Genomic DNA, 50,172 nt, shown 5'->3' on the forward strand with positions numbered 1-50,172 from the left:
GCCGACTCATCCAGGAGTTGAGCACCCATGCCGGCCCACTGCGAACCCTGGCCGGGGAAGACGAACACCGTACGGCCATCGACGTCCGCGACGCCTTCAACGAGGCCGTGCCAGGAGCGGCCGGCGGCCAGCTCCCGGATGCCGGAGACGAGGTCGTCGCGCCGGTTGCCGAGCACGACGGCCCGCCGTTCGAGGAGGGCACGGGAGGAGAGAAGGCTGTGCCCGACGTCCTGCGGGCGCAGCTCCGGGGCGCGCTCGACGCGGGACAGCAGGGCGGCGGCCTGGTCGCGCAGGGCCGGCTCGGTGTGTCCGGAGACGATCCACGGCAGGGTGCCGGGCTCGGCGGCCGGTCCCCGCGGCAGGTCCTGGGCGGCGTCCTCCGCGGCCGCTTCGGGGGCCTGTTCCAGGAGGGCGTGCGCGTTGGTGCCGCTGATGCCGAACGACGACACGGCCGCACGGCGCGGGCGGCCGGTCTCCGGCCAGTCCCGCGCCTCGGTGAGCAGCCGTACGCCGCCGGCGGCCCAGTCGACGTGCGAGGACGGCTCCTCGGCGTGCAGGGTCCGCGGCAGCAGCCCGTGCCGCAGCGCCATCACCATCTTGATGACGCCGGCGACACCGGCGGCGGCCTGGGTGTGGCCGATGTTGGACTTGAGCGAGCCCAGCCACAGCGGGCGCTCCGGGTCACGGTCCCGGCCGTACGTCGCGAGGAGCGCCTGCGCCTCGATCGGGTCGCCGAGCCGGGTGCCGGTGCCGTGCGCCTCGACGGCGTCGATGTCGGCGGCGGTCAGGCCGGTACGGGCCAGCGCCTGGCGGATGACGCGTTCCTGCGAGGGCCCGTGGGGGGCGGTCAGCCCGTTGGAGGCGCCGTCCTGGTTGACGGCCGAGCCGCGCAGCACGGCGAGGACGGGGTGGCCGTTGCGTACCGCGTCGGAGAGCCGTTCGGCGACGACGACGCCGACGCCCTCGGCCCAGCCGGTGCCGTCGGCCGCGTCGGAGAACGCCTTGCAGCGGCCGTCCGGCGCCAGGCCGCCCTGGGCGCTGAACTCCACGAAGACGGACGGCTCGGCGAGGATCGTGACGCCGCCGACGACGGCGAGCGAGGACTCGCCGCTGCGCAGCGACTGGGCCGCCATGTGCAGGGCCACGAGGGACGAGGAGCAGGCGGTGTCGACCGTGACGGCCGGGCCTTCGAGACCGAGGGTGTAGGAGAGGCGTCCGGACAGGACGCTGGCGGCGGTGCCGGTCAGGGCGTGGCCGTGCAGCTCGGTCGCGGTGTCGGCCGAGGGGGCGCCCCAGTGGTAGGAGCCGACGAAGACGCCGGTCCGGCTGCCCCGCAGCGAGGTGGGCGCGATGCCCGCGCGCTCCAGCGCCTCCCAGGACACCTCCAGCAGCAGCCGCTGCTGCGGGTCCATGGCGGTCGCCTCGCGCGGCGAAATACCGAAGAACGCGGCGTCGAATTCGGCGGCCTCGTAGAGGAATCCGCCTTCGTGTGTGCTGCTGCTTCCCTCGCCGTTACCGGTGAGGGCTTCGAGATCCCAGCCGCGGTCGGCGGGGAATCCGGATATGGCGTCGCCGCCGGATTCCACGAGTTCCCACAGACTTTCCGGCGAGCTGACGCCGCCGGGCAGCCGGCAGCCCATTCCGACGAGCGCAATGGGCTCGTTGTCCTTGGATTCCAGTTCGTCTATGCGGCGGCGGGCGCGGCGGAGATCGGAGGCGACCCGGCGAAGGTAGTCGACAATTTTTTCCTGCTGGTCCTGCTGGGGTTCCGGCATCGGTCCGTCCTCGTCAACGGTTCGCGAACGAAAGCAACGAATTCTTCATGTGGTTTCGAACTCTTCATCGATGATGTCGAGCAGCCTGTCGACCGACACCGTGTCGATGTCCTCGTCCGAGGAGCGCACCTCTGCGGGTGAGTTCTGGCGGAGTGCCGCGATCATGGCCTCCAGGCGGTCGGCGACGGCCCGTCGCTCGGGTCCGCCCGCCGGCAGGTTCTGCACGATGGCCTCGAACCTGTCGAGTTCATCGCCGTACGGTCCCGCGGCTCCGGGACCGGCGGCGGCGAGGAGCTCCCCGATGCGGCGGGCCGCGAGCTCGGGGGTGGGGAAGTTGTAGACGAGCGTGCTGGGCAGCGGCAGCCCGGCGAGCGCGGTGAGCCGGTCGCGGAGCTCGACGCCGGCGAGGGAGTCGAGCCCGAGCTCCTTGAAGGTGCCGTGTGCGGCGACCGCTTCCGGCCCGGCATGGCCCAGTACGGCGGCGGTCTGCGTACGCACCGCATCGAGGAGGTGGCGCTCGCGGACGGCAGGCGGCAGCGCGGCCAGCCGCGCCGCGGTGTCCTCAGGGGCCGTGCCGTCCGGTGCCTCCTCCGGGACCGCCGTGCCGGGGCGGGCCGCGGCGGGCCGGGCCTGCCGCGCGTCGGCCGTCCCGTCGGTGCGCGGGGCCCGGGGAGACCGGGGTGCGGTGCGCTCCTCCTCGGTCAGCGGCCGCGTGGTGACCGCGTCGACGGTCAGTACGGGCGCGCCGTGGACGTCGGCGGCGGTCAGTTCCGGCGTACCGTCCTCACCCTGGCGGAGCCGCACGCGCAGGGCGGTGGCCCCGACGGCGTGCAGGCGCACGCCCCGGCAGGCGACGGCCAGCGCGCCCGCGTCGAGCCGGGCGGCGTGGTGGGCCGCGTCGAAGAGCGCAGGGTGCAGTCCGTAGGCCGCCGCGTCGCCGGCGACCGCGTGCGCCAGTTCGACCTCGGCGAAGGTCTCGGTACCGCGCCGCCAGGCCGCCCGCAGGCCGCGGAAGGCGGGGCCGTGGTCGAAACCCTGGTCGGCGAGGCGGTCGTAGTGGTCGTCGAGGTCGAGGGGCGCGGCGTCGGCGGGCGGCCAGACGGGCCCCGCGAAGGCGGTGTCGGGGACGGGTGCGCCCTCGGGCAGCGTCCCGAGTACGCCGGTGGCGGCCTGCGTCCACGAGCCGGAGGGCGCGCCGTCGGGACGCGCGTGAAGGGTCACGGTGCGGCGCTCCGCGGCGTCGGCGGGGCCGACGCGGACCTGTACGTGGAGGCTGCCGGCGTCCGGGAGGGCGGGCGGCGCGCTCACGGTGAGTTCGTGCAGGACGTCGCAGCCCGCCTCGTCGCCCGCGCGGACGGCGAGTTCAGCGAGCGCGGACGCCGGCAGCAGGACGCGCCCGGCGACGGCGTGGTCCGCGAGCCAGGGGTGGGTGCGGAGGGAGAGGGTGCCGGAGCACACCGTGCCGCCGCCGTCGGCGAGTTCGACGGCGGTGTCCAGCAGCGGATGGCCGAGCGCACCCGCGCCGGCGGTGCCGGGGCGCGCCGGGCTCGGCCAGTGGCGCTCGCGCTGGAAGGCGTAGGTCGGCAGGTCGACGCGGCGGGCGGGGGTGCCGGCGTAGAAGGCGCGCCAGTTGACGGGCGCGCCCAGGGCGTGCAGCCGGCCCAGCGCGGCGGCGAACGCGGTCTCCTCCGGGCGGTCCTTCCGCAGGGCCGGTACGACGTGCAGCGCGCTGCCGGCGCCGGGCAGGTCGCGGGTCATGGCGGACAGCACGCTGCCGGGGCCCAGTTCGAGGAGGACGTCGGCGCCGGCCGCGCGCAGGGCCGCGACGCCGTCGGCGAAGCGGACGGTCCCACGGACGTGCCGTACCCAGTACTCGGAGGTGGTGGCCTCGGCGCCGATGAGCTCGCCGGTGAGGTTGGAGACCATCGGCAGGTCCGGGGCGTGGAAGGTGAGCTGTCCGACGGCCTCCCGGAAGGCGTCGAGCATCGGCTCCATGAGCGGTGAGTGGAAGGCGTGGGAGACGGCCAGCCGGTGGGTGCGGCGGCCGAGGCCGGCGAAGGCCGCGGCGATCTCCAGTACGGCGGGCTCCTCGCCGGCGACTACGACGGCAGCGGGGCCGTTGACGGCGGCGAGCGAGACGTGCTCGCCGAGGAGCGGTGTCACCTCCTCCTCGGACGCCTCCACGGCCATCATGGCGCCGCCCTTGGGCAGCGCCTGCATCAGCGTGGCCCGGGCGGCCACCAGGCGGCAGGCGTCCTCCAGGGAGAGCATCCCGGCGACGTGGGCGGCGGTGATCTCGCCGATGGAGTGGCCGCCGACGAAGTCGGGGCGCAGGCCGAGGGACTCCACCAGCCGGTGGAGGGCGACCTCGACGGCGAACAGGGCAGGCTGCGTCCAGCCGGTCTCGTCGAGCAGGGCGGCGTCGGCGCCCCACATCACCTCGCGCACCGGGCGGTCCAGGTGCGGGTCCAGCACCTTCAGGACGGTGTCGAGGGCGTCGGCGAAGACCGGGAAGCGGCGGGCGAGTCCGCGTCCCATGCCGAGTTGCTGGCTGCCCTGGCCGGAGAAGAGGACGGCGGTGGTGCGGTCGCCGGACTCGGCGCGGGCTTCCTCGGCGATGCCCTGCCCGGTGGGCAGCAGGACCGCCCGGTGGCGCAGCGCGGCCCGGCCGGTGACCAGCGAGAAGCCGACGTCCAGCGGGTCGAGCCCGGGGTGGTCGCGGACGAAGGACCGCAGTCGGGCGAGCTGCGCGTCGAGGGCCTGCGGCGATGCGGCGGCGACCGGCCAGGGTACGGCGGTGGGGCGGACCGCGGCGCCTGCGGCCTCCGGTACGGCGGTGGGGGGCGTCGTACCGTCGGCGGCGTCCGGCGCGGCAGCGGGGCGGTCGGTCGCCGGGGCCGCTTCGAGGATCACGTGGGCGTTGGTGCCGCTGATACCGAAGGAGGAGACGCCGGCGCGGCGCGGCCGGCCGGTCTCCGGCCACGGCAGGGTTTCGGTCAGGAGCTCCACCGCGCCCTCGGACCACTCCACGTGCGGGGTGCGGGAGGTGACGTGGAGGGTTCTGGGCAGCAGGCCGTGGCGGATGGCCTGCACGGTCTTGATGAGTCCGCCGATGCCTGCCGCCGCTTGGGCGTGGCCGATGTTCGACTTCAGGGAACCGAGGCGGAGGGGGCGCCCGTGGTCGCGGTCATGGCCGTAGGTGGCGATCAGGGCCTGGGCCTCGATCGGGTCGCCGAGCCTGGTGCCGGTGCCGTGCGCCTCGACCAGGTCGACGTCGGCGGGCCGGAGTCCGGCGTCGGCCAGCGCCGCCCGGATGACGCGCTCCTGGGCCGGTCCGCTGGGCGCCGTCAGGCCGTTGGACGCGCCGTCCTGGTTGACGGCCGAGCCGCGCAGCACGGCGAGGACCGGGTTGCCGGCGGCGCGTGCGGTGGAGAGGTGCTCCAGGACGACGACGCCGACGCCCTCCGCCCAGGCGGTGCCGTCCGCGTCGGCCGAGAACGCCTTGCAGCGGCCGTCGGGGGCGAGTCCGCCCTGCCGGCCGTGGCCGATGAAGCTCGTCGGGGTGGACATGACGGTGACCCCGCCGACCAGGGCGGTGGCGCACTCCCCCGCCCGCAGCGAGCGCGCCGCCATGTGCAGGGCGACCAGGGATGAGGAGGACGTGGTGTCGACGGTGACGGCCGGGCCTTCCAGGCCGAGGAAGTAGGCGAGGCGCCCGGAGGCGACGCCGGGCGACAGACCGGTGAGGGCGTGCCCGGTCAGGTCGTCCGGGGAACTCCGGGTGACGGCGGCGTAGTCCTGGCCGCCGGTGCCGATGAAGACGCCGGTGCGGCTGCCGCGCAGGGAGTGCGGGTCGATCCCGGCGCGCTCGACGGCCTCCCAGGCGGTCTCCAGGACGAGGCGCTGCTGGGGGTCGGTGGAGACGGCCTCGCGGGGGGACATCCCGAAGAAGGCGGCGTCGAAGTCGGCCGCGCCGGTGAGGAAACCGCCCTCGCCGGTCGCGCTGCGGTCCGGTCCGTCGCCGGCCAGCGCGGCCAGGTCCCAGCCGCGGTCGTCCGGGAAGCCGGTCATGGCGTCACGCCCGCCGAGGACCAGCTCCCAGAGGTCCTCCGGGCTCTCGACCCTGCCCGGATAGCGGCAGGCCATTCCGACGACCACTATCGGGTCCTCGTCGGCTCCGATCGTCATGCCCAGCTCACCCCTGCGGAAAGTCGGTCGTCGAACACCTCTGCGTGCCGGGATCGTATGGGCGCAAGGGCTGTGGTTTTCCCTAAGGAATGACGGAAGTTGCCGGGGGACCATTGCCCGGCGAGACAGGAAACACCCGCCGGGGCGCGAAGACTAGGGAATCCCCGGACCGTGGCGTGAGATCAAGTTACGGAGACCCGCTTCCACACGCGGCGCTTCCCCGGGTCCGGCCGGTGCCGGTGCCCTCAGGGGCATGGGCCACGGGCGGCGGCGGTGAATGCGATCACTCGGCGACCGGCCGTGTGTGGGTGCGTGGCGCGCGGGCCCGGCGGTCCGCCACTTTCCGGAAGGTGTTGTCCATGGGCGCGAATCGGCGGCCGATCCTGTTCGTCAGTTATGCCGAAAGCGGCCTCCTCAATCCGCTGCTCGTCCTGGCCGGGGAATTGTCCCGGCGGGAGGTGCCGGACCTGTGGTTCGCCACGGACGAGAAGGCGCGTGGCGACATCGCGGCCGCGGCGGTCGGCAGCCCGGTGGAGTTCGCCTCGCTGGGTGACACCGTTTCGCAGATGTCCGCGGTCACCTGGGACGACGAGACGTACGCCGAGGTGACACAGCGGTCGCGGTTCAAGGCGCACCGTGCGGTCATCAAGCACTCGTTCGCACCTGAGTCACGGATCGAGAAGTACCGCAGCCTGGAGAAGGTGGTCGAAGAGATCCAGCCGGCGCTGATGGTGATCGAGAGCATGTGCCAGTTCGGGTACGAGCTGGCGATCACCAAGGGCATTCCGTTCGTGCTGGGCGTGCCGTTCGTGCCGAGCAACGTCCTGACGTCGCACGTGCCGTTCGCGAAGTCCTACACGCCGTCCGGGTTCCCGGTGCCGCACTCGGGCCTGCCGGGAAACATGACGTTGCGTCAGCGCATCGAGAACCAGCTGTTCCGGGTGCGTACGCTCGGGATGTTCATGACGTCGTCCGTCCGCAAGGTCGTCGAGGAGGACAACCGCATCCGCAAGGAGCTGGGCATCGCCCCGGAGGCCCGGCAGATGATGGCCCGGATCGACCACGCCGAGCAGGTGCTCTGCTACTCGGTGCCCGAGCTGGACTACCCCTTCCCGATGCACGAGAAGATGCGGCTGGTCGGCACGATGGTGCCGCCCCTCCCCCAGGCGCCGGACGACGACGAGGTGTCGGAGTGGCTGTCGGCGCAGAAGTCCGTGGTCTACATGGGCTTCGGCACGATCACCCGGCTGACCCGCGAGGAGGTCGCCTCGCTGGTGGAGGTCGCGCGGCGACTGGACGCTGAAGGACACCAGGTGCTGTGGAAGCTCCCGCGCGAGCAGCAGGAGTTGCTGCCGCCCGCCGAGGAGCTGCCGGCGAACCTGCGCATCGAGAGCTGGGTTCCGTCGCAGCTGGACGTGCTGGCCCACCCGAACGTGAAGGTGTTCTTCACCCACGCCGGCGGCAACGGCTACCACGAGGGCCTGTACTTCGGTAAGCCCCTGGTGGTGCGGCCGCTGTGGGTGGACTGCGACGACCAGGCCATCCGCGGCCAGGACTTCGGCGTGAGCCTGACGCTGGACCGGCCGGAGACGGTCGACACCGAGGACGTGCTGGACAAGATCACCCGTGTGCTCGACGAGCCCTCTTTCACCGAGCGCGCGGAGCACTTCGCCGGGCTGCTGCGGGACGCCGGAGGCCGCACCGCGGCGGCGGACCTGCTGCTCGGCCTTCCCGCCCTGGCAACCGACTGACCGAGGAACCCACTGATGTCGTATACCCATCCGGTGTCCATGCCGTGGCTCAAGGGCCGCGAACTCGAATACGTGACGGAGGCGGTCGGCGGCGGCTGGATCTCCTCGCAGGGACCGTACGTCAAGCAGTTCGAGGCGGCCTTCGCCGCGTACAACGACGTGCCGTACGGCGTGGCCTGTTCCTCGGGCACGACGGCGCTCACCCTGGCGCTCCGCGCGCTCGGCGTCGGCCCCGGTGACGAGGTGATCGTCCCGGAGTTCACGATGATCGCGTCCGCCTGGGCGGTCACCTACACCGGCGCCACGCCGGTCTTCGTGGACTGCGGCGACGACCTGAACATCGACGTCAGGCGCATCGAGGAGAAGATCACCCCGCGCACCAAGGTGATCATGCCGGTGCACATCTACGGCCGGCAGTGCGACATGGACGCCATCATGAACCTGGCGTACGAGTACAACCTGCGCGTCGTGGAGGACTCCGCCGAGGCGCACGGCGTGCGGCCGACCGGCGACATCGCCTGCTTCTCGCTCTTCGCCAACAAGATCATCACAGCCGGCGAGGGCGGCGTCTGCCTGACCCGGGACGCCCACCTGGCCGAGCAGATGGCACATCTGCGGGCGATGGCCTTCACCAAGGACCACAGCTTCCTGCACAAGAAGCTGGCCTACAACTACCGCATGACGAACATGCAGGCCGCGGTGGCGCTCGCGCAGACCGAGCAGCTCGACACCATCATCGCCGCCCGCCGCGACATCGAGAAGCGCTACGACGAGGCGCTGCGGGACGTCCCCGGCATCACACTGATGCCGCCGCGCGACGTGCTGTGGATGTACGACCTGCGGGCCGAGCGCCGCGACGAGCTGCTCACCCACCTCGCCGGAGAGGGCATCGAGACCCGGGTGTTCTTCAAGCCGATGAGCCGCCAGCCGGGCTACTACGACGAGGGGTGGCCGGACCTGAACGCCTCCCGGCTCAGCGCCGACGGCTTCTACCTGCCCACCCACACCGGTCTGACCGCGCAGGACCAGGAGTTCATCACCGACCGCGTCCGCGCCTTCTACGGAGCCTCATGACCACCAAAACCGGAGAGACGACAGCGGCGGCCAAGTGCCCGGTCTCCTTTCCGCTGCGCAAGCCGGGCCGGTCCTTCCCGCCGCCGGAGTACACCGCCTACCGCGAAGGCGAAGGGCTGGTCCGCTCCGAGCTGCCCAGCGGACCCGTGTGGCTGGTGACCCGCCACGAGGACGTACGGACCGTGCTGACCGATCCGCGGATCAGCGCCGACCCCTCCCGGCCCGGCTTCCCGAAGGCGGGCCGTACCGGTGGGGCGCCCTCACAGGACGAGGTGCCCGGCTGGTTCGTGGCGCTGGATCCGCCGGAGCACGGACGGTTCCGCAAGACGCTGATCCCGGAGTTCACCGTCCGCAAGGTGCGCGAGCTGCGCCCCGCCATCCAGCAGATCGTCGACAAGCGGATCGACGCCATGCTCGCCGCCGGCGACTCCGCCGATCTGATCGCGGACTTCGCGCTGCCCGTGCCGTCGCTGGTCATCTCCAGCCTGCTCGGCGTCCCGCCCGCCGACCGCGACTTCTTCGAGGCCAAGACCCGGGTCCTGGTCACGCTCAGCTCGACCGACGAGGAGCGCGACAAGGCCAGTCAGGCGCTGCTGCGCTACCTGGGCCGGCTCATCCAGATCAAGCGGCGGCGGCCCGGCGAGGACCTGATCAGCCGCCTCATCGCCGCGGACACCCTGTCCCGTCAGGAGCTCTCCGGCGTGGCGATGCTGCTGCTGATCGCCGGTCACGAGACGACGGCGAACAACATCGGCCTCGGCGTGGTGCAACTGCTCAGCAATCCGCAGTGGATCGGCGACGACCGTGTGGTGGAGGAGCTGCTGCGCTACTACTCGGTGGCCGACCTGGTGGCATTCCGGGTGGCCGTGGAGGACGTCGAGATCGGCGGCCAGCTGATCCGGGCCGGCGAGGGCATCGTGCCGCTGATCGCCGCGGCCAACCACGACGACACGGTCTTCGAAACGCCCGACGAGTTCGACCCCGAGCGCTCGGCGCGCTCCCACGTGGCCTTCGGCTACGGCGTCCACCAGTGCCTCGGCCAGAACTTGGTGCGCCTGGAGATGGAGATCGCCTACCGCACGCTCTTCGAGCGCATCCCCACCCTGCGGCTGGCCGTCCCCGTCGAGGAGCTGCCGCTGAAGTACGACGGCGTACTGTTCGGCCTGCACGAGCTGCCCGTCACCTGGACGTGAGCCCCGCCGGCCGCCGGGCACCGACCGGTCCCCGGCGGCCACCGGAGCCCCCGGTACGAGACCTCGGAGGAATGATGATGGCACGTATCAGCGTGGACACCGAGCGCTGCGTCGGTGCCGGACAGTGCGTCCTGAGCGCGTCGGCCGTGTTCGACCAGGACGACGACGGCCTGGTGACCGTGCTCGCCCCGCCGGCCGACGCCGCGGCGGTCGAGAGCGCGCGGGAAGCGGCGGCGGTCTGCCCCTCGGGCGCGATCACCGTGCTGGAGAGCTGAGCGCACCGGCCCCACAGACGTGAGGGCCCCCAGCCGAGCGGGATGGGGGCCCTCACTTGTGCGCCGCCACCGGACCGGCCGCGGCGGTGGCTACCAGGTGACCGGCAGTTCGGTCAGCCCCGCCGAGAGCTGGCCCGACAGGACCCGCAGCTCTTCCACGGGGCGGGTGGGACGCAGCTCGGGCAGGCGGGTGAAGAGCAGCGTGTACGCGGTCCGCAGGACCATCCGGGCCAGCGGCGCGCCGATGCAGTGCCACATGCCGTGCCCGAACGTCAGGTGCGGGTTGGGCGCCCGGTGGATGTCGAAGACCTCCGGCTCGTCGAAGACCTGCTCGTCGAAGTTGACGAGGGTGAAGTCGAGCAGGACCAGGTCGCCGGTCCGCATGGTGATGCCGCCGACCTCCACGTCGGCGGTGGCGTACCGTGGCAGCACCGAGCCGCCCGCCTTGGCCGAGCGCAGGATCTCCTCGACGCCGCCGCGCATGACCTTCTCGTCGGCCAGCGCCGCCTTGAGCTGCTCGGGGTGCTGGGTGAACAGCAGGACGCCCAGGTCGATGTGGCTCGCCACGCTGTCCAGGCCGGCGAAGAGCAGCCCCGCGGCGATCGGGCCGATGCGCTCGTCGGACGGCACCGAGGCGCACAGCCGGGAGATGACGTCGTCCTCCGGGCAGACACGCTTGCGGCGGGCCAGCTCCACCAGCAGGCCGAACAACTCGTCCTGCCCCTCCTGCACGCGCACCGGGTCGGCCAGCTCCCCCAACTTCATGAGGACGGCCACCAGCCGGCCCTGCTCCTCGGCGGGGATGCCGATCAGCGCGCACAGCACGGAGAGGGAGAACGGCATCGAGAAACCGCCGTGCAGGTCCCCGGGGTTGCCCTGCGCGAGGAAGCGCTCCAGGACGCCGTCGGCGATGGCCTCCACCTTCGGCATCATGTCCAGGACCCGGCGGGCGGAGAACTGCGGGGTCAGCAGTCGGCGCATCTCGGCGTGCACCTCACGGGCCACGTCGGCGTCGTCCGTGACGAGCAGGTCCAGGAACGGGTTCTGGACATAGCGCGGCGCGTTGGGCGGGTCGGCGTGGGCGCGGCCCAGGCGCTCGTCGTGCAGCAGCTGTTTGAGTTCGGCGTGCCGGGTGACGAGCCAGCCCTCGTCACCGGCCGGCGTGCGGACCTTGCACACCGGGGCGCGCGACTGCAGTTCACGCAGGAGCGGGCTCAGACTCAGGACGGTCGGCATCTTGGCCTTGAGGGACGGCAGTTCGGTCGGTGTGGTCATGAAGAACTCCTCTTGGGCGGCGGTGCTGCCCCGGACGAAAGGAAAGGGGCCCGGCCGGCGTGGTGGAAGCCCGGCCGGGTCCGGCTCCCGGAGCCTGTCCGGGCCCCGGCCGGGGCCCGGACAGGCTCTTATGCTTCGGCGGCCGGCAGCTCGCCGAGCCATCCTTCGATGGTCTGCGCGGTCAGCGCCGAGTGCTCCATGGCGAGGGACAGGTGGTCGGCCTCGATGTCGCGGACCTCGTCGGCGGGGACCGAGGAGGTGTCGAGCTGGAAGCCGTCGAGGTCCCGCGCGGCGCGCACCAGGAGGGTCGGCGCGGTCGTGGCGGGTGCCTCGATGTCGGTCATGGTCATGAACCAGTGGGCCATCGCCGACAACCGCGCGCTGTTCAGCGTCACCGACGGCGAGTCGATGTCGGCCAGGTAGAAGCGCGTGGTGCGGTCCAGGTCGTTGCCCTCGCCCGGGCGGTAACGGATGGAGGCGGTGTCGAGCAGGACGACCGCCTCCGGGCGGACGCCCCAGGTGTCCTCCAGGACACCCGCGGCGAGGTAGGCGAGCGAGCCTCCGGTGGAGTGGCCGACCATGACGAAGGGCTCGCCGTCGCTGGCCATCAGCACGCTCTCGGCGACGATACGGGCCGCGGCCTCGCTGGTGGCGGGCAGCAGCTCGCCGGGCGCGAAGCCCATCAGCGGCAGGGCCGAGACATGGCGCTTGCCGCGGAAGTGTGCCGCGATGCGGGCGTACTGGTGCACGCCGCCGGTGGCGCCCGGTGCGCTCACGAAGATCAGCCGAGGGCTGCCGGGGCCGTCGGCGAGCGTGACGGGCTCGGACAGCTGCTCCAGCTCAGCGGGCGTCTCGAACATCGGCCGGGTGTTGGCAACGGCCTTCAGCATCCGCATGGCCTCGACGAGCTTGCCGCCGCGCACCGCGTTGTAGAACAAGCCCTCCAGCGTGTCGTCGGCGTGCTGCGCGGGGCGGGCCGCCACGGTCGTCGCGGCGGTGCCCGGCTCCGGGGCGTCGCCGAGCTCCTGGTCCAGCCACCGGGCGAGCTTGGCGGGCGTCTTGTGGTCGAAGACGACCGAGGTCGGCAGGCGCAGGCCGAGGATCTCGGCGAGCTGGTTGCGCAGGCTGACGGAGACCAGCGAGTCGAAGCCCAGCTCCAGGAAGCCCCGCTCGGGGTCGACGGCGGCGGGGTCGCCGTGGCCGAGCAGCCCGGCGGCGTAGCCGACGACGAGCTCGGTGAGCAGCCGTTCCCGGCCGGCCGCGTCGAGGGAGGCGAGCCGCTCGCGCACCGTGACGGGCGAGCGGTCGGCGGCGGCCGCGGTACGGCGGGTACGCGGCACCAGGTCGAGCCAGAGCGCGGGCAGCGCCTGCTGCGCCTGGAGTCCGGCGACGTTGACACGGCTGGGGACGATCGCCGCCTCCGGACGGGCGGTGGCGGCGTCGAACAGCGCCAGACCGTCCTCGATGCTCAGCGGGGGCAGGCCGCCGCGCGCCATGCGCTCCAGGTCGACGTCGCTGACCTGGCTGGTCATGCCGCTCCCTCGGCCCCACGGGCCCCAGGCGAGCGACACGCCCGGCAGGCCCTGGTCCGCGCGGTGCCGGGCCAGCGCGTCGAGGTAGGCGTTGGCGGCGGCGTAGTTGCCCTGGCCCGGGCTGCCGAGGACGCCGGACACCGACGAGTACAGCACGAAGGCCGCGAGGTCCTGGTCCCGGGTCGCCTCGTGCAGGTGCCAGGCGGCGTCCGCCTTCGGCCGCAGGACGGTGGCCAGGGACTCCGGGGTGAGGGAGCCGGTGAGCGCGTCGTCGAGCACGCCCGCGGTGTGCACAACGGCGGTCAGCGGGTGTTCGGCGGGGACCGACGCCAGCAGCGCGCGGAGTGCGGCGCGGTCGCCGACGTCGCAGGCGGCCAGGGTGACCTCCGCGCCCAGGCCGCCCAGTTCGGCCGCCAGCTCATGGGCGCCCGGCGCGTCGGGGCCGCGGCGGCCGGCGAGCAGCAGGCGGCGGGCGCCGCGGGCGGTGACGAGGTGGCGGGCGAGGGCGGCGCCGAGGCCGCCGGTGCCGCCGGTGATCAGGACGGTACCGTCCGGGTCCCACGCGCGGGCGGGGGTGGCGTCCGCGGCCGGCTCCGGCAGCCGGGCCAGACGGGCGGCGCGCACGGCGTGGTCGCGGACGACCAGCTGCTGTTCGTCGAGTGTGAGGACGTCGGGCAGGACACCGGCGGACAGGAAAGCGTCGTCGAGGTCGACGAGGAGCAGGCTGCCGGGATGCTCGGTCTGCGCGGTACGCACCAGGCCCCAGACGGCAGCGCCGGCCAGGTCCTTGACGGTCTCGCCGGCCACCGCGACGGCGCCGCGGGTGACGAAGACGAGGCGGGAGCCGGCCAGTCGCGGCTCGGCCAGCCACTCCTGGAGCAGGCCGAGGACGCGCGAGGTGAGCGCGTGCACCGCCCCCGGGCCGCCGGCCGGGTCGCCGACGACGGGGACGAGGAAGACGTCGGGGGCCGGGCCGCTGTCGCCGATGGCTCCGCCGAGGGACTCGGCGTAGACGCTGACGGTCTCGTCGGCGCGGTGCATCGCGTAGCCGAGGTCGAGTTCGTCGGCGCCGACGACGGCCCAGCGGGTGCCGGTGGCGCGGGCGCCGGCGGTGACGGGCACCCAGTCCAGGCCGAAGAGGTCGCCCTGGCCGCCGAGTGCGGCCTGCGCGGCGTCCGCTCGGTCCTGGCCGGCGCCGAGGACGATCTCGTCGACGGTGAGGACCGGGTCGCCCGCGGCGTCCACGGCCGTGAGGGCCAGGGTGCCGGGCCCGGTGCCGGTGATGCGGACGCGCAGTGCGGTGGCGCCGGTGGCGTGCAGGACGAGACCGCCGAAGCCGGCCGGCTCCGGTACGCCGTCCGCGTCGAGCGCCGCGGCGGCGCGTACGGCGGTGGCCAGCAGCGCGGGGTGGATGCCGAAGCCGCTGTCGGGGCCGGTGGCGGCGGGCAGCGCGACCTCGGCGAAGACCTCGCCGTCGCGGTGCCACACGCCGGTGAGGCCCTGGAAGGGCGGGCCGTAGGAGTGTCCGGACGCGGCGGCCCGCTCGTCCAGCTGCGCGACGGACACCGCCCGTACGTCCCGGGGCGGCCACTCGGCGAGGCCGGCGCTGCCGGTGGCCTCGCTGCCGTCCTCGGGGGTCAGCAGCCCGCGGGCGTACGTCGTCCACGGCGCGTCGTCCGCGGCCGCGGGACGGGCGTGCACGGTGAGCGGCCGGTGCCCGGACGCGTCGGCAGCTCCGGTGCGGACCTGAAGGATGACGGCCTCGCGGTCGCCGAGGGTGAGCCCTGCCAGCAGGTCGAGCCGGGCCACCCGCGGCGTGCCGCTCTGGTCGCCGACCCGTACGGCGAGCTCGGCGAGGACCGCGCCGGGGACGGTGATCCGGCCGTCGACGCGGTGCTCGCCGAGCCAGGGGTGGGTCTGGGGCGAGAGGCGGCCGGTGAGGACGGCCTCGTCGGAGTCGGCGAGGACGACGGCCGCGCCGAGCAGCGGGTGCCCGGCGGCGCTCAGGCCGAGCCCGGCCGGGTCGCCGGCGACAGCGCGCACCGTCGGCCAGTAGCGCTCGCGCTGGAAGGGGTAGGTCGGCAGGTCCACGGGGGTGGCCTGCGGGCTGCGGGTGCCGGCGAACACGGCGTCCCAGTCGACGTCCGCGCCGTGCACCCAGAGCGCGCCCAGCGCGCCGAGCACCGTGGTCTCCTCCGGCTGGTCCTTGCGCAGGGCGGGGACCGCGGTGACGGCGGAGTCCTGGACGTTCTCCCCGACGAGGGCGGACAGCACGCCGTCCGGGCCCAGTTCGAGGAAGGTGCGGACGCCGCGGTCGGCGAGGGTGCGGACGCCGTCGCCGAAGCGGACGGCCTGGCGCACGTGGCACACCCAGTAGTGCGGGGTCGCCAGTTCCTCGGCCGTGGCCGGGCCGCCGGTGAGGTTGGAGACGACGGGTACGGCCGGCTCGGCGAAGGTGAGCCCCGCGACGGCCTTCCCGAAGGCGTCGAGCATCGGGTCCATGAGCGGCGAGTGGAAGGCGTGGCTGACCGGCAGCCGGGTCGTGCGGCGGCCCTGCTCCCGGAAGTGTCCGGCCAGGTCGAGTACGGCGGTCTCGTCGCCGGAGACGACGACGGCCTCGGGACCGTTGACGGCGGCGATCGAGACGCGCTCGCCCAGCAGCGGCCGTACCTCGCCCTCGGTGGCGCGCAGCGCGACCATCGCGCCGCCCTCCGGCAGCTCCCGCATGAGCGTGGCACGGGCGGCGACCAGCGTGCAGGCGTCGGCCAGGGACAGCACGCCGGCGACGTGTGCCGCGGTGATCTCGCCGACGGAGTGCCCGGCCACGTGGTCCGGGCGCAGCCCCCAGGATTCGAGCAGGCGGTACAGCGCGACCTCGACCGCGAAGAGGGCGGGCTGGGTGTGGCCGGTGTCGTCCAGGAGGGCACGGTCCTCGCCCCAGACGACGTCGCGCAGCGGGTGGCCGAGCCGCTCGTCGAGCAGGGCGAGCGTCTCGTCGAAGGCCGCGGCGAACACCGGGTACCGCGCGTGGAGTTCGCGGCCCATGCCCAGGCGCTGCGAGCCCTGGCCGGAGAACAGGACGGCGAGGCCGCCGCGCTCACCGGTGGCGGTACGGCCGCGGGCCGCCTCGGTGAGCGTGTCCCCCTCGGCCACCAGGAGCGCTCGGTGTTCGAAGGCGGTACGGGTGGTGGCCAGCGCGAAGCCGATGTCGGACGCGTCGTGGCCGTCCCGGCCGGCCAGTTCCCGCACCCGCGTCACCTGGACGTCGAGGGCGGCGGCGCGGCGCGCCGAGACCGGCCAGGGCACCGCGCGCGCCACGTGGGTCCGCGGAGCGGTGTCCGGTTGCTCGGCGGGCTCCCCCTCCGCGGTGGCGGCGGGGGCCTCTTCGAGGATGACGTGGGCGTTGGTGCCGCTGATGCCGAAGGACGACACGCCGGCCCGGCGCACCCGCTCGCCGCCGGGCCAGGGGACGGGCTCGGTGAGCAGGCGTACGTGGCCGGCCTCCCAGTCCACGTACGAGGACGGCCGGTCGACGTGCAGGGTCCGCGGCAGCAGTCCGTTGCGCAGCGCCATGACCATCTTGATGACACCGGCGACGCCGGCGGCCGCCTGGGTGTGGCCGAGGTTGGACTTCACCGAGCCGAGCCGGAGCGGACGGTCGGGGTCGCGGTCCTGGCCGTAGGTGGCGAGGAGGGCGCCGGCCTCGATGGGGTCGCCGAGGGAGGTGCCGGTGCCGTGTGCCTCCACCGCGTCCACGTCGGCCGGCGTCAGGCCGGCACCGGCCAGCGCCTGGCGGATGACCCGCTGCTGGGCCGGGCCGTTGGGCGCAGTCAGGCCGTTGGACGCGCCGTCCTGGTTGACGGCGGAGCCGCGCAGCACGGCGAGGACCGGGTGGCCGTTGCGCCGGGCGTCGGCGAGGCGCTCGACGACGAGCATGCCGACGCCCTCGGACCAGCCGGTGCCGTCGGCCGCGTCGGAGAACGCCTTGCAGCGGCCGTCCGGCGCCAGACCGCCCTGGAGGCTGAAGCCGGCGAAGCTCGACGAGGTCGTCATCACGGTGACGCCGCCGGCCAGCGCTAGACCGCACTCCCCGGCCCGGACGGCCTGCGCCGCGAGGTGCAGGGTCACCAGGGAGGAGGAGCAGGCGGTGTCGAGAGTGACGGCCGGGCCCTCGAAACCGAGGGCGAACGACAGCCGGCCCGACATCACGCTGGCCGCGAGCCCGTTGCCCGCGTAGCCGCCCATGTCGTCCTGGGCGGCCAGGACCAGGTGCGCGTAGTCCTGGCCGTTGGTGCCGACGAAGACGCCGGTACGGCTGCCGCGCAGCGACCGCGGGTCGACGCCGGACCGCTCGACCGCTTCCCACGCCGTCTCCAGGAGGAGCCGCTGCTGCGGGTCCATGGCGAGGGCCTCGCGCGGGGAGATGTCGAAGAAGCCGGGGTCGAAGTCGGCCACGTCGTGCAGGAAGCCGCCCTCCTGCGTGGCGCTGCGGCCCTCCCCGTCGCCGGCCAGCGTCTCCAGGTCCCAGCCGCGGTCGTCAGGGAAGCCGGAGACCGCGTCGCGCCCGTCGGCCAGCAGCTCCCACAGGTCCTCAGGGGAACGCACGCCCCCGGGGAAGCGGCACGCCATGCCGACGATCGCCACCGGCTCGTGGCGGCCCGACTCCGCCTCCTGGAGGCGCCGGCGGGTCTGGTGGAGATCCGCCGTGACCCATTTCAGGTAATCGACGAGCTTCTTTTCGTCCGGCATCGTCCGTGCACCTTCCTCAGATGTTTCGCGCGAGATGAAGTGGGCGGGGTCAGGACCCTGACGACCGGCCGAGTTCGTTGTCGATGAAGGCGAGGACCTCCTCGGCGCTCGCCGCCTCGATCCGTTCGTCGACGTCCGGCCGGCCGCTGTCCTGGCCGGCGTCGTCACAGGTGGCCAGCAGCAGCCGCAACCGCCCCGCGACTCCGCTGCGAGTGACCTCGTCGACGCCGTCGGACAGCAGCGCCGCCTCCAGCTGGTCCAGTACGGCCAGCGGGGACGGACCCCCGGCGGCGGCCTCGTCGCCGAACAGGGCCGGCGCCAGGTGGCGCGCGACGGCCTCCGGAGTCGGGTGGTCGAAGACGAGCGTGGCGGGCAGCCGGAGCCCGGTCGCCGCGGCGAGCCGCATCCGCAGCTCGACCGCCATCAGCGAGTCGAAGCCGAGCCGGCTGAAGTCGCGGTCGGCGGGGACTGCTTCCGCGCCGGCGTGGCCGAGCACCGCGGCCGTCTCCCCGCGCACCAGGTCCAGCAGGGCCCGGTGCCGCTCCTCCGCGCCGAGCGGCGCGAGGCGCTGTGCCAGCCCGCCGGCGGGGTCCGCCGCGGCGGCCGTACGGCGCCGGGTGCGCACCAGCCCGCGGAGCACCGCGGGGACGTCCCCGACGGCCGGCGCCGGGGCGCCGCGGGAGACCCTGGCGGCCACCGCCAGCGCGTCGCCGTGCTCCGCCGCGGCGTCGAACAGGGCGAGCCCCTGGTCCGGGGTGAGCGGCGGCATGCCGGAGCGCTCCATGCGCGCCAGGCCCGCGGCGCCGAGCGTGGCCGTCATGCCGGCGCCCTGGCCCCACGGGCCCCAGGCGAGCGACAGGGCGGGCAGGCCCTGTGCGGCGCGGTGCGCGGCGAGCGCGTCGAGGAACGTGTTGGCGGCGGCGTAGTTGCCCTGGCCCGGACCGCCGGTGACGCCGGCGACCGAGGAGTACAGGACGAAGCCGGCCAGCGGCAGGCCACGGGTGGCCTCGTGCAGGTGCCAGGCGGCGTCGGCCTTCGGCCGCAGGACCGTGTCCAGCTGCTCGGCGGTCAGCGTGCCGATGGTGGCGTCGTCGAGGACGCCGGCGGTGTGCACGACGGCGGTCAGCGGATGCTCGGGCGGCAGGCCCGCGAGGAGACCGTCGACGGCGGTGCGGTCGGCGACGTCGCAGGCGGCAACGGTGACCTCGGCGCCGAGCGCGGCGAGTTCGTCGCGCAGGGCGGTGGCGCCCGGCGCGTCGGGTCCGCGGCGCCCGGCGAGCAGCAGGTGCTTGATGCCGTGGCCGGTGACGAGGTGCCGGGCGAGCATCCCGGCGAGGCCGCCGGAGCCGCCGGTGATCAGGACGGTGCCGTCGCGGTCCCAGTCGCGCACCGGGTACGGGGCCGGAGCCGCCGGTTCCTGGGCTACGGGGGTGAGGCGGGCGACGGTGAGCGCGCCGTCCCGTACGGCGGCCTGGGTCTCGCCCGCGTCGAGCAACTGCGGCAGGGCGGCCAGCGCGGCGGCCTCCGCGGCGACGGTGCCACCGGTTCCGGAGCCGTCCAGGTCGAGCAGCAGGAAGCTGCCCGGGTTCTCCGACTGGGCTGAGCGGACCAGGCCCCAGGCCGGGGCCGCCGCCAGGTCGGGCACGTCCTCCTGCCCGGAGGCGACGGCGCCCCGGGTGACGAACACCAGGCGGGCCGCCGCGGTGCGTCCGTCGGTGGTCCAGCTCCGCAGCAGGTCCAGCACGGCGCCGGTGGTGGCGCGCACAGCGGCGGGCAGGCCGCCGTCGGCCGCCGGGTCGCCGGTGACCGGCGCGAGGACGACCGGAGGCAGCGGCGCGCCGCGCTCCAGCAGCTCGGTGAGCGAGGCGGCGCGGACGACGGGCCCGCGGTCCGCCGCGGCGAGGGCCGCGTCGAGCTCCGGCAGGCCGGCGCCGAGCACGCCCCACTCGTGGCGCGCGCCGGACGGCGCGGCGGTGTCCGCGGGCACCCAGTCCACCGTGAGCAGCGACGCGTCGTCGGTGCCCGTGGTCCGGGAGGGCAGGACGACGGTGGTGTCCAGGGTGAGGGCGGCGGTCAGGACCGGGGCGCCCTGCGGGTCGACCGCGGTCAGGTGGCGGCCGTCCGCTCCGTCGGCGGTGAGCCGCACCCGCAGCACCGAGGCGGACCCGGCGTGCAGGGTGAGGTCCCGCCAGGTGGCGGCGTCCCGGCCGGGGTCGCCGTCCGCCGGCTGTCCGGCGCGTACCGCGGCGTCCAGGAGCGCCGGGTGGACGGCGAAACCGCTCTCCCCCGGTCCCTGTCCGGTCAGCTCGATCTCGGCGAAGATGTCGTCACCGCGCCGCCAGGCCGCACGGACCGCGGCCGGGCCGGTGCCGTCGGCGAGCACGCCGAGCGGCTCCGCCTGCTCCGGCGGCCACACGGGCGCCGGGGCCGGGGCCTGCGGTGAGCCTGCGGCGAGGACGCCCGTGGCGTGCCGGGTCCACGGGGCGTCGGCCGCGCTGCCGGGCCGGGTGTGGACGGCGAAGGTGCGCCGCCCCGCGTCGTCCGGCGCGGAGACGCGGATCTGGAGACGCTGCGGTTCGGTCCCGGTGAGGACGAGGGGCGCGGTGACGGTCAGCTCCTCGACGGTCGGGCAGCCGGCCTCGTCGCCGGCCCGGACCGCGAGTTCGGCGAGCACCGAGGCCGGCAGGACGGTGCGGCCGTCCTGCGCGTACTCCGTGAACCAGGGCTGGTCGGCGGCGGAGAGACGGCCGGTGAGCAGGATCTCCTCGGACCCGGCGACCGCGGTCGCGGCGCCGAGCAGCGGGTGCCCGCCGGCTTCGAGGCCGAGCCCGGAGGCGTCGCCGGGGGCGGTCGCCGCCACGGTGGGCCAGTAGCGCTCGCGCTGGAAGGCGTAGGTGGGCAGCGGGACGCGGCGTGCTCCGGTGTCGGCGAGGACGCCGGCCCAGTCGACGTCGACGCCGGCGGTGTGCAGCCGGGCCGCGCCGGTGAGCAGGGCGCTCTCCTCGTCGCGGTCCTTGCGCAGCGCGGGCGTCACGATCGCGTCGACGGGCAGCAGGGGGCGGGCGAGGGCGGACAGCACGCCGTCGGGGCCGATCTCCAGGAAGGCGGTGACGCCGCGGTCCGCCAGCGCGTGGACGCCGTCGGCGAAGCGCACGGCCTCGCGGACGTGGCGCACCCAGTACTCGGCGGAGCAGTGCTCCTTGGCCGTGGCGACCTCGCCCGTCAGGTTGGACACCACGGGGATGCGCGGCCCCTCGTAGGTGACGCGCTCGGCGACCGCGCGGAAGTCGTCCAGCATCGGGTCCATCAGCGGCGAGTGGAAGGCATGGCTGACCGGCAGCCGGCTGGTCCGCCGGCCCCGCTCGGCCAGCTGCGAGGCGACGGCCAGAACGGCCGCCTCCGCACCGGAGACCACCACCGACGACGGCCCGTTGACCGCCGCGACCGACACCCCCGCCGCCAGCAACGGCACCACCTCCTCCTCAGAGGCCTCCACCGCGACCATCGCACCACCCACCGGCAGCGCATCCATCAACCGCGCCCGCACCGCCACCAGACGACACGCATCCTCCAGCGAGAACACCCCGGCCACATGCGCCGCCGCGATCTCCCCCACCGAATGACCGGCCACATAACCGGGCTTCACACCCCACGACGCCACCAGCCGGAACAGCGCCACCTCCACCGCGAACAACGCCGGCTGCGTGTACCGCGTACGGTTCAACAGCTCCGCATCCCCACCCCAGACGATTTCTTGCAGGGAGATGCCGAGTTCGGCCCGGAACTGGGCGAGGACGGAGTCCAGGGTGTACGCGAACACCGGGAAGCGCGCGTGGAGTTCGCGGCCCATGCCCAGGCGCTGGGCACCCTGGCCGGAGAAGAGGAAGGCGACGGTCCGCTCACGCGCCTCGGCACGGGCGGCCTCGACGACACCGTCGGCGTCGGCCAGCAGGACGGCCCGGTGCTCGAAGGCGGACCGGCTCGTCGCGAGGGAGTGGCCGATGTCGGTGGCGGACAGGCCGGGGCGCTCGGCGGCGAACGCGCGGACCCGCGCCACCTGGGCGTCGAGCGCGGCCTCGGACCGCGCCGAGACCGCCCACGGCGCGACGGCGGGCGTACGGGTGTCCTCGGCGGGGGCGGCCGGCTCGGGCGCGGGAGCCTGTTCCAGTACGACGTGCGCGTTGGTGCCGCTGATGCCGAAGGACGACACACCGGCACGGCGCGGGCGCCCGGACTCCGGCCAGGGGGTCTGCTCGGTGAGCAGCCGCACGGCGCCCGCCGACCAGTCGACCCGGGTCGACGGTTCGGTGACGTGCAGGGTCCGCGGCAGGCTGGCGTGCTGGAGCGCGAGCACCATCTTCATGACGCCGGCGGCACCGGCCGCGGCCTGCGTGTGGCCGAGGTTGGACTTCACGGACCCGAGCAGCAGCGGCCGTTCGCGGTCCTGGCCGTACGCGGCGAGCAGGGCCTGCGCCTCGATCGGGTCGCCGAGCACCGTGCCGGTGCCGTGCGCCTCGACCGCGTCCACGTCGGCCGGGGTGAGTCCGCCGGCGGCGAGCGCCTGGCGGATGACGCGCTGCTGCGCGGGTCCGTTGGGCGCGGTCAGGCCGTTGGACGCGCCGTCCTGGTTGACCGCGGAGCCGCGCACCACGGCGAGGATGTCATGGCCGTTGCGGACGGCGTCCGACTGCCGCTCGACGACGAGGACGGCGGCGCCCTCGGACCAGCCGGTGCCGTCGGCGGCGTCGGAGAACGCCTTGCAGCGGCCATCCGGCGCCAGCCCGCCCTGCCGGGTGAAGCCGGCGAAGCCGGTCGCGGTGGACATCACCGTCACGCCGCCGACCAGGGCTGTCGAGCACTCCCCGGCGCGCAGCGCCTGGCCGGCCCAGTGCAGGGCGACCAACGAGGAGGAGCAGGCCGTGTCGACGGTGACCGCCGGTCCCTCGAAGCCGAAGGCGTACGCCAGCCGGCCGGAGATGACGCTGGCCGCGAGCCCGGTGCCGGCGTGCCCCTCGACGTCTTCCCGGGCGCGCAGGACGAGGCTGGCGTAGTCCTGGCCGTTGGTGCCGACGAAGACGCCGGTGCGGCTGCCGCGCAGCCGGGCCGGGTCGGTGCCGGTGCGCTCGACGGCCTCCCACGCGGTCTCCAGGAGGAGCCGCTGCTGCGGGTCCATGGCGAGGGCCTCGCGCGGGGAGATGTCGAAGAAAGCCGGGTCGAAGTCGGCCGCGTCGTAGAGGAACCCGCCCTCGCGGGTCGCACTGCGGCCCTGCCCGTCACCGGCGAGCACGTCGAGGTCCCAGCCGCGGTCGGTGGGGAACGCGCCGATGCCGTCGCGGCCTTCGGCGAGCAGTCGCCACAGCGCCTCGGGCGAGTCGACGCCACCGGGGAAGCGGCAGGCCATGCCGACGATGACGATCGGATCGTCCGCGTCGGCGGCCTGGACGACCGCGGTGTCCTGGCCGGACCGCTCGCGTTCGCCGGTGAGTTCGGCGGTGAGGTGCTCGGCGAGGGCGCGCGGCGTCGGGTGGTCGAAGACCAGGCCGGGCGGCAGGGACAGACCGGTGGCGGCGGCCAGCGCGTTGCTCAGCTCCACCGCGGTCAGCGAGTCGAAGCCGAGGCCGCGGAAGGGCTTGTCGACGCGGATCGCGTCGCCTCCGGTGTGACCGAGCACGGTGGCGGCCGTGGTGCGTACGACGCCGAGCACTACGGCGGTGCGGTCTGCGGGCGCGGTGCCGGCCAGCCGGTCGCGCAGCCCGGTCGCGGCGGTCGCCTGCTGTCGGCGGGCGTCCCGCACCGAGCGGGCCGCCTCCTGGGCCGCTGGCAGCCCGGCGAGCAGCGGGCTCGGCCGCAGGCTCAGCAGCGCCTCCAGGAGTTGCGGCTGCTGGAGGTCGGCGAAGACGAGCGTGGGCCGCGGCTCGGTCACCGCGCGGGCCAGGGCCACCACGGCGAGGTCCGGGTCGAGCCGGCCGGCCGGGCGGGTGCCGGAGCGGGCACCGCGCTCGGCCATGCCCGCACCGGCCCATGCGCCCCAGGCGACCGAGGTCGCCGGACGGCCCCGGGCAACGCGGTGTTCGGCGAGGGCGTCGAGCACGGCGTTGGCCGCGGCATAGCCGGCCTGGCCGGGGTTGCCGACGGCGCCGGCGACGGAGGCGAACAGCGCGAAGACCGACAGGTCCAGGTCGCGGGTGAGCTCGTCGAGCAGCAGGGCGGGGGCGACCTTGGCGCGGAAGACCGCATCGAAGCGGTCGGGGGTGAGTGCGGTCAGAGTGCCGTCGTCCAGGACACCGGCGGCGTGCACCACGCCGGTCAGCGGGTGCTCGCCGGGCACGGTGGCGAGGACGCGAGCCAGCTGCTCCCGGTCGGCGGTGTCGCAGGCCTCGATGGTGACGCGGGCGCCGAGCGCGGTGAGTTCGGCGGCCAGTTCCTCGGCACCGGGCGCGGCGGGGCCGCGGCGTCCGAGCAGGAGCAGGTGGGCGGCGCCGTTGGCGGCCAGCCAGCGGGCCACGTGCCCGCCGAGCGCGCCGGTGCCGCCGGTGACCAGGACGGTTCCGGACGGCTGCCAGCCGGCTCCGGTGTCGTCGGTGGCGGTGGGCGCCGGCGTCATCCGGCGGCCGTACGCACCGGTGGCGCGCAGGGCGATCTGGTCCTCGTCGTCCGTCGCGGCCAGTACGGCGGGCAGGTGGCGGACGGCCCCGTCGTGGTCGGCGGGGAGGTCGACCAGGCCGCCCCACTGCCGCGGGAGTTCCAGCGCGGCGACCCGGCCGAGGCCCCAGACGGCGGCCTGGGCGGGCGCGGGCACGTCCTCGTCGGGCCGGACGGCGACGGCGCCGCGGGTCAGCGCGTACACCCGAGCCGTACCGCCGCTGTCGGCGACGGCCTGCACAAGGGCCGCGGTGGCGGTGACTCCGGCGGGCACCGCGCTGTCGCCCGCGCTCTCGTCGAGGGCGAGCAGCGAGACGACCGCGGTGACGTCCGCCTCCCGCGCCGCCTGCGTGAGGAGTGCCGCGAGCGCGGCGCGGCCGGTGTCCTCGGGGGTGAGGACCACGCGGCGGGCGTCCGTGCCGAGGGCGGCGACGACTTCGGTGACCCACGGGTCGTCGGCCGCGGCGGCCGGCACCAGGACGAGCAGGTGGCCGCCGGTGTGCTGCCCGGTGGCCAGGGGCAGTTGCTGCCAGGTCGCGCGGTAGCGCAGGGCGTCGGCGGCCGAGTCGGCGCGGCGGCGGGTGCGCCAGGCGGACAGGGCGGGCAGGACGGCGCCGAGGCGGTCGCCGTCGACGTCCAGGCGCTCGGCGAGGGACTTCAGGTCCTCGCGCTCGACGGCGGCCCAGAACTCGGCGTCGACGGCGTCGGAGCTGCCGCCGGGCCCGTCGGCGGCGAGCCGCGGCCAGTAGCGCTCGCGCTGGAAGGCGTATGTCGGCACGTCGGTGCCGCCGCGCGCTCCGGTGCCGGCGAGGACGCCGGCCCAGTCGACGTCGACGCCGCCGGCGTGCAGCCGGGCCGCGCCGGTGAGCAGGGTGCTCTCCTCGTCGCGGTCCTTGCGCAGCGCGGGCGTCACGATCGCGTCGACGGGCAGCAGGGGGCGGGCGAGGGCGGACAGCACGCCGTCGGGGCCGATCTCCAGGAAGGCGGTGACGCCGCGGTCCGCCAGCGCGTGGACGCCGTCGGCGAAGCGCACGGCCTCGCGGACGTGGCGCACCCAGTGCCCGGGGGCGGCGGGCGCGGTACCGGCCGTGGCGCCGGGGAGGAGGGAGACGACGGGGATGCGCGGGGCGGCGTACGTGAGGTCCTCGGCGACCGCGCGGAAGTCGTCCAGCATCGGGTCCATCAGCGGCGAGTGGAAGGCATGGCTGACCGGCAGCCGGCTGGTCCGCCGGCCCCGCTCGGCCAGCTGCGAGGCGACGGCCAGAACGGCCGCCTCCGCACCGGAGACCACCACCGACGACGGCCCGTTGACCGCCGCGACCGACACCCCCGCCGCCAGCAACGGCACCACCTCCTCCTCAGAGGCCTCCACCGCGACCATCGCACCACCCACCGGCAGCGCATCCATCAACCGCGCCCGCGCCGCCACCAGACGACACGCATCCTCCAGCGAGAACACCCCGGCCACATGCGCCGCCGCGATCTCCCCCACCGAATGACCGGCCACATAACCGGGCTTCACACCCCACGACGCCACCAGCCGGAACAGCGCCACCTCCACCGCGAACAACGCCGGCTGCGTGTACCGCGTACGGTTCAACAGCTCCGCATCCCCACCCCACATCACGTCCCGCAAGGAGACGTCCAGTTCGGCGTCGAGCAGGGTGACCGCCGCGTCGAACGCCTCGGCGAAGACGGGGAAGCGCGCGTGGAGTTCGCGGCCCATGCCCAGTCGCTGGGCACCCTGGCCGGAGAAGAGGAAGGCGGTGGTGCGCGGTACGGCCGCGCCCCTGGCGGCCTCGGGCAGGTCCGCGCCGGTGACGGGGTCGCCGGTGGGCGCGAGCAGGACGGCGCGGTGCTCGAAGAGGGCACGTCCGGTGGCCAGGGTGAGGGCGGTGTCCAGGGCGGGCAGCGTGCCGGCCGCCGCCCGCAGGCGGGCGAGCTGGGCGTCGAGCGCGTCCTCGGTCTTCGCGGAGACCGGCCAGGCCACGACGGCCGGTGCGGGCCGGTCACCGGTGGCGGCGGGCGCGGGCTCGGCCGGCGGCTGTTCGAGGACGACGTGCGCGTTGGTGCCGCTGATGCCGAAGGACGACACACCGGCACGGCGCGCGCGCCCGGTCTCCGGCCACGGCGCCTCCTCGGTCAGCAGCCGCACGGTGCCGTCGGACCAGTCGACGTGCGAGGAGGGTTCGGTGACGTGCAGGGTGCGCGGCAGCACGCCGTGGCGCATCGCCATGACCATCTTGACCAGCCCGGCCGCGCCGGCCGCCGACTGGGTGTGGCCGATGTTGGACTTCACGGACCCGAGCAGCAGCGGGCGTTCCGGGTCGCGGCCCTCGCCGTACGTGGCGATGAGGGCCTGGGCCTCGATCGGGTCACCGAGCGGGGTGCCGGTGCCGTGCGCCTCGACGGCGTCCACGTCCGCTGCGGCGAGCCCGGCGTCGGCGAGCGCCTGGCGGATGACGCGCTGCTGCGCGGGTCCGTTGGGCGCGGTCAGGCCGTTGGACGCGCCGTCCTGGTTGACCGCGGAGCCGCGCACCACGGCGAGGACGCGGTGGCCGTTGCGCCGGGCCTCGGAGAGCCGCTCCAGGACGAGGACGGCGGCGCCCTCGGCCCAGCCGGTGCCGTCGGCGGTGTCGGAGAACGCCTTGCAGCGGCCGTCCTGGGCGAGCCCGCCCATGCGGGAGAAGCCGGCGAAGTTGGCGGCGGTGGTCATGACGGTGACGCCGCCGGCCAGCGCCATGGAGCACTCGCCGGACCGCAGGGCCTGTGCGGCCAGGTGGAGCGAGACCAGCGAGGAGGAGCAGGCGGTGTCGACGGAGAGGGCGGGGCCCTCCAGGCCGAGGGTGTAGGCGAGGCGGCCGGACACGACACTGACGGCGAGGCCGGTGGTGGCGTGGCCCGCGATGTCGTCGCGGGAACGCATGACGAGTCCGGAGTAGTCCTGGCCGCTGACGCCCATGAAGACGCCGGTACGGCTGCCGCGCAGGGACTGCGGGTCGATGCCGGCGCGCTCGGCGGCCTCCCAGGACACTTCCAGCAGGATGCGCTGCTGCGGGTCCATGGCGAGGGCCTCGCGCGGCGAGATGCCGAAGAAGCCGGCGTCGAAGTCGGCGATGTCCCGCAGGAATCCACCCTGTCCTGCGAGGTCGTCCGCGGTGCCGCCGAGCGGCGGGTGACGGTCCCACTCGCGGTCCGGCGGGAAGCCGGTGATCGCGTCGGTACCGGACGCCACCAGGTCCCACAGCTCCTCTGGCGACGCGACGCCGCCGGGGAACCGACAGCTCATGCCGACGATGACGACCGGGTCGTCGGCCGCGCCGGCCACCGGTCCGGACGCGGTGACGGCGGTGGCCGCCTCGGCGCCGACGAGTTCGTCGAGGAGGTGGGCGGCGAGCTGTCCGGGCGTCGGGTAGTCGAAGATCAGGGTGGCGGACAGGGTGAGGCCGGACGCCTTGCCGAGGCGGTTGCGCAGCTCGATGGCGGTCAGCGAGTCGAAGCCGAGCTGCCGGAACTCGCGGCGGGCGTCGACGGAGTCGGCCGAGCCGTGGCCGAGCACGGTGGCCGCCTCGGCGCGTACCAGGTCGACGAGGAACGGCGTGCGCTCCCCCTCGGGCAGGGTGGCGAGGCGCTCGGCAAGCCCGGCGCGGGCTACGCCGGCCGAGCCGGCCCGGGCGCGGCGCCCGCCGGCGCGGACCAGGCCGCGCAGGAGGGCGGGGACGCCGACGGCGGCGGGCAGCGAACCGCCGGCCAGCCCGAGCGGCACGACGAGGGGCTCGTCGGCCGCGGTGGCGGCGTCGTACAGGGCGAGGCCGCGCTCGACGGAGAGCAGCGGCATGCCGCCGGCCTCGCCGACCCGGCGTACGTCCTGGTCGCTCAGCCCGCTGGTCATGCCGGCGCCCTGCTCCCAGGCACCCCAGGCGAGCGAGGTCGCCGGCAGGCCCAGGGCGTGGCGGTGGGCGGCGAGCGCGTCGAGGAAGGTGTTGCCGGCCGCATAGTTGGCCTGGCCGGGGCCGCCCATGACGCCGGCCGTGGACGAGTAGAGGACGAACGCGGCGAGGTCGAGGTCCCGGGTGAGGTCGTGCAGGTGCCAGGCGGCGTCGACCTTGGGCCGCAGCACGGTGTCCAGGCTGCCGGGCGTGAGGGACGCGACGGTGCCGTCGTCGAGCACGCCCGCGGTGTGCACGACCGCGGTGAGCGGGTGCGCGGCGGGGACGCCGTCGAGCAGGGTGGCCAGGGCGTCGCGGTCGGCCACATCGCAGGCGGCGAGCGTGACCTCGGCGCCCAGCTCGGTCAGCTCCGCACGGAGCTCCTGGGCTCCGGGTGCATCGGGCCCGCGGCGGCCGGCCAGCAGGAGGCGGCGTACGCCGTGCTCGGTGACGAGGTGGCGGGCGAGCACGGCGGCGAGGCCGCCGGTGCCGCCGGTGATCAGGACGGTGCCGTCAGGGTCGGGGCCCTGCGGCACGGTGAGCACGAGCTTGCCGGTGTGCTGGGCGCCGCTCATGAAGCGGAAGGCGTCGACGGCGCGGCGGACGTCCCAGTTGCGGACCGGCAGCGGGCTCAGCGTGCCCGTGTCGAAGAGGCCGACGAGGTCCAGCAGCATCTGCTGGATCCGGTCGGGGTCGACCATGCCGAGGTCGAAAGGGCGGTAGGTGATGTCGTCCGGGAGGGAGTCCGCGTCGCGGATGTCGGTCTTGCCCATCTCCAGGAAGCGGCCGCCGTCGCCGAGCAGGCCCATCGAGGCGTCGACGAACTCGCCGGCCAGGGCGTTGAGCACGACGTCAATGCCGCCGTCCCCGGCCACCTCGGCGAAGGCGTGCGCGAAGTCGAGGGTGCGGGAGGAGGCGATGTGGTCGTCGGCGACGCCGAGGGAGCGCAGTACGTCCCACTTGCCCTGGCCGGCGGTGGCGAAGACCTCGGCGCCGAGGTGGCGGGCTATCTGGATCGCGGCCATGCCGACGCCGCCGGCGCCGGCGTGCACCAGGACCTTCTCCCCGGCCTGGAGCCGTCCGAGGTCGAGGAGTGCGTGGTAGGCGGTGAGGAAGACCAGCGGCACGGACGCCGCGGCGTCCCAGGACCAGTCGTCGGGGACGCGGGTGAGGAGCCGCTCGTCGGCGATGCCGAGCTGGCCGAAGCCGCCGAAGAGCATGCCCATGACGCGGTCGCCGGGGGCGAGCCCGGTGACGTCGGGGCCGACCTCGGTGACCACGCCGGCCGCTTCGGAGCCGAACAGGCCCGCGTCTCCGGGGTACATGCCGAGCGCGTTGAGCACGTCGCGGAAGTTGAGGCCCGCGGCGTGGATGGCGACGCGGACCTCGTTGCCGGTGAGCGGCCGGCGGGCCTCGGGGTACGGCAGCAGCGCGAGGCCGTCGAGGCTGCCCTTGGCGCGGCTGCCCAGGCGCCAGGGGGTGCCGGGCGGCGGGACGAGGCTCCGGCCCGACTCAAGGCGGGCGAGCCGGCCGACGCGGACGGTGCCGGCGCGTACGGTGGCCTGCGGCTCGTCGGCGTCGAACAGGCCGGTGAGCGCGGGCAGCTGGGTGGCGGACTCCGCCGTGTCGTCGAGGTCGACGAGCAGCAGCCGGCCGGGGTTCTCGGACTGTGCGGAGCGCACCAGGCCCCACACGGGCGCGGCGGCCAGGTCGAGCGGGGCGCGCTCGCCGTCGGCGACGGCGCCGCGGGTGACGAACACCAGCTTCGAGCGGGCGAAGCAGTCCTCGGCGAGCCAGCGCTGCACCAGGTCCAGGACGGTACGGGCCAGTTCGTGGGCGGCGGCGGGGCCGCGCTCGGCGTCGCCGAGCAGCGGCACGGCGACCACGTCGGGCACGGGCACGTCGTCACGGGCGGTCAACTCGGCGAGGGTGGCGACCGGCGCACGGACGGTCGCCACCGCGTCGTCGGCGGCGAGCGCGACGGCCAGGCCGAGCCGGTCCTCCCCCAGGACGGCCCAGGTGGCCGGGGTGTCCGGGGCGGTGACGGTGCGCGGGGTCCAGTCCACGCGGAAGAGGGAACCGGTCTCATCGCGGCGGCTCGCGCTGTCGGTGTCCGGTCCCGCGGCGCGCAGGGTCAGGGCCTCGACGGAGACGACCGGCTGCCCCTGCGGGTCGACGGCGGCGATCTCCACCGCGTCCTCGCCGCAGCTGGTGATGCGGACGCGCAGGGTGTCGGCGCCGGACGCGTGCAGGGACACGCCGTTCCAGGCGAAGGGCAGCAGGCTGCGGTCGTCACCGTCGGCGGAGGCGAAGACGGTGCTGTGCAGGACAGCGTCGAAGAGGGCCGGGTGCAGGCCGAAGGCGTCGGCGTCGTCGGCCGGCAGGACGACCTCGGCGTAGATCTCCTCGGCGCGGCGCCACACGGCGCGCAGGCCGCGGAAGACGGGTCCGTAGTCGAGGCCGTTGCCCGCGTAGCGGTCGTAGAGCCCGTCGATGTCGACGGGGTCCGCGTCGCGCGGCGGCCAGACGGCGGCGTCGAAGCCGATGACGTGCTCGCCGCCGGTGATCCGGCCGGTGGCGTGCTGGGTCCAGGCGGCGTCCTGGTCCTCCGCCGGCCGGGTGAAGAAGCGCAGGTCGCGGGAGCCGTCCTCGTCGGCGGCGCCGACGGCGATCTGCATCTGGACGGCGCCGGTGGGCGGCAGCACGAGCGGCGCGGCGAGCATGAGTTCCTCGACGCGGTCGCAGCCGGCCTGGTCGGCGGCGCGAATGGCCAGTTCCAGGAAGCCGGTGCCGGGGAAGAGGACCATGCCGCCCACGGCGTGGTCGGCGAGCCACGGGTGGGTGGCGAGCGACAGGGTGCCGGTGAGGAGGAGTTCGTCGGACCCGGCGACGGACATGGCGGCGCCGAGCAGCGGGTGGTCGGCGGCGGCGAGGCCGAGACCGGTGGCGTCGGCCGGGCGGTAGGTGGCCTTGGGCCAGTAACGCTCGTTCTGGAAGGCGTACGTCGGCAGGTCGGCGCGGCGGGCCCGGGTACCGGCGTAGAAGGCCGGCCAGTCGACCGGCACGCCGGCCGTGTGCAGACGGGCGAGGGCAGCGACCACGGCGGGCTCCTCCGCGCGGTCCTTGCGCAGGACCGGGACGGTCACGGCCTCGGTGGCGGACTGCTGCGCCGTGGCGGCGAGCACCCCGCCCGGACCGAGCTCGACGAACACGCCAGCGCCCGCGTCGGTGAGGGCGCGGACGCCGTCGGCGAAGCGGACGGCCTCGCGGACGTGCCGGACCCAGTAGTCGGCGGAGCAGAGCAGGTCGTCGTCGGCGAGGGCGCCGGTGAGGTTGGAGACGACCGGGATCTGCGGTGCGCTGTAGGACAGGCCCTCGGCGACGGTGCGGAACCGCTCCAGCATCGGGTCCATCAGCGGCGAGTGGAAGGCGTGGCTGACCCGCAGGCGGGTGGTCCGGCGGCCGCGCTCGGCCAGCTGTCCGGCGACGGCGAGCGTCGCGGCCTCCTCGCCGGAGAGGACCACGGACGCCGGGCCGTTGACCGCGGCGATCGTGACGCCGTCGGTGAGCAGCGGCGCGACCTCGTCCTCGGTGGCCCCGACGGCGACCATGGCACCGCCGCGCGGCAGCGCCTGCATCAGCCCGGCGCGGGCGGCGACCAGCCGGCAGGCGTCCTCCAGGGTCAGGACCCCGGCAACGTGCGCGGCGGCGATCTCGCCGACGGAGTGTCCGGCGACGAAGTCCGGTGTCAGGCCCCAGGACTCGGCGAGGCGGTACAGCGCGACCCCGACGGCGAAGAGGGCGGGCTGGGTGAAGCCGGTCTCGTTCAGCGGCGCCTCCTCCGCGCCCCACATCACCTCGCGCAGGGAGCAGCCGATTTCTGCGTCGAGCGGCGCCAGCACGGCGTCCAGGGCCTCGGCGAAGACCGGGAACCGCGCGTACAGCTCACGGCCCATGCCGAGTTGCTGGGCCCCCTGGCCGGAGAAGAGGGCCGCGGTGCGGGTGCGGCCCGCGGCGTGGCCTTCGTACGTGTCCGGGGCACTGCCCTGCGCCAGCCAGGCGGCGAGCGCCTCGCGGCCCGCGGTGCCGGTCGGGTCGGTGACGACGGCGAGGCGGTGCTCCAGGGCGGCGCGGGTGGTGGCGAGGGAGTAGGCGGTGTCCAGCGCGGTCGGGGCGCCGTCGCCGCCGAGGCGGTCGAGCAGCGCGGTGACCTGGTCGCGCAGGGCGGCCTCGGTGCGCGCCGACACCACCCAGGGCAGGGCCTGCGGGATGCGCGGGACGGTGTCGTCCTCGGCCTGGACGGGCGCTTCCGGTGCCTGCTCGACGATGACGTGCGCGTTGGTGCCGCTGACGCCGAAGGAGGAGACGCCGGTGCGGCGCGCCCGTCCGGTCTCGGGCCACGGGCGGGCCTCGGTGAGGAGTTCGACGGCGCCGGAGGCCCAGTCGACGTGGGTGGAGGGCCGGTCGACGTGCAGGGTGGGCGGCAGCACGCCGTGCCGCATCGCCATGATCATCTTGATGACGCCGGCGACGCCGGACGCGGCCTGTGTGTGGCCCATGTTGGACTTGACCGAGCCGAGGAACAGCGGCCGCTCGCGGTCCTGGCCGTAGGTGGCGAGGATGCTCTGCGCCTCGATGGGATCGCCGAGCGGGGTGCCGGTGCCGTGCGCCTCGACCGCGTCGACGTCGCCCGCGCTCAGCCCCGCATTGCTGAGGGCCTGCTTGATGACGCGCTGCTGCGAGGGGCCGTTGGGCGCGGTGAAGCCGTTGGACGCGCCGTCCTGGTTGACGGCGGAGCCGCGTACGACGGCCAGGACCGGGTGGCCGTTGCGCTGGGCGTCCGACAGCCGCTCCAGCAGCAGGACGCCGGCGCCCTCGGACCAGCCGGTGCCGTCGGCCGCGTCGGCGAACGCCTTGCAGCGGCCGTCCCTGGCCAGTCCGCCCTGCCGGCTGAACTCCACCAGCGAGCCCGGAGTGGACATCACGTTGACGCCGCCGGCCAGCGCGAGCCCGCACTCGCCGTTGCGCAGCGACTGGACGGCCAGGTGCAGGGCGACCAGCGAGGACGAGCAGGCGGTGTCGACGGTGATCGCCGGGCCTTCGAGGCCGAGCGTGTACGAGAGCCGGCCGGACGCGGCGCTGGCGGCGATGCCGGTGCCGACGTCGCCGGTCGCGTCGTCCAGGGAGCGGACCAGCAGGTAGGCGTAGTCCTGCCCGTTGGTGCCGATGAACGCGCCCGTACGGGAGGAGCGCAGGCGGGTCGCGTCGATGCCCGCCCGCTCGATCGCCTCCCACGCCGTCTCCAGCAGGAGCCGCTGCTGTGGGTCCATGGTGACCGCTTCGCGCGGGGAGATCCCGAAGAAGCCGGGGTCGAAGTCGGCGATGCAGTCCAGGAAGCCGCCGCGCTGGCTGACGGAGGTGTCGCGGGCGTCGGTGCCGCTGTTGCGCAGCGCGTCGAGGTCCCAGCCGCGGTCGTCCGGGAAACCGGAGATCACGTCGGTGCCGGAGGCGACCATCTCCCAGAGCGCCTCCGGGGAGTCGACGCCGCCGGGGAAGCGGCAGCCGATGCCGACCACGGCGATCGGCTCCTTGGCCGTGGCGACCAGCATCCTGTTCTGCCGGCGCAGCCGGTCGGTCTCCTTGACCGCGGCGCGGAGTGCTTCAACAACGTTCTTGTCGGGCGCGTTCATCGTCTGCTCCATCAATCGCGCTACAGGTCGGACTGGCCGTTGAGCGCGGCCCGCACCAGGTCTGCCACTGTCATCGAGTCGATGGACTCGCCGTCTTCGTCGTCCACGGCACCGCCGCGCCCGGCGAGCTGGAGCAGCGGCTCCAGGACACCGATCTCGCGCAGCTGGTCGAGCGGTACAGAGGCCAGCACGGCCCTGATCTCCGTCTCCTCGTCGGACGCGGCCGGCTCGTCGGGGACGAGCAGGGCGAGGACGTACTCGCCCAGGGCCGTGGGGGTGGGGTGGTCGAAGACCAGCGTCGCCGGAAGGCTCAGGCCGGTCGCAGCGCCGAGCTGGTTGCGCAGTTCGACCGCGCCGAGCGAGTCCACACCGAGGTCGCGGAAGGAGCGCTCGGCGCCGACGGCGTCGGTGTCCGGGTAGCCGAGCACCTGCGCGGCGCGGGTCCGCACCAGGTCCACGACGGTGTCCAGACGGCGGCCGGGCGGCAGCGCGGCGAGCCGTTGGGCGAGGGCGCCGTCCTCCGTTGTCCGCGGGGCCGCCGCGGCCTCGGCCAGCTCACGGTAGCCGGGGAACTCCCGCAGCAGCGCGCTGGGCCGTGCCCCGCCGAAGGCGCCGGCGAAGCGGTCCAGGGCGACCTCGGCGACCACCGCGGTCGGCTCCTTCTCGGTGACCAGGCGCAGCAGCGACTCGACCGCGAGGTCGGGGTCCATGGCGCCGACCCCGGCGCGCCGGGCGGCCGCGTCCGCGCCGCCCGCACCGGCCATGCCGCCGCCTCCCCAAGCACCCCAGGAGACCGAGGTGGCGGGCAGGCCGCGCACCCGGCGGTCCTCCGCGAGGGCGTCCAGGACGGCGTTGGCCGCCGCGTAGTTGGCCTGGCCTGGGTTGCCGACCGCGGAGGAGGCGGAGGAGAAGAGGACGAACGCGGCGAGGTCGCGGTCGCGGGTCAGCTCGTCGAGCAGCAGGGCGGCGGTCACCTTGGAGCGGAAGACCTCCTGGTACCGCTCGGGCGTGAGCCGGTCGAGCACGCCGTCGTCGAGGACGCCGGCGGCGTGCACCACGCCGGTCAGCGGCCGGTCGGCCGGGATGGCGTCGAGGACGGCAGCGAGCTGATCGCGGTCGGCGGCGTCGCAGGCGGCGACGGTGACGCCGGTGCCGAGCGCGTCGAGTTCGGCGTACAGCTCCTTGGCGCCGGGCGCGTCCGGTCCGCGGCGGCTGAGCAGCACGAGGTGTTGCGCGCCGTCCTTGGCGAGGCGCCGCGCGACGTGCGCGCCGAGTGCGCCGGTGCCGCCGGTGACCAGGACCGTGCCGGACGGGTCCCATGGGCGGGCCGGCTTGCGGACGGGGGCCGGGACCAGGCGGCGGGCGAGGACCGCGGAGCCGCGGACGGCGGCCTGGTCCTCCCCGTCGAGTCCGGCGAGCACGGCGCCGAGCCCGGCCGCGGCCCGCTCGTCGGGCTCTTCGGGAAGGTCGACCAGTCCGCCCCAGCGCTGCGGGTACTCCAGCGCGGCCACCCGGCCCAGGCCCCAGACGGCGGCCTGCAGCGGCCGGTGCGGGCGGTCGGTGCGGTTGGCGGAGACGGCGCTGCGGGTGACGCACCACAGCGGCGCGTCGATCCCCGCGTCGCCGAGCGCCTGAAGGAGCGCCGTGGTGAGCCCGACGCCCTCGGGCACATCGCCGGTGAGGGTGTCGCGCAGGGCCAGGAGGGAGACGACGCCGCCGTAGCGGGTGCCGCCGGTCGTGCGGGCGCGGATCGTCTCGGCCAGCGCTTCCCGGTCGGCCGACTTGGCCTCGACGCGGACGAGCTGGGTTCCGAGTCCGTCGAGCGCGGTGGTGACCCAGGGGTCGTCGCCCATGCCCTCGGGGACGACGGCCAGCCAGGTGCCGCTGAGCGACTTGCGGTGCGCCATGGCCGCGCCGGTCAGGCGCTTCCACACGATCCGGTGGCGCCAGCCGTCCAACTGCGCTTCGTCGGCCTTGCGGCGGCGCCAGTCCAGCAGCGCGGGCAGCACCTTGGACAGCGCGTCGCCCTCGACGTCGAGTTCGGACTCCAGGGAGGTGAAGTCCTCCTGCGCGACGGCGTCCCAGAAGGCCGCGTCGGTGCCGGCCGGGGTGTCGGCCGCCGCGCCCGCCGGCGCGAGGCCCGGCATGGCGTCGGGCCAGAAGCGGCCGCGCTGGAAGGCGTACGTCGGCAGGTCGAGCCACTGCGCGCCGCTGCCCTCGAAGTAGGCGTCCCAGCGCGGACCGGCGGCGTGGACGTGCAGCCGGGCGACGGCGGCGGCCAGCGTCTCCTCCTCGCCGCGCCGGCGGCGCAGGGCGGGAACGGTGACGGCGTCCGGCGCACTCTGCTGCGCCATGGCGGACAGGACGGCGTCGGGGCCCAGTTCGAGGAAGACGCGGACGCCTCGGGCGGCCATGGCGCGGACGCCGTCGGCGAACCGTACGGTGCCGCGCACGTGGCGCACCCAGTAGTCGGCGGAGCACAGCTCTTCGGCGTCCGCGACCTCACCGGTGAGGTTGGAGACCACGGGGATGCGCGGCTCCCGGTACTCCAGGCTCTCCGCGACCGCGCGGAAGCCGTCGAGCATCGGGTCCATCAGGGCTGAGTGGAAGGCGTGGCTGACCCGCAGGCGGTTGGTCCTGCGGCCCTTTTCGGCGAGTACGTCGGCCAGGGCGGTCACGGCCTCCTCGTCGCCCGAGAGGACCACGGCGGCCGGGCCGTTGACCGCGGCGACCGAGACGCCCTCGGTGAGCAGCGGCGTGACCTCGTCCTCGGTGGCCTCGACGGCGACCATGGCACCGCCGCTCGGCAGCGCCTGCATGAGGGAGGCGCGGGCGGCGACCAGGCGGCAGGCGTCGTCCAGGGAGAGGACGCCCGCGACGTGGGCCGCGGCGATCTCGCCGACGGAGTGCCCGGCGACGAAGTCGGGGCGGATGCCCCAGGACTCGGTCAGGCGGTACAGCGCGACCTCGACCGCGAAGAGCGCGGGCTGGGTGTATCCGGTCCCGTTCAGGGTGTCCTCGTCGCCGTGCCACATGAAGTCGCGCAGCGGGGTGCCGAGATGGCCGTCGAGCCGGGTCAGTACCGCGTCGAACGCCTCCGCGAACGCCGGGTAGCGGTCGTACAGTTCGCGCCCCATGCCGAGCCGCTGGGAACCCTGGCCCGAGAAGAGCACGGCGCGCTTGCCGGTCCGCTCGACGTGGTGCTCGGCGACGTGCGCGGCGGCGGTGCCCTCGGCGATGGCGGTGAGGCCGGTGCGGAGCGCCGCGTGGTCGGCGGCGGTGACGGCGGCCCGGTGCTCGAAGGTGGCGCGGGTGGTCGCCAGCGAGTACGCGAGGTCGGCCAGCCGCGTCCCGGGGTGCCGGTCCAGGTGCGTGAGGAGCCGGCGGGCCTGGGCGCGCAGCGCGTTCTGCGAGCGGCCCGACAGCAGGACCGGCAGGACCGCGCCGTCGTCGGCGGGCCGGGCGGGCTCCGCGGCGAGCGGCGGCTGCTCCAGGATGACGTGGGCGTTGGTGCCGCTGGCGCCGAAGGAGGAGACGCCGGCGCGACGCGGCCGCCCGGACTCGGGCCACGCGGTCCGCTCGGTGAGCAGCCGGGCGTTGCCCGCGGTCCAGTCGACGTGCGAGGAGGGGTTCTCGGCGTACAGCGAGCGCGGCAGTTGGCCGTGGCGCATGGCGAGGACCATCTTGATGACGCCGCCGACGCCGGAAGCGGCCTGGGTGTGGCCGATGTTGGCCTTGAGGGAGCCGATCAGTACGGGCCGCTCCCGGTCCTGCCCGTACGTGGCGAGCAGGGCCTGCGCCTCGATCGGGTCGCCCAGCTTCGTGCCGGTGCCGTGCGCCTCGACCGCGTCGACCTCGGCGGGGGCCAGGCGGGCGTTGGCGAGGGCCTGGCGGATGACGCGCTGCTGGGCGGGGCCGCTGGGCGCGGTGAGGCCGTTGGAGGCACCGTCCTGGTTGATGGCGGAGCCGCGCAGCACGGCGAGGACGCGGTGGCCGTTGCGCCGGGCGTCGGAGAGGCGCTCGACGACGAGCATGCCGACGCCCTCGGACCAGCCGGTGCCGTTCGCGTCGTCGGAGAAGGCGCGGCAGCGGCCGTCCGGCGACAGCGCGCCCTGGGCGCTGAACTCCACGAAGCCCACGGGGGTGGCCATGACGGTGACGCCGCCGGCCAGGGCGATGGAGCACTCTCCTGCGCGCAGGGCCTGCGCGGCCAGGTGCAGCGCGACCAGCGACGAGGAGCAGGCCGTGTCGACCGAGACGGTCGGGCCCTGGATGCCGAAGGTATAGGCGAGCCGGCCGGAGAGGAGGCTCGCGGACTGGGCGGTCTGCCACTGCCCGGCCTCCTCCGGCGGCCGGTAGTCGCCGGAGCCGCCGCCGACGAAGACGCCGGTGGTGCCGCTGCCGCGCAGGGTCGCCGGGTCGATCCCGGCCCGCTCCAGCGCCTCCCACGACGCTTCGAGGAGGATGCGCTGCTGCGGGTCCATCACGAGGGCCTCGCGCGGCGAGATGCCGAACAGGCCGGGGTCGAAGTCGGTCGCGTCGTACAGGAAGCCGCCCTGGGCGGTGGCGCTGCGGCCGGGTCCGTCGCCCGCGAGGGCGTCCAGGTCCCAGCCGCGGTCGGCCGGGAAGTCGCCGACGGCGTCGATCTCGTCGGTGACCAGCTGCCACAGGCCCTCCGGCGAGGCGATGCCGCCGGGGTAGCGGCAGGCCATGCCGACGATGACGATCGGGTCGTCGCCGGTGGCGGCCGGTGCGGCGACCGGGTCAGCGGGGGCGGTGAGGCCGCCGAGGAGTTCGGTCCGCAGGTGGGCGGCGAGCGCCGCCGGGCTCGGGTGGTCGAAGACGAGCGTGGCGGGCAGCGCGATCCCGGTGGCCGCGGTGAGCTGGTTGCGCAGGTCGACGGCGGTCAGCGAGTCGAAGCCCAGGTCTCGGAAGGGCAGGTCGGGCTCGACGAGCGTGTGGTCAGCGTGGCCGAGCACCGTCGCGGCCTTCTCGGTGACCAGGGCCAGCAGGATGTCGCCGCGGTCCGCCTCGGGCTGCTCCATGAGCCACCGGCCGTAGCCCTCGGTGGCCGTCTCCCGGTCGGCGCGGTCCCGCGTCGCCTCGGCGAGCGCGGTACGGGCCTCGGGCAGCGCGTCGAACAGTGCGGTGCGGCGGGCCTCGTCGTGGGCGGGTGCGAAGGTCTCCCAGCGGACGTCGGCCACGGTCGTTGCGGCCGCCCCGTCGGCGACGGCGCGGCCGAGCGCGGCGAGGGCGGTGTCGGCGTCCAGCACCGGCAGGCCGTTCATCCGCAGGTGTGCGGCCATCGAGGCGTCGGCCAGGTCGGACCAGGCGCTCCAGGCGACGGCCAGGGCCGGCGTGCCGCGGTCGCGGCGGGCGCGGGCGAAGGCGTCCAGGTAGGCGCCGGTCGCGGCCTCGGCCGCCCGCCCGCGGACGCCCCACACCCCGGCGATGGAGCCGAAGAGGACGAAGGCGTCCAGCGGGCGGTCTGCGAGTGCGTCGGCGAGCGCCGCCACCGGGGCGAGCGCGTCGGCGAGGTCGGCCGCGGTGCTGCCGGGGGCGGCGCCGTCCTCCGCCGCGTGGACGACCGCGGTGAGCGGTGCGTCGTCGGACGGCAGACCGTCGAGGAGCGCGGCGAACGCCGCCCCGTCGCGGACGTCGTGCGTCACGACGGTGACCTCGGCACCGAGTGCGGTCAGCTCGGCGACCAGGGCCTCGGCTCCGGTGTCCTCGGGGGCGGTCAGGACGAGGTGGCGGGCGCCCTCGCGGGCCAGCCAGCGGGCGGCGCGGCCGCCCATGGTGCCGGTGCCGCCGACGACCACGACGGTGCCGGAGGGCTGCCATGTGGCGTCGCCCGCCGCGGCGGGCGTACGGACCAGGCGACGGCCGTACAGGCCGGTGGCACGGAGGGCGATCTGGTCGTCGGCGCCGGGCGCGGCGAGGTGCGCGGCGAACCGCTCGGCCGTCGCCGCGTCGACGTCGGCCGGCAGGTCGGCGAGACCCCCGAAACGCTCGGGGTGTTCGAGCGCGGCCACCCGGCCGAGGCCCCACAGGGCGGCCTGGCCGACGGCGGTGGGCGTCTCGGCCCCGACGGCGACGGCGCCGCGGGTGACGCACCACAGGGGCGCGTCGATCCCGGCCCCGGCCAGCGCGTCGAGCACGGCGGCGGGCCAGGCCCCGTCGGCGGGCAGCGCGTCGGAGCCGGCGGCGAGCAGCGAGACGACACCGCTCAGTCCGTGGGCTTCGTACGCCGCCACCTGCCGTGCGAGCGCGCCGGTATCGCCGCCGATCAGCACGGTGTCGGCGTTCAGCGCGGTGACGATCGCGGCCACCCAGGCGGCGTCGGCGTGGTCCGCAGGGACGAGCGCCAGGATGCGGCGGCCGGCCGGCGCGGCCTCCGGCGTACCGAGCGGGGCCCACGTCTCGTGGTAGCGCAGGGCCGCGGCGGCGGACCGCTCGCCGCGGCGGCGGCGCCAGGCGGAGAGCGCGGGCACCATCGCGGTGACCGTGTCGCCGTCGAGGCCGAGCGAGGCGGACAGGCTCTCCAGGTCCTCCCGCTCGACGGCCTGCCAGAAGGCGGCGTCGGCCGGGTCCTCCTGCGCGGCCGCCGTGACGGGCGTACCGGGCTCGGGCCAGTACCGCTCCCGCTGGAAGGCGTAGGTGGGCAGTTCGACGCGGCGGCCGCCCACCGCTTCGAAGTACGCGGCCCAGGACGGTCCGGTACCGCGGGTGTGCAGGGTGGCCAGGGCCTCCAGCAGGGCGACGTCCTCGGCGCGGTCGCGGCGCTGCAGCGGTACGGCCACGGTGGGCTCGTCCGCCGCGACCGCGTCGAGGGTCTGCTCGGCCAGGGCGGACAGCACGCCGTCCGGGCCGATCTCCACGAAGGTGGTGGCGCCGGCCTCGTGCAGGGCGCGCACGGCGTCGGCGAACCGCACGGTCGCACGGGCGTGCCGCACCCAGTAGGCCGGGGTGCGCAGTTCGGCACCGGCCGGGGCGCCGGTGACCGTGGAGACGACCGGGATGCGCGGCTCGTGGTAGGTGAGGGTCTCCGCGACGCGGGCGAACTCCGTCAGCATCGGGTCCATCAGCGGCGAGTGGAAGGCGTGGCTGACCCGCAGCCGCCGGGTGCGGCGGCCGTCGGCGGCGAAGTGCTCCGCGACGGCGAGCACGGCGCCCTCGGCGCCCGCGACGACCACGGCCCGGGGCCCGTTGACGGCGGCGATCGCGACGCCGTCGCCGAGCAGCGGAGCGACCTCGTCCTCGGTGGCCTGGACGGCGACCATGGCGCCACCCTCCGGCAGATCCTGCATGAGGGAGGCTCGGGCGGCGACCAGCCGGCAGGCGTCCTCCAGGGTCAGGACCCCGGCGACGTGTGCGGCGGCGATCTCGCCGACGGAGTGTCCGGCCACGTGGTCGGGGTTCAGCTGCCAGGACTCGGCGAGCCGGAACAGCGCGACCTCGACGGCGAAGAGCGCGGGCTGGGTCCAGCCGGTCTCGTCCAGGAGTTCGGCGTCCGGGGTGCCGGGCGCGGCGAAGAGCACCTCCCGCAGCGGGAAGTCCAGCTCGGTGTCGAACTGTGCGAGGACCGCGTCCAGCGCGTCGGCGAACACCGGGAACCGCTCGTAGAGTTCGCGGCCCATCATGCCGTGCTGGGCCCCCTGGCCGGAGAAGAGGAACGCGGTCCTCCCCGGCGTGCGGCCCGCGCTGCCGCGAGCGGCCTCCCGTACCCCGTCCGGCCCTGCGAGCAGGACGGCGCGGTGCGGGAAGAGCGTGCGGTCGGTGGCCAGCGAGCGGCCGACGTCCAGCGGCGGCAGCCCGGGGTGTGCGGCGACGTGCGCGGTGAGCCGGTCGATCTGCGCCTGGAGCGCCTCCCGGCTGCGGCCGGAGAGCAGCCACGGCACGACGCCCGGCGCGGCCTCCCGTACGGGCTCGTCGGTGTCCGCGGCCTCGGCGGCGGGCGCCTGCTCGACGATGACGTGCGCGTTGGTGCCGCTGACGCCGAAGGCGGAGACGCCGGCGCGGCGCGGCCGTCCGGTCTCCGGCCAGGACCGCGCCTCGGTGAGCAGCGACACGGCGCCGCCGCTCCAGTCGACGTGCGTGGACGGGGTGCCGACGTGCAGCGTCTTCGGCAGGCTGTCGTGGCCCATGGCCAGCAGCATCTTGATGACGCCCGCGGCACCGGCGGCGGCCTGGGTGTGGCCGATGTTGGACTTCACGGTGCCGAGCAGCAGGGGCCGTTCGGCGTCCCGGTCGCGGCCGTACGTGGCCAGCAGGGCCTGGGCCTCGATGGGGTCGCCGAGGGTGGTGCCGGTGCCGTGCGCCTCGACCGCGTCGATGTCGGCGGGGGTGAGGCGGGCGTCGGCGAGCGCCTGCCGGATGACGCGCTGCTGGGACAGGCCGTTGGGCGCGGTCAGGCCGTTGGACGCGCCGTCCTGGTTGACGGCGGTGCCGCGGATGATGCCGCGGACCTCGTGGCCGTTGCGCCGGGCGTCGGACAGCCGCTCCAGGACGAGGATGCCGACGCCCTCGGACCAGGCGGTGCCGTCGGCGGCGTCGGAGAACGGCTTGCAGCGGCCGTCGGGCGCCAGGCCGCCCTGGGTGGAGAACTCCACGAACGAGTCGGGGCTCGCCATCACCGAGACGCCGCCCGCGACGACGAGGTCGCACTCGCCGGCGCTCAGCGCGCGGCCCGCCCAGTGCAGGGCGACCAGCGAGGAGGAGCAGGCGGTGTCGACGGTGACGGCCGGGCCCTCCAGGCCGAGGACGTAGGACAGCCGTCCCGACATCACGCTGGCGGTGTTGCCGGTGGCGACGTAGCCGGCCACGTCCGAGGCGGAGCGGCGCAGCAGGGTCGGGTAGTCCTGGCCGTTGGTGCCCACGAAGACGCCGGTGGTGGAGCCGCGCAGGGAGGAGGGGTCGATCCCGGCCCGCTCCAGGGCCTCCCAGGTGGTCTCCAGGAGGAGCCGCTGCTGCGGGTCCATGGCCAGCGCCTCGCGGGGCGAGATGCCGAAGAAGCGGGCGTCGAAGTCGGCGACGTCGCTCAGGAATCCGCCGTCGAGCGTGGCGGAGGCGCCGGCGCCGAGCGCCTCGATGTCCCAACCGCGGTCGGCGGGGAAGGGGCCGATGCCGTCGCCGCCCGCTTCGAGGAGCTGCCACAGTTCCTCGGGTGTGCTGACGCCGCCGGGGAAGCGGCAGGCGAGGCCGACCACGGCGATCGGGTCGTCGTCGACGGCGGTGGTGGCGACTGCCGTGGCCGTCTCGGCGGGGAGCGTGCCGAGCAGCTCGGCGAGGAGGAAGTCCGCCATCTCGCGCGGCGTGGGCAGGTCGTAGACGAGGGTGGCGGGCAGGCTGAGGCCGGTGGCGGTGTTGAGCGCGTTGCGCAGCTCCAGGATGGTCAGCGAGTCGAAGCCGAGGTCGCGGAAGGCCCGGTCGTCCTCGACGGTGCGCGGGTCGGCGTGGCCGAGCACGGCCGCCACCTGGGTGCGCAGCAGGTCGAGTACGTGCCCGGCGCGCTCGTCCGCGGGGAGTTCGGCGAGCCGCTGCCGCAGCCCGGACCCGGCGCCGTCGGCGGCGGGCGCGGCGGCGCGGGTGGTTTCCGGGAGGTCGGCGACGAACGGCATGGTGCGGGCCGCCGCGAAGGCGTGCAGGAACCGCTCCCAGTCGATGTCGGCGACGGCGACGGCGGTGTCGTCGTTCTCGACGGCGCGCAGCAGGGCGCGTACGGCCGTCTCGGGGGCGAGCGGTTCGAAGCCGCCGCGCCGCACGCGGTCGGCGACACCGTCGGCGTCGGCGACCATGCCGGGCCCGGCCCACGGGCCCCAGGCCACGGACAGCGCGGTCAGACCGCGGGCGCGGCGGTACTCGGCGAGCGCGTCCAGGTGGGCGTTGGCCGCCGCATAGTTGCCCTGCCCGGCGGCGCCGATGACGCCGGCGGTCGAGGAGAAGAGGACGAAGGCCGCGAGGTCCAGTCCCTCGGTCAGCTCGTGCAGGTGGTGCGCGGCGACCGTCTTGGCGCGCAGGACGGTGGCGAAGCTCTCCGGGGTGAGTGCGTCCACGACGTGGTCGTCGACGACGCCCGCGGTGTGGAAGACCGCGTGCAGCGGCGCGTTCTCGGGCACGTCGGCCAGGAGCGCGGCGAGGGCGTCGCGGTCGGCCGCGTCGCAGGCGGTGATCGTGACGCGGGCGCCCAGCTCCTCCAGTTCGGCGCGGAGTGCGTCGGCGCCGGGGGCATCCGGCCCGCGGCGGCTGGTGAGCAGCAGGTGCGCGGCGCCGTCGCGGGCGAGGCGGCGGGCGAGGTGTCCGCCGATGCCGCCGGTGCCGCCGGTGATCAGGACGGTACCGGCCGCCGGGTCGAAGGCGGTGCGGGCGGGGTCGGCCGCGGCGGGGCTGTGCGCGAGGCGGCGGAGGAAGACGCCGGACGCTCGTACGGCCACGGCGTTCTCGCCGTCGGTCGCGGCCAGCACCCCGCGCAGGCGGCGTGCGGCCTGCGCGTCGAGGGTGGCGGGCAGGTCGACGGTGCCGCCGAAGCGGGCGGGCAGTTCGAGGGCGACGGCGCGGCCGAGACCCCAGACGGCGGCCTGGCCGGGGTCGGTGACCTGTTCGGCGCGGCCGACGGCGACGGCGCCGCGGGTGACGTTCCACAGCGGTGCGTCGATACCGGCGTCGCCGAGCGCCTGGACGGCGGTGGCGGTGAGGGTGAGGGCGGCGGGCGCTCCGGGGTGTCCCGCGTCGCCCGCGGCGAGCGGCAGCAGGGACAGCACGCCGGCGAACCCGTCGCTCTCCCCCGCGGCCTCGGTGATGCGGGCAGCGAGGGCGGCCCGGTCGGTGTCCGCGACGCTCATGCGGACGGTGGTGGTGCCGAGGGCGGCCGCCACCTCCGCGGCCCAGGTCTCGGTGGCCTCGTCCTCGTGATCGGCCGGGACGAGGACGAGCCAGCGCCCGGCGAGGGTGGTGGGGGCGGTGGAGCCGGCGCGCGGCTTCCAGGTGACGCGGTAGCGCCAGGAGTCGATCTCGGACTGCTCGCCGCGGCGGCGGCGCCAGGCGGTCAGCGCCGGGACCATCGCGGTGACGGTCGCGTCGTCCAGGCCGAGGGAGGCTGCCAGGGCCGCCACGTCGTCCCGTTCGACGGCCGCCCAGAACTCCGCGTCGAGCGCGGAGCCCGGCGTCCCGGCGGGCGCGGCCGTGGTGTCGGGCCAGTAGCGCTCGCGCTGGAAGGCGTACGTGGGCAGGGCCACCCGCCGGGCGCCGCTGCCGTCGAAGTACGCGGTCCAGTCGACGCCGGTGCCGTGCGCGTGGGCCGCGGCGACCGCGGTGACGAGCGCCTGTTCCTCGGGGCGGTCGCCGCGCAGGGTCGGCAGGAGCGCGGTACGGGTGTCGTCGGCGAGGCTCTCGCGGGCCATGCCGCTGAGCACCCCGTCCGGGCCCAACTCCAGGAAGGTGCGGACGTCGCCCTGGGCGGACAGCCAGCCGATGCCGTCGGCGAAGCGGACCGCGCCGCGGACGTGCCGGACCCAGTAGTCGGCGGTGCATACCTGCTCGGCGGTGGCGAGCGTGCCGGTGACGTTCGAGACGAACGGGATCGTCGGCGCGTGGTAGGTCAGGCCGCCGGCCACCTCGGCGAACTCGTCGAGCATGGCGTCCATCAGCGGCGAGTGGAAGGCGTGGCTCACCCGCAGCCGCTTGGTGCGGCGCCCCTCCTCGGCGAAGTGCGCGGCGACGGCGCGCACGGGCTCCTCGGCGCCGGCGACGACGACGGAGCGCGGGCCGTTCACCGCGGCGATCGAGACCCGCTCGTCGAGGTGCGGCAGCACCTCGTCCTCGGCGGCCTCCAGGGCGACCATCGCGCCGCCTTCGGGCAGGGCCTGCATGAGGCGGCCGCGGGCGGCGACGAGGGTGCAGGCGTCGTCCAGGGACAGCACGCCCGCGACGTGCGCGGCGGCGAGCTCGCCGATGGAGTGCCCGGCCAGGTAGTCGGGGGTGATGCCCCACGACGCGAGGAGGCGGAACAGCGCGACCTCGACCGCGAACAGCGCGGGCTGGGCGTAGCCGGTCCGGTCCAGCAGGGCGGCCTCGTCGGAGCCCTCGGGGGCGAACAGCACCTCGCGCAGCGGCCGGTCGAGGCCGGCGTCCACGCGGGCGAGCACGTCGTCCAGGGCGTCGGCGAACACCGGGTACCGCTCGTACAGTTCGCGGCCCATGCCGGCGCGCTGGCTGCCCTGCCCGGTGAACAGGAAGGCGGTCCGGCCGCGGCCGGCGCTGCCCTGGACCACGTCGGGTCCGGGCAGTCCGTCGCGCAGCGCGAGCAGGCCGCGGGTCAGCTCCTCGCGGTCGGCGGCGACCACGGCGGCGCGGCGTTCCAGGGCGGCGCGCGAGGTGGCGAGGGAGTGCGCCAGGTCGGTCAGGTGGGTGTCGGGGTGCTCCTCGACGAAGGTGAGCAGGCGGGCGGCCTGGGCCCGCAGGGCGGCCTCGCCGCGCCCGGAGACCAGGACGGGCACGAGGCCGTCGCGCGGCTCGGACTCCAGTGCGGTCTCCTCGGCGGCGGGCGCCTGCTCCAGGACCGTGTGGACGTTGGTGCCGCTGATGCCGAAGGAGGAGACGGCGGCGCGGCGCGGCCGGCCGGTCTCGGGCCACGGAGTGCGCTCGGTGAGCAGGCCGATGGCGCCGGAGGACCAGTCGACGTGGGTGGACGGCCGGTCGATGTGCAGGGACTTCGGTACGACGCCCTCCTGGAGGGCGCGGACCAGCTTGATGACGCTGGCGACGCCGGACGCCATCTGGGTGTGGCCGATGTTGGACTTCACCGACCCCAGCAGCAGCGGCCGCTCGGGGTCGCGGTCCCGGCCGTAGGTGGTGAACAGGGCCTGCGCCTCGATCGGGTCGCCGAGCGCGGTGCCGGTGCCGTGGCCCTCCAGCACGTCGATGTCGCCCGGCTCGACGCCGGAGTTGGCGAGGGCCTGGCGGATGACGCGCTGCTGGGACGGGCCGTTGGGCGCGGTCAGGCCATTGGAGGCGCCGTCCTGGTTGACGGCGGAGCCGCGGATGACGGCGAGGACCTCGTGGCCGTTGCGCCGGGCGTCGGAGAGCCGCTCCAGCAGGACCAGGCCGACGCCCTCGGCGAGGGTCATGCCGTCGGCGCCGTCCGCGTACGCCTTGCAGCGGCCGTCCTCGGCGAGGGCGCGCTGCCGGCTGAAGCCGACGAAGGACATCGGCGTGGACATGATGCTGACGCCACCGGCGAGCGCGAGGGAGCTCTCGCCGTTGCGCAGGGACTGGCAGGCCAGGTGCATGGCGACCAGCGAGGACGAGCACGCCGTATCGAGCGTGACGGCCGGGCCCTCGAAGCCGAAGAGGTAGGAGACCCGCCCGGACAGCACGCTGGAGAGCGTGCCGGTGATCATGTGGCCTTCGGAGCCCTCGCTGCTGGGCACTCCGGAGGCGTAGTCCTGGTAGCTGGCGCCGACGAACGTACCGGTGAGGCTGCCGCGCTGCGCGACCGGATCGATGCCCGCGTGCTCGAACGCCTCCCACGCGGTCTCCAGCAGCAGCCGCTGCTGCGGGTCCATGGACAGCGCCTCGCGCGGTGAGATCCCGAAGAAGCCGGGATCGAAGTCGGCGACGTCGCGGAGGAAGCCGCCCTGCACGGAGTACGTGCGGCCCTGCCGGTCGGGGTCCGGGTCGTAGAGCGCGTCGGCGTCCCAGCCGCGGTCGGCGGGGAAGCCGGAGATGGCGTCGACCTCGTCCAGCGCGATCCGCCACAGGTCCTCGGCGGAGCCGACGCCGCCGGGGTAGCGGCAGCTCATGCCGATGACGGCGATCGGGTCGTCGTCGACGGGCGCGCTCGCGGTGACGACGGCGGCCCCGGCGGCCTGCGCCCCGGCCAGTTCGCCGTGGAGGAAGGCGGCGAGCGCGGCAGGGTTCGGGTAGTCGAAGACCATCGTGGACGGCAGCGTCAGTCCGGTGACGGACGCGAGCCGGTTGCGCAGGCCGACGGCGGTCAGCGAGTCGAAGCCGACGTCGCGGAAGGCCCGCTGGTCGGTGAGGTCCTCAGGGGAGGACAGGCCGAGCACGGACGCGGCCTCGATACGGACCGTCTCCAGCAGCTTGCGCTGCTGCTCGGCCTCGGACAGCCCGCGCAGCGCGGCGGCGAACTCGCCCTCGACGACGGTCCCGGCAGCCTCCTCGGCGGCCGCGGTGAGCTCGCGGACCTCGGGCACCTCGTCGAAGAGCGGCGTGGGCCGGCCCGAGGTGTAGACCGGGTGGTACGTCTCCCAGTCCACGTCGGCGACGGCGATGACGCTCTCGTCGTCGTCCAGGGCCCGCTTCAGGCCGCTCAGCGCGAGCGCCGGGTCCATGAACTCCAGGCCGCTGCGGCGGATCAACTGCGGGTCGACGCGGCCCAGCTTGAGGTCGTCGGCCCAGATGCCCCAGGACAGCGACATGGCGGGCAGGCCGCGGGCACGGCGGTGCTCGGCGAGGGCCGCGAGGTAGGCGTTGCCCGCGACGTACGCGGCGTGCGCGCCGCTGCCCCACATGCCGGCGGTGGAGGAGTAAAGGACGAAGTCGTCCAGGTCCTCGTCGTCCAGCAGGTCGGCGAGCACCTGCGCGCCGGTGACCTTGGCGTGCAGGACGCGGTCGAAGTCGGCGGGGGTGGTGGCGTCGAGGGTGTGCAGCTCGATGGTGGCGGCGGTGTGGAAGACCGTACGGACGGCACGGCCCTCGGCCTTCAGACCCGCCAGGAGGGCGGCGGCGGCCGCGCGGTCGGTGATGTCGCACGCGGCGACGGTCGTCTCGGTCCCCTTCTCGGCCAGTTCGGCGACGAGTTCGGCCGCCCCGGGGGCGTCCATGCCGCGCCGGCTCACCAGCACCAGGTGCTCGGCGCCCTGCTCGGCGAGCCACCGTGCCAGGTGCGGGGCGAGGGTGCCGGAGCCGCCGGTGACCAGCGTGGTGCCGCGCGGCCGCCAGTCGCGGGCCGGGCGCGCGGTGGCGGCCTCGGCACGGACGATGCGGCGGGTGAAGACCCCGGACGGGCGGATGGCGAGCTGGTCGTCGTCGCCGAGCGCGCCGGCCAGGACGGCGGCGAGCCGCTGCCCGGAGCGGGCGTCGAGGGCGGCGGGCAGGTCCACGGTGCCGCCCCAGCGCTGCGGGTGCTCCAGTGCGGCGGTCCAGCCGACGCCGGTGACCTGCGCCTGGACGGGCGCGGTCAGCTCATCGGAGCGGCCGGTGGAGACGGCGCCGCGGGTCAGCGCCCACATCGGCGCGTCGATGCCGGTGTCGCCGAGCGCCTGGATCAGGGCGACGGTCAGGGCGACGCCGGGCACCAGGCCGGTACCGGGCACGGTGGTGTCCGTACCGGCCTCGGCGAGTACGGAGACGACGCCGGTGACGTCCTCCGCCCCGGCCAGACGCTCGGCCAGCACCGTGCGGTCGGCGCACGCCTCGTCCAGGACCAGGCGGCGCACCTCGGCACCGTGCGTCTCCAAGGCCTCGGTGAGGTCGGTGTCGTCGATGCCGTCGGCGGTGACGAGCAGCCAGGTGCCGGACAGCGGCCGGTGCGGCACCTGGCCGACCGGGGCCCAGGTGACGCGGTAGCGCCAAGCGTCGACGGTGGAGCGGTCGCGGCGCGCGCGGCGCCAGGACGAGAGGGCCGGCAGGACGGCGGCGACCGCGTCCTCGTCGGTACCCAGCGTGGAGGTCAGCGCCGAGACGTCGCCGTCCTCGACGGCGGTCCAGAACGCGTCGTCGTCCGGGTCGGCGGCGGTGACGGCCTCCGGTACGGGCGGTACGGCCCACAGGTGTTCGTGCTGGAAGGCGTAGGTGGGCAGGTCGACGCGGGAGACACCGGTCCCCTCGAACAGCCCCGCCCAGTCCACATCCACACCGCGCACGAACACCTCGGCGGCCGACAGCAGGAAGCGGTCCAGGCCCCCCTGGCCACGCCGGAGCGTGCCCGAAGCGACCCCCGGCACCCCCGCCTCGTCGATCATGTCCTGCACGGCCATCGACACCACCGGATGCGAACTCACCTCGACGAACGCCCGGTACTCCCCGGCCAGCAACTCCTTCACCGCATCCGCGAAACGCACGCGCTGCCGGAGGTTGT

Annotated in this window: 9 protein-coding genes and 1 pseudogene; 4 read left to right on the forward strand and 6 right to left on the reverse strand. The window is 75.3% G+C overall.

From position 1 onward, the window contains the following. Positions 1–1,775, reverse strand: a 1,775-nt coding sequence (locus tag ACIGQF_RS38070) for a type I polyketide synthase (protein ID WP_399720553.1), incomplete at its 3' end; no start/stop codon positions are given. Between the two features lie 45 nt (positions 1,776–1,820). Further along, positions 1,821–5,948: pseudogene (locus ACIGQF_RS38075) on the reverse strand (type I polyketide synthase); the annotation flags it as partial. Positions 5,949–6,322: 374 nt separating this feature from the next. Between ACIGQF_RS38075 and ACIGQF_RS38080 the strand changes: the two are divergent. The 4 genes from ACIGQF_RS38080 to ACIGQF_RS38095 all read left to right on the forward strand — a co-directional run bounded on the left by ACIGQF_RS38080 (position 6,323) and on the right by ACIGQF_RS38095 (position 10,256). After that, positions 6,323–7,714, forward strand: coding sequence for a glycosyltransferase (locus ACIGQF_RS38080; protein WP_399720556.1), 1,392 nt, complete (start codon positions 6,323–6,325; stop codon positions 7,712–7,714). Positions 7,715–7,729: 15 nt separating this feature from the next. Then, positions 7,730–8,788, forward strand: coding sequence for a DegT/DnrJ/EryC1/StrS family aminotransferase (locus tag ACIGQF_RS38085; RefSeq protein ID WP_399720559.1), 1,059 nt, complete (start codon positions 7,730–7,732; stop codon positions 8,786–8,788). Beyond that, positions 8,785–9,981: a cytochrome P450 gene (locus ACIGQF_RS38090; RefSeq protein WP_399720562.1), complete on the forward strand. Its 1,197-nt coding sequence runs from the start codon at positions 8,785–8,787 to the stop codon at positions 9,979–9,981. Before ACIGQF_RS38085 ends, ACIGQF_RS38090 begins: the two co-directional genes overlap by 4 nt. Before the next feature lie 77 nt (positions 9,982–10,058). Then, positions 10,059–10,256 carry a ferredoxin gene (locus tag ACIGQF_RS38095; protein WP_399720565.1) on the forward strand — a complete coding sequence of 66 codons (198 nt, stop codon included), beginning with the start codon at positions 10,059–10,061 and terminating at the stop codon, positions 10,254–10,256. A 90-nt stretch (positions 10,257–10,346) separates the two neighbouring features. Here ACIGQF_RS38095 and ACIGQF_RS38100 read toward each other — a convergent pair whose 3' ends face one another. The 4 genes from ACIGQF_RS38100 to ACIGQF_RS38115 form a co-directional block, all read right to left on the reverse strand. Further along, entirely contained in the window at positions 10,347–11,531 is a 1,185-nt protein-coding gene (locus tag ACIGQF_RS38100) for a cytochrome P450 (RefSeq protein ID WP_399720568.1), read from the reverse strand. Positions 11,532–11,659: 128 nt separating this feature from the next. Further along, complete coding sequence (locus tag ACIGQF_RS38105; protein ID WP_399720577.1) at positions 11,660–17,848, reverse strand: type I polyketide synthase; 6,189 nt, start codon at positions 17,846–17,848, stop codon at positions 11,660–11,662. Positions 17,849–17,861: 13 nt separating this feature from the next. Then, the gene (locus tag ACIGQF_RS38110) at positions 17,862–34,073 is read right to left on the reverse strand and encodes a type I polyketide synthase (protein WP_399720571.1); all 16,212 of its coding nucleotides are present in this window, start codon (positions 34,071–34,073) and stop codon (positions 17,862–17,864) included. A gap of 20 nt (positions 34,074–34,093) precedes the next feature. Continuing rightward, the coding region (locus tag ACIGQF_RS38115) for a type I polyketide synthase (protein WP_399720574.1) at positions 34,094–50,172 on the reverse strand (16,079 nt) is incomplete at its 5' end.

This window comes from Streptomyces sp. NPDC053560 (genome assembly GCF_044544605.1).
Taxonomy (GTDB): Bacteria; Actinomycetota; Actinomycetes; order Streptomycetales; family Streptomycetaceae; genus Streptomyces.

What these genes read in the sequence shown, in the direction of transcription:
- ACIGQF_RS38085 (WP_399720559.1), top strand. Translation starts at nt 7,730, where the DNA reads ATGTCGTATACCCATCCGGTGTCCATGCCGTGGCTCAAGGGCCGCGAA.
- ACIGQF_RS38090 (WP_399720562.1), top strand. Translation starts at nt 8,785, where the DNA reads ATGACCACCAAAACCGGAGAGACGACAGCGGCGGCCAAGTGCCCGGTC.
- ACIGQF_RS38080 (WP_399720556.1), top strand. Translation starts at nt 6,323, where the DNA reads ATGGGCGCGAATCGGCGGCCGATCCTGTTCGTCAGTTATGCCGAAAGC.
- ACIGQF_RS38095 (WP_399720565.1), top strand. Translation starts at nt 10,059, where the DNA reads ATGGCACGTATCAGCGTGGACACCGAGCGCTGCGTCGGTGCCGGACAG.
- ACIGQF_RS38110 (WP_399720571.1), bottom strand. Translation starts at nt 34,073, where the DNA reads ATGAACGCGCCCGACAAGAACGTTGTTGAAGCACTCCGCGCCGCGGTC.
- ACIGQF_RS38100 (WP_399720568.1), bottom strand. Translation starts at nt 11,531, where the DNA reads ATGACCACACCGACCGAACTGCCGTCCCTCAAGGCCAAGATGCCGACC.